This window comes from Streptomyces sparsogenes subsp. cuspidosporus (genome assembly GCF_039532705.1).
GTDB lineage: Bacteria > Actinomycetota > Actinomycetes > Streptomycetales > Streptomycetaceae > Streptomyces > Streptomyces sparsogenes.
In genome coordinates, this window is sequence record NZ_BAAASD010000008.1 from 223,358 (window position 1) to 266,091 (window position 42,734).

Sequence of the window (42,734 nt, forward strand, 5' to 3'; positions counted from 1 at the left end):
GGGCTATCCGGCCTACGCCGCCTCCCCGGGCTGGCTCGGCTACTCCGACGCCCGGCTCGCCTCGGCCGCCCGCCGGGCCGTCGCCGAGGGCTTCACCCAGATCAAGCTAAAGGTCGGCGCCGACCTGGAGGAGGACCTGCGGCGCTGCCGGATCGCCCGCGAGGCGGTCGGCCCGGACATCCGGATCGCGCTGGACGCCAACCAGCGGTGGGAGCCGGGCGAGGCGGTGGCCTGGGTCCAGGCGCTGGCCGGATTCGACCCGTACTGGATCGAGGAACCCACCTCCCCCGACGAGATCCTCGGCCTCGCCGCGATCCGCCGCGCCGTCGCACCCGTGAAGGTCGCTGCCGGCGAGCACACGGCCAACCGCGTGGTCTTCAAACAGCTGCTGCTCGCCGGGGCCCTGGACATCCTCCAGCTGGACGCCTGCCGCGTCGGCGGGGTCTCGGAGCATCTGGCGATCCTGCTGCTCGCCGCCCGTTTCGGGGTCCCGGTGTGCCCGCACGCGGGGGGCGTGGGACTGTGCGAGCTGGTGCGGCACCTGGCCATGTTCGACTATGTGGCGGTCTCCGGGACGTGGGAGGACCGGACGGTCGAGTACGTGGACCATTTGCACGAGCACTTCATCGATCCCGCAGTGATCGCCCGGGGGCGGTACACGGCCCCCTCCGTCCCCGGGTTCAGCTCCACCCTGCGCCCCGAGTCGCTGCGCGCGTACGCCTACCCCCACGGCGCCGTCTGGCTCGCCGAGCGGGCGCAGGGGGTGGCGTGAGGGGCGCGGGGCGCCGCCGGGCCGCCGCCACGGTCCTCGCCCTGGCGCTGGCCCCGGCCGCCGCGGGCTGCGGGGGCGGCGGGCCGGCCGGCGGCCGGGTCGGGGTGGTGCTGCCGTTCCTCACCTCGCCGTTCTGGCAGGCGTACAACCAGGACATCCCGCGGCAGGCCGCCGCCCAGGGCGTGCGGGTGCTCCCCACGGTCAATTCCGACGGCGACGCCGCGAAACAGATCGCCGACATCCAGAGCCTGATGTCCGAGGGCGTCAAGGGCCTGGTGGTCTCGCCCATCGACTCCGCCGCCATCGTCGCGGGCCTGCGCGCCGCGCAGCGCCGGGGCGTCCCCGTGGTCGCGGTCGACGTGGCCCCCGAGAAGGGGAAGGTGGCGATGGTGGTCAGGGCCGACAACCGCGCCTACGGCCGCGAGGCCTGCCAGGTCCTGGGCCGGGCCGTGAGGACGGGCAAGGTGGTGCAGATCCAGGGCGACCTGGCCTCGGCCAACGGCCGCGACCGCACGTCCGCCTTCTCCCGGTGCATGGCGCGGCACTACCCGGCGATCAAGGTGCTGAACATCCCCGCTGGCTGGCAGGCGGACAGGGCCGCGGCCGGCCTGGAGGCGCTGTACAGCGCCAACCCCACCATCAAGGGCATCTATCTGCAGGCCGGCGGGGTGTATCTGGCGCCGACCCTGCGCACCCTCCAGCGGCACCACGCTCTGGTGCGCGCGGGCCGCCCCCGGCACATCACGATCGTCTCCAACGACGGCATCCCCGAGGAACTCAGGGCCATCCGCCAGGGTTTCCTCGACGCCACCGTCTCCCAGCCCGCCGACCTCTACGCCAAGTACGCCATGTACTACATCAAGCGGGCGATGGCCGGGAAGACCTTCCACCCGGGCCGCACGGGCCACGGCAGCACCGTCGTCGAGCTGCCCGGCGGCATCCTCCAGGACCAGCTCCCCGCGCCCCTGGTGACCCGGCGGAACGTCGACGACCCGGCGCTGTGGGGCAACCGCCGATGACCCGCGCCCGACCCCCGCTCGTCGAGGCCCGTGGGATCACCAAGCGGTACGGGCCCACGGTGGCCCTGCTGGACACGGACCTCGCCATCGAGGCGGGCGCCTCCCACGCCCTCGTCGGCCGCAACGGCGCGGGCAAGTCCACGCTCGTGTCGGTCCTCACCGGCCTCACCCGGCCGGAGCGCGGCACCCTGCGGTACGACGGCGAACCCGCGCCGCCCCTCGCGGACCGGGCGGCCTGGCGGCGCCGGGTGGCGTGCGTCTACCAGCAGTCGACGGTCGTCGGCGAGCTGTCGGTGGCGGAGAACCTGTTCCTGGGCCGTCAGCCGGTCACCCCGCGGGGCCGGGTGATCAGCCGGCGGCTGATGCGGCGGCGGGCCCGCGCGCTCCTGGACGAGTGGGGCGTGCCGGTGGACGAGAGGGCCCGGGCCGGCGGGCTGAGCGTCGAGGACACCAAGCTGGTGGAGATCGCGCGGGCGCTCTCGCGCGGCACCCGCCTCATCGTCCTGGACGAGCCGACCGCCCAGCTCGACAGCCGGGCGACCGGCCGGCTGTTCGCCCATATGCGGCGGCTCGAGGAGGCCGGGGTCACCTTCCTCTACATCTCCCACCACCTGCGGGAGGTGTACGAGGTGTGCCAGGTCGTGACCGTGCTGCGCGACGCCCGCCGGATCGTCACCGCCCCGGTCGGCGAGATGCCCCCGGGCAAGCTGATCGAGGCGATGACCGGCGGGCGTGGCGGGCCGCCGGCCCCGCCCGCCGAGCGGCCGCGGCCGGCCGGCCCGGCCCCCGCCGCCGTGCGCCTGGAGCACCTCAGCAGCCCGCGCTTCCATGACATCAGCCTCACCGTCGGGGCCGGTGAGGTGGTGGGCCTGGCCGGGCTCGCCGGCTCGGGCAGCCATCAGCTCGGGGCCGCGCTGGCCGGGCTGCACCGGACCACCGGCGGCCGGGCCTGGATCTTCGGCCGCCCGCTGCGCACCGGAAGCGTCCCCGCGGCCCTGGCCGCCGGGGTCGGCTGTCTGCCGCGCGACCGGCACCACGAGGGGCTGGTCGCGGGGCTGTCGGTGGCCGAGAACATCACCATGCCGATCAGCGGCCGGCTCGGGCCGCTGGGCCTGATCAGCCCCCGGGCCCGGGACGCGGTCGCCCGGCGGGCGATCGCCGACCTCGACATCGGCACCCGGGGGCCCGCCGAGCCGCTGAGCGGGCTGTCCGGCGGCAACCAGCAGAAGGTGGTCCTGGCGCGCGCCCTGGCCACCGACCCCAGGGTGCTGGTGCTCATCGACCCGACGGCCGGGGTGGACGTACGGGCCAAGCAGACCCTGCTGGCGGCGGCGCTGCGGGCCCGGGCCGAGGGGCGCGCGGTGCTGGTGGTCTCCGACCAGCTGGAGGACCTGCGCGTCTGCGACCGGGTCCTGGTCATGTTCAACGGCTTCGTGTCGGCCGAGTACCCGGCGGGGTGGCGGGACGCGGATCTGCTCGCCGCGGTCGAAGGGGTGACGCCCGGCCATGGGTGACCCGGCCGCCTCCCCGGCCGGCCCGGCCCGCCGCGCCGCCGTGTTCCGGGTGCGGGACCTGGCGCTGCTGCCCGCGGTGGTGCTGCTGGTGGTGGTCGGCGCGGTGACCAACCACACGTTCCTGGAGCGGGAGAACCTGATCAACATCCTGGGCGCCTCCTCGGCGCTCGGGCTGCTGGTGCTCGCCGAGGCGATGATCCTGCTCAGCGGCCGGATGGACCTCTCGCTCGAGTCCGTCGCGGGACTGGCGCCCGCGCTCGGCTTCCTGGTCGTCATGCCCGCCGCCTCCGGCGGGTTCGGCACCCTCTGGCCCGCGTGGCTCGGCCTGCTGATCATCCCGGTGGCCGGGGCGTGCGTGGGCGCGGTCAACGCCGCCCTGATCGTGAGGCTCGGGCTCAACGGCTTCATCGTCACCCTCGCGATGAACATCGTGCTGCGCGGGCTGCTGATCGGACTGGTCTCGGGCAGGACGCTCTTCGACGCCCCGGCCGCCTTCTTCGCGCTGGGCTCCGACACCTGGCTGGGGCTGCCGCTCTGCGTGTGGCTGACCGCCGGATGCTTCGCGGTGGCCGGGTTCTGCCTGCGCTACCACCGCTTCGGCCGCGCGGTGTACGCGGTCGGCGGCAACGCCCCGGCCGCTCGCGCGGCGGGCATCCGGGTGGCGCGGGTGGGCTGGGCGGTGCTGGTGGTGGGCGGGGCTCTGTCGGCCGTCGCGGGCCTCGTCATCGCCGGACGGGTCGGCGCGGTCAACGCCGACCAGGGCAGCGGCATGATCTTCACCGTGTTCGCGGCCGCGGTGATCGGCGGCATCAGTCTGCGGGGCGGCCGCGGCTCGCTGCTCGGCGCCCTGCTGGGCACGCTCCTGCTGGGGATGCTGGAGAACCTGCTCACGCTCGCCCAGGTGTCGTCCTTCTGGGTCCAGGCGATCTACGGCGGCATCATCCTGCTCGCCCTGGTCGTCACCCGACTCACCACCGGCGAGGCGCAGGAGTCATAGTATTAACAGAAATGTCTCCGCAGATGGGGCGGGCGATGACCAGTTCCGAGGGAACTGCTCCGACAGAAGCACACGTCCCGTTCGACATGGCCGACGCGGCGACCGCGGTGATCGACGCGGCGGGCATCGTCGTCGGATGGACCACCGCCATGGAGCACCTCCTCGGCTATCCGGCGGCCGAGATGGTGGAGAAGCCTGCCGACATGCTGCTGGCGGCCCCCGAGGACGCGGCGAAGGCGGAGGGCATCGCGGAGCAGTGCCGCCGGCAGGGCGGCTGGGGCGGTCTGATGACGCTCCGGCACCGCGACGGCCACCTGGTCGAGGTGGGGCTGCGGGTCTCGGCGTTGTCCGATTTCCTCGGGCGCGAGTGCTGGCTGATCTCCGCCGTCGACCTCTCGAAGGTCCCCTCGTGGGCACTGAGCGGCTCCCTGCTGGAGGCGTTTCTCGTCCGCTCCCCCATCGGCATGGCCGTCCTCAGCCCCGACCTGCGGTACGTGTGGATCAACGACATGCTGGAGCGCTACGGCGGGATACCGCGCGAGCAGCGGCTCGGCCGCCGGATGAGGGAGTCCCTGCCCGGCCTGGACACCAAGGCCCTCGAGGCGCAGATGCGGAAGGCGCTGGAGACCGGCGAACCGGTGATCGACTACGAGTACCGGGGCTGGACCCTGGCCGATCCCTACCACGAGCACGCGTACTCCACCTCCTTCTTCCGGCTCGACAACGCCGACGGCAACCCGGTGGGCGTGTGCTACATGGGCATGGACGTGACCGACCGGTGGCGGGCCCGGGAACGGCTGGCCCTGCTGAGCGAGGCCAGCGCGAAGATCGGCAGCACCCTGGACGTCCTGCGGACCGCCCAGGAGCTGGCCGACTTCGCCGTCCCCCGGCTGGCCGACTTCGTGACCGTCGACCTGCTGGAGTCGGTGCTGCGCGGCGAGGAGCCGGTGGCCCCACCGCGCCGGACGCTGCCCGCCTTCCGGCGGGCAGGCCAGACCTCCATCCACGAGGGCACCCCCGAGGCCATCGCGGCGCCCGGGGACGCCATCGCCATCTCCCCCGGCTCCCCCTTCGCCGCCTGCTTCTTCTCCGGTGAGGCCGTCCTGGACCCGGTCATGGACGTCTCCGTCACCGCGTGGACCGGCGACAGCCCGGATCCGGCCCGGGTCGGCAAGGCCCGCGAGTTCGGGATGCGCTCGTTGATGGTCGCGCCGATCAGCGCGCGCGGCACCATCCTGGGCGTGGCCTCCTTCGTCCGCACCCGCCACCCGGTCCCGTTCGAGGAGGACGACCTGATGCTGGCCGAGGAGCTGGTCGCACGGGCCGCGCTGTGCGTGGACAACGCCCGCCGCTACACCCGCGAGCACACCGCGGCCCTGGCCCTCCAGCGGAGCCTGATGCCGCACGACCTGCCCGACAGCCCCGCCCTCGAGGTGGCGTCGCGCTACCTGCCCACCGACGTCCGCCACGGCGTGGGCGGCGACTGGTTCGACGTGATCCCGCTGTCCGGCGCGCGGGTGGCGCTGGCGGTCGGCGACGTGGTCGGGCACGGCATCGACGCCGCGGCCAGCATGGGCCGGCTGCGCACCGCCGTGCACACGCTCGCGGACATGGACCTGCCGCCCGAGGAGCTGCTGGCCCACCTCGACGACCTGATCATCCGGCTCGGCGAGGGACGGGCGGGCGAGGAGGACACCGCCGCGCTCCTGGGCGCCACCTTCCTGTACGCGATCTACGACCCGGTCACCCGGCGGTGCACCATGGCCCGGGCCGGACACCCGGCGCCCGCCCTCGTGACCCCGGACGGCGAGGTCACCTTCCCCAGCCTGCCCGCCGGACCGCCGCTGGGTCTGGGCTCGCTGCCCTTCGAGTCGGCGGAGCTGGAGCTCCCGGAAGGCAGCGTGATCGCCCTCTACACCGACGGCCTCATCGAGACCTGCGACCAGGACATCGACGTCGGCCTGGCCCGGCTGAGCAACGCGCTCGGCCAGCCCGGCATGCCCCTGGAGGACCTCTGCTCCGCGGTGCTCGACACCCTGCTGACCTCCCCGCCGTCCGACGACGTCGCCCTGCTGCTGGCCCGCACCCACTCGCTGAGCCCCGGCCACGTCGCCTCCTGGGACCTGCCCACCGACCCGGCCGTGGTCACCAGCGCCCGCTCGCTGGCGGTCCGCCAGCTCGCCGAGTGGGGTCTGGAGGAGCTGATGACGACCACGGAGCTGATCGTCAGCGAGCTGGTCACCAACGCCATCCGCCACGGCACCGGGCCGATCCGGCTGCGCCTGATCCGCCACGACGTGCTGATCTGCGAGGTCGCCGACGGCAGCAACACCTCGCCGCGGCTGCGCCACGCCCGTACCACCGACGAGGGCGGCCGCGGCCTGTTCCTCGTCGCGCAGCTGACCCGCCGGTGGGGCACCCGCTACACCGAGGGCGGCAAGCTGATCTGGGCCGAGCAGGACCTCCCGGCCGCGGCATGAGGCGCACCCCGGCGCGCCCGCGCTCTGTTCATGATCGTGTCCCTCGCGCACACTGGACGTCGGGCCCGGCGAGGTCCGGCCCGCCGGGATCGGGCCCGGCGGGGCCAGGCGCGGGGAGGGGGCACGGCGTGCGGATGTCGTTCGGCCGCGGCGGCCGGCGGACCGGCCGGCGGCGGGGCGGGCTCGCCTCCCCCTGGACCCGCGGCGCCGTGGCGCTCGCGGCCGGGGCGCTGCCCGCGCTGGCGTTTCCGGAGCCGTCGCTGTGGTGGCTGGCGTACGCGGCCCTGGTGCCCTGGATCCTGCTGGCCCGCTCGGCCCCCACCGGGCGGCGGGCGACCCTGGACGGCTGGCTGGGCGGGGCGGGCTTCCTGCTCGCGGTGCACCACTGGCTGATGCCCAGCCTGCATGTGTTCATCGTGGTGCTCGCGGCGCTGCTCGGGCTGGTGTGGGTGCCGTGGGGCTGGCTGGTGCGCCGGCTGCTGCACGGCCGGCCCGGACCGGCCCGGGCGACGGCGGCCCTGGTGCTGCTCCCCTCCGCGTGGCTGCTCGCCGAGCTCGTACGGTCCTGGCAGTACCTCGGCGGGCCCTGGGGCCTGCTCGGCGCGAGCCAGTGGCAGGTGCCGCCCGCGCTGCGGCTGGCGTCGGTGGGCGGGGTGTGGCTGGTCAGCTTTCTCCTCGTGGTGGTCAATGTCGCGCTCGCCCTGCTGATCGCGGTGGCCGGGGCGCGCCGGGTGGCGCTGGCCGCCCTCACGGTGTGCACCGCGGTGGCCGCCGGGGTGTGGGGCTGGGCGCCGGTGCCGGGGCGGGCCGGCACGGTGCGGATCGCGGTGGTGCAGCCCGGGGTGATCGACGTGCCGGGGCAGCGTTTCGACCGCGGCGAGCGGCTGACCCGGCAGTTGGCCGGCCGTGACCTGGACCTCGTGGTGTGGGGCGAGAGCAGCGTCGGCCAGGACCTGGCCGCGCGGCCGGACCTCAGCAGGCGGCTGGCCGCGCTGTCCCGGCTGGTCGGCGCGGACCTGCTGGTCAACGTGGACGCGCGGCGCAGCGACCGGCCGGGGATCTACAAGAGCTCGGTCCTGGTGGGACCGCACGGCCCCACCGGCGAGCGGTACGACAAGATGCGGCTGGTGCCGTTCGGCGAGTACATCCCGGCCCGGTCGCTGCTGGGCTGGGCCACCTCGGTGGGCAAGGCCGCGGGCGAGGACCGCAGGCGGGGCGCGGAGCGGGTGGTGATGCGGCTGCCGGACGGCCTGCGGATCGGGCCGCTGGTCTGCTTCGAGTCCGCCTTCCCCGACATGAGCCGCAATCTGGTGCGGGACGGGGCGCGGCTGCTGGTCGTGCAGTCCGCTACCTCGACGTTCCAGCACAGCTGGGCGCCCGCCCAGCACGCCTCGCTGGCCGCCCTGCGCGCGGCGGAGACCTGGCGGCCGATGGTGCACGCGACGCTGTCGGGGGTGAGCGCGGTGTTCGGGCCGCGCGGCGAGCCGGTGGGCGGCCGGATGGGCACCGACACGAGCGCGGTCAGGGTCTACCAGGTGCCGCTGGGCCGGGGCACCAGCCCGTATGTGCGGACCGGGCCGTGGACGGTGTACGGGTCGCTGGCCGCGCTCGCCGCCTTCGGCGCGGCCGAGGGCGCGGGGGCGCTCAGGCGCCGGCGGGGCTCCGGCGCCGCGGCGCGTCCTTGACTCTCCACCGCCGCGGCGACCCACCGCCGCGGCGATCCACTATCGCGAGCGCCGCTCCGGCGGCCTCACCCCGGCGGGTCCCCCTCCGCCGCGTCCAGCCGCAGCGCGAGCCGGTGGATCGCGGCGCGGACGCCGTCGCCGTACGGGCCCTCGACGAGCCCGCGGGCGCTGGCCCGCGCCAGGGCGAGCTGGCCGCGGGCGGCTTCCGGCCGGCCGAGCTTCGCGTAGTCGGCGGCGAGGTTGAGGTGGAGGCTGGGGTAGAAGGCGCGCACCTCGCCGGCGGCGGGGCGGCGGTCGGCGTCGGCGATCCGGTCGGCCGCGGCGAGCGCCAGCAGGTCCCACCTCAGCTCGTCGGCCGGGTCGTCCTGGGTGTCGGCGAGGTAGTGGGCGAGGGCGCAGCGGTGGAAGGGGTCGCCGCCGGCCCCGCCCTGGTGGAGTTCGCGCCACAGCTCGCTCAGCCGGTTGCGCGCCTCTTCCCGGTCGCCGCCGCGGTGCAGCATGACCGCCTGCCCGATCCTGGTCGGCACTGCGTCGTCCTCGGACGCCCTGCGCCGTGCTCCCGCCATCGCGGCCTCCCGCCGGCCTCCCGCTGTTCCCGCACCGTTCCGCCTTCGAAAGTAGCCCCGGCGGGCGGCGATCGCGGGCAGCGCGCTCATGCGCTCAGCCCGGTGGGGCGTAGCGCTGCGCCAGTTCGGTGACGGTGCGCGCGACCGCGTCACGCAGCTCGGGCGGGCCGAGCACGTCGGCTTCGGCACCCAGCCACAGCAGGTCGTGGGTCGCGACGGGCAGGGACTCCACGGGCAGCACGACCCGCACCCGGCCCTGGGCGTCGGGCGGGCTCGCGGCGGCGGCCGCCGCGGCGCCGGCCGCGCCGAACTTCATCGGGAGCAGCCGCAGTCCGCGCGGGGTGAGCAGCAGTTCGGCCTCGCCCTGGAAGCGCATCTCCTCCAGCTTCCGGGACGACTCCTCCCAGTAGGCGGCCAGGTCGAAGCCGGTGGGCCGCTCGAAGGTCTGCTCCAGGACCTCGGCGGCGAGGATCCGCGACACCCGGTAGGTGCGCACGCTCTCCACGCGGGCCACCAGGTACCAGATGCCGCCCTTGAGGACGAGGCCCAGCGGGTGGAGGTCCCGCTCTACCTCGCCGCGCCAGCGGCGGTAGCGCACCCGCAGGACCCGCGGCCGCCACACCGCCTCGGCGACGGCGCCGAGGTGGGGGACCTCCTCGGCGTCGTGGAACCAGCCGGGCGCGTCCAGGTGGAAGCGCTCCTGGATGCGCCGGGACCGCTCCCCCAGCTCCGCCGGGAGCGCGGCCCGCAGCTTGAGCTGGGCGGTGGCCAGATCGGCGCCCAGGCCCAGCTGGGTGGCCGGGCCCGGCATTCCGGCCAGGAAGAGGGAGTCGGCCTCGTCGCCGGTGAGCCCGGTCAGCCGGGTGCGGTAGCCGTCGAGCAGCCGGTAGCCGCCGGCCGGGCCGCGGTCGGCGTAGATCGGGATGCCGGACGCGCCGAGCGCCTCGATGTCGCGGTAGACCGTGCGGACCGAGACCTCCAGCTCCGCGGCGAGCTCCGGCGCGGTCATCCGACCCCGGTTCTGGAGCAGCAGGAGCAGCGAGAGCAGGCGGTCGGCGCGCATGGCCCCCATTGTGCCGACGTACCTGACAAGAGATGTCAGGTACGGCGGGCAGAGTGCTCCTCGGGCCGCGCGGCAGGGAGCGCGCGAAGCCCTCGGAACCATCGGAAGGACACCGTATGACCACGCACGCCACCGGCACGTTCACCTTCGCCAACTGGGACGAGACCAACGTCGGCGAGGCCGGTGACGGCACCAGGCTGGCCCGCGCCACGGTCACCAACAGCTTCTCCGGGACCCTGGAGGCGGAGCGCACCACCTGCGAGTACGCGATCACCTACTTCACCGACAAGACGGGCGTCTGCACCGGCTACGAGCTGGTGACCGGCACCCTCGGCGGGCGCACCGGCAGCTTCGTCCTCGCGCAGCACGGCACCTTCGGCGAGGACGGCGAGATCCGCTGCTCGCTGGAGGTGGTGCCCGGCTCCGGCACCGGCGAGCTGGCGGGACTCACCGGCAAGGGCGGCTTCGTCGCCATGGCCGGCCGGCCCACCACCCCGTACAGCTTCGAGTACGACCTGGGCTGACGCGGATCACCCGGTGAGGACGGTCACCCGGCCTGGGCCCTGTCGTCAAAGTCCCGCCTGCCCCACGACGCCTGGCACGCACGCTCGCTGCGTTGTCGGGATCGTCCGAGTAGGCCCGCCCCCAGCTACCGCTGGGAGGTGCCCCCGCGAGGACGACCCTCCGCCTTGCGATCGCACGCACCAGACGCCGTGGGGCCCGCCCTGCGGGCGGACGGCGCTACTTTGACGACAGGGCCTGGGCGCCCAGGTTCGGGATCCGCCAGTCGATGGGCGTGTGCCCCTGGGCCTTGACCGCCTCGTCGATCTGGGTGAAGGGGCGCGAGCCGAAGAACTTCTTCGCCGAGAGCGGCGAGGGGTGCGCGCCCTTGACCACGGCGTGTCGCTCCTCGTCGATCAGCGGCAGCTTCTTCTGGGCGTAGTTGCCCCACAGCACGAAGACGGCCGGGTCGGGGCGGGAGGCCACGGCGCGGATCACCGCGTCGGTGAACTTCTCCCACCCCTTGCTCTTGTGGGAGTTGGCCTCGCCGCCCCGGACCGTCAGCACCGCGTTGAGCAGCAGCACGCCCTGCCGGGCCCACGGCATCAGATAGCCGTTGTCCGGGATCGGGTGGCCGAGCTCCTCCTTCATCTCCTTGTAGATGTTCCGCAGCGACGGCGGGATCCTGACGCCGGGGCGCACGGAGAAGCACAGTCCGTGTCCCTGGCCCTCGCCGTGGTACGGGTCCTGCCCGAGGATCAACACCTTCACCTGGTCGTACGGCGTGGCGTCGAGGGCGGCGAACACCTCCTCGCGCGGCGGGTAGACGGGACCCTTGGCCCGCTCCTCCTCGACGAACTCGGTGAGCTCCTTGAAGTAGGGCTTGTCCAGCTCCTCGCCGAGGACGCCGCGCCAGGACTCGGGCAGCATGTCGGTCACGTCAAAAACCTCCGGTGTTCGATCCCTTGACGTGCCTCAGAACCTACCGGCGGCCACCGACAACGGCTCAGGCGGCATCCAGCTTCGCCCGCAGCCCGTCGTCGAGCTCCAGGTCGACCGCGCCCAGCGCCTCCTCGAGCTGGGCCACGGAACTCACCCCGAGCACCGGGATCACCGGCTTGCGCGCCCCGATGAGCCAGGCGAGCACCACCTGGTTGGCGGTGGCGCCGGTCTCCCTCGCCACCTCGCGCAGCACCCTCAGCCGCCGCTCGGTGCCCGGGTGGTCGTACTGCTCGAGGACGCGCTTGTCGGCGCGGGTGTACGCGCCGTGGATCAGCGAGCCGTACGCCAGCAGCGTCATGTCCTCCTGGGTGCCGATGTAGTCGAGGAGGTCGGTCCCCGCGTAGCCCCGGTGGCCCTGGGTGCCGAAGCCGGCCCCAGGCCGCGGCTGGAGGTAGGTGTAGCGCTGCTGGACGCAGACGTAGCGGGCCAGGCCCCGGTCGGCGGCGTACTGCCGCGCCGCGGCCACCGCCCAGGAGGCGTGGTTGCTGCAGCCGAGAATCCCCACGGTGCCCTCCTCGACCAGCCCGGCGAACGCGCCGACGGTCTCCTCCATCGGCACCGTGGGGTCCTCGATGTGCGCGTAGTACAGGTCGACGCGGTCGGTGCCCAGCCGCCGCAGGCTGCCCTCGATACCGGCCCGCACGGTGTCGGCACCGAGGCCCTCCCAGTTGGCGGGCCACTCGGCGCCCCGCGCGGGGTCGGGCCGGGCGCCGACCTTGGTGGCGACGACGGTACTGTCGCGCCGGCCGCGGCTGCGCATCCAGCGGCCGAGCAGTTCCTCGCTCTCGTCGCCGGTGCCGCCCGGCGCCCAGATCGAGTAGTTGTTGGCGGTGTCGACGAACGTCCCGCCCGCCTCGGCGAACCGGTCGAGGACGGCGAAGGACGTCTCCTCGTCGACCGTGCTGCCGAACGGCAGAATGCCCAGGCACAGGGCGCTCACCTCGGGTCCGCCGCCGCCCGCCAGTGTCAGGTAGCGCATGGTACGCACCTCTCCTCACCACGAAGTCCCGGATGCCGGACCCGGTCGGGTCCGACACCCGGGACTGTGCTCGTTGGAGTGCGCGCGAAGGCAAGCCCCCCGCCACCGGCGATGGCGGGATCCGGCCGGGCGCGGCCGGATCCCGCCGCTTCGTCCACTCCGGCGGCTCGGGTGGCCGCCGCGGTTCAGTCCACTCCGGCCTTCAGGAAGATGCCGCCGTCGACCACCAGCGTCTGCCCGGTGATCCAGGCCGCGTGGTCGGAGGTGAGGAACGCGGCGACGCCGCCGATGTCCTCGGGCACGCCCAGCCGCCCCAGCGGGTAGGCCGCCGCGGCCTCCTCCTCCCGCCCCTCGTACAGCGCGGCCGCGAACTTGGTCTTCACCACCGCGGGGGCGATGGCGTTGACCCGCACGCCGGGCGCGAACTCGCGGGCGAGCTGCGCGGTGAGGTTGATCATGGCGGCCTTGCTCACCCCGTACGCCGCTATGAAGGGCGAGGTGGAGAGGCCGGCGACCGAGGCTATGTTGACCACCGCCCCGCCGTTGTCCTTCTGCCACGCCTTCCATGCCTGCTGGGCGAAGCCGAGCGCCGAGACGACGTTGGTCTCGAAGACCTTGCGCAGCACGCCCAGGTCGAGGTCGGCGATCGGCCCGAACACCGGGTTGGTGCCCGCGTTGTTGATCAGGAAGTCCAGCCGCCCGAACGCCTCCATCGCCCGCTCGACGGCGACCGCCTGGTGCGCCTCGTCATGGGCCTTTCCGGCCACGGCGATCACCCGGTCGGAGCCGAGCCGCTCGACGGCCTCCTTGAGGGCGTCCTCGTTGCGCCCGGTGATGCACACCCGGTCACCGCGCGCCACCAGCGCTTCGGCGATGCCGTATCCGATGCCGCGGCTGGCGCCCGTGACGAGCGCGGCGCGGCCGCTGTCCGACGTTCCCGTGGTCATGTGGTCCGTGTCTCCCGTCAGTTGAGCGGGCCGCCGGCCACGTACAGGACCTGGCCGGAGACGAATCCGGCCGCGTCACCGGTGAAGAAGGCGATGGCGTTCGCGATGTCGTCGGGCTGCCCGACGCGGCGCACCGGGATCTGGCCCGCCGCGGCCTCCTGGAACTCCTCGAAACCCATGCCGACGCGCTCGGCCGTGGCGGCGGTCATGTCGGTGGCGATGAAGCCGGGCGCGACGGCGTTGGCGGTGACGCCGAACTTGCCGAGCTCGATGGCCAGGGTCTTGGTGAAGCCCTGCAGCCCGGCCTTGGCCGCCGAGTAGTTGACCTGGCCGCGGTTGCCGAGGGCGGAGCTGCTGGAGAGGTTGACGATCCGGCCGAACTCCGCGTCCACCATGTACTTCTGACAGGCGCGCGACATCAGGAACGCGCCCCGCAGGTGGACGCCGATGACGGTGTCCCAGTCGCTGTCGCTCATCTTGAACAGCAGGTTGTCGCGGAGCACCCCGGCGTTGTTGACGAGGATCACCGGCGCGCCGAGCTCTTCGGCGACACGCCCGACCGCGGTCTCCACCTGGGCCGCGTCCGACACGTCGCAGCCCACGGCGATGGCGGTGCCGCCCGCGTCGGTGATCTTCTTCACGGTGTCCGCGCAGGACGCCTCGTCGAGGTCGAGCACGGCGACGGCGCGGCCCTCCCGCGCCAGGCGCACGGCGGTGGCCGCGCCGATGCCGCGGGCGGCGCCCGTCACGACGGCGACGCGCTGCTCGGTGGTGGACATGCGGGTTCTCCTCGCCTCGGTGGGGCTCACCGCCCGGACGACAAAGACGGTGAGCGACCGCTTAGTCGCTTCAGCAGACGAGACGCTAGAAGCCCCACCACGGCATGTCAACGACCGGACGCCCTTACGCGCTCGGCTCGCCTCCGGGCGCTCGCGGTATCGATCAGCGCCTCCGGCACGGGCGGTATCGACGGTCGTCGGCTTCGGTCACCCACGCGGCGGAGCCGCAAATCCAGCACAGCCCGAGCTCCCTGTGCCTCCTCCCTCTCACAGCACATGTCAGCGCCTCCGGCGCGGGCGGCGCGCCCTTCGGCTCGCTCGCTGGGCGGCTCGGCTCTCGCTCCCTGAGGCGGGCCGAGCCTGAAAAGGCCCCCTCAGCGCACCAGGAGGTCCAGCAGGCGCTCGGTCTCCGCCTCGGCGTCGGCGGTCAGGCCGGTGTGGACCGGGCCCGGCTGGACCACCGTGGAGCGGGGGGCGACCAGCCAGCGGAAGCGGCGCCCGGGGTCGTCGCCCGCGGCCTGTCCGGCCCGCTCCCCGCCGCCGCACACGTTCTCCACCGCGGCGAGCGCCGCCCGTACGCCCGCCACGTCCGCGTCGGGGTCCAGCGCGAGCAGCCTGGCCTCGTCCAGGTGGGTGCGGGCCGCCACGAAGGACTGCGCCCGGCAGTACACGACGACGCCCGCGTTGATCTGCTCGCCGCGCTCGACCCTGGGGACCACGCGCAGCAGCGCGTACTCGAAGACCTCGCGACCGCTGTGCCGCCCGTTCACTCCGACGCCTTTCCCTCGACCCAGATCCGCAGCCACTCCGGAGCCCGGGACGGCCTGTCCTCTTTCGACGGGCGCTGCCCGCCGAAGGTGATCCGGTCGCTGATCGTAGCGGCGCGCTCCAGCAGCAGCTCGACATAGCGGCGGCGCACCGCGTCCGGGCCGTCGAAGCCGGGCTCGTCGGTCAGCCACTCGTCGGGGACGTCGGCCGCGACCTCGGTCAGCAGCTCCTCGGTGATCCGCGGCGCCAGCGCCTCCGCGGCCGCCTCGATGTCCGGGGCGAAGGGGGCGAGGGCGTGGTCGGAGGCGTCGTAGGGCTTGGCGGCCACCGCCTGGGCGCCGCGCCAGCTGTGGTGCCAGATCATCGTCGCGCCGTGGTCGATGAGCCACAGCTTGCCGTGCCAGACCAGCATGTTCGGGTTGCGCCAGGACCTGTCGACGTTGCCGATGAGCGCGTCGAACCACACCACGTGCCCGGCCTCGGCGGAGCCCACCTCGAAGGCCAGCGGGTCGAAGCCGAGCGAGCCGGGGAGGTAGTCCATGCCGAGGTTGAGGCCGCCGCTGGCCTTGAGCAGGTCCTGGACCTCCTCGTCCGGCTCGCCCAGGCCGATCACCGGGTCCAGCTGGATCCGCACCAGGTCCGGCACGCGCAGCCCCAGGCGGCGGCCCAGCTGTCCGCAGATCACCTCGGCGACCAGGGTCTTGCGGCCCTGTCCGGCGCCGATGAACTTCATGACGTAGGTGCCGAGGTCGTCGGCCTCGACGATGCCGGGCAGCGATCCGCCTTCGCGCAGCGGTGTGACATACCGGGTCGCGGTGACTTCAGGGAGCATCCGCCCAGCTTATTGAGCACCGCAAGCGCATTTCGCGGCGGCTGAACGCTCGGGGCGCCGCGCACGTATCGTCTGGGGAAACGCAGGCTCATCAGGAGGCACCACCATGACGGAACCGGCGACCACCGGGCGGGCTACCACCCGCCGCTGCTTTCTCACCGCGGCCGGAGCGGCCGGGCTTGCGGCCGCGCTCACGGCGTGCGGCGGCGGTGACGACTCGAGCTCCGCGGCGCCGTCGCAGGGCGGCGGGGGCGAGGGCATGGAGCTGGCGAAGACCAGCGACATCCCCGAGGGCGGCGGGAAGGTCTTCGCGGACCACAAGATCGTGGTGACCCAGCCGAAGGCGGGCGAGTTCAAGGCGTTCTCGTCGGTGTGTCCGCACGCGGGGAATCCGGTCGGGGACGTCTCCGGCGGCACGATCAACTGTCCGTTCCACGGGAGCAAGTTCTCCATCACCGACGGCAGCGTGCAGGCCGGCCCGTCCCCCAAGCCGCTGCCCAGCGCCGAGATCGAGGTCAAGGGCGGCACCATCTCGATGGCCTGACGGCCGCGGGCCTCACCGCGCCCGGGCCCCGCGCCAGCCGGCGACGACCTCGTCGGCCGTGGTGACCGTGGCGACGAGGGCGAGGGTGTGGCGGACCATCGCCGGGGTGTAGTCGGCGGGCACCCCGGCGATGGCGTCGGCGGGGACCACGGCGGTGTAGCCGAGGTTGACCGCGTCGAAGACCGCGTTGGGGATCGCCACATTGGCCGACACGCCGGCGATGACGAGGGTGCGGCAGCCCAGATTGCGCAGCAGCGCGTCCACGTCGGTCCCGGCGATCGGCGACAGGCCGTGCAGCCGCCGCACGATCAGGTCCTCGGGCGCGACCGGGACCGGCTCGGCGATCCGTACGGCCTCGCTGCCGGTGAGCTGCTGGACCGGCAGCCGCTCGGCGGCCCGGAACAGCCGGGCGTTGCGCCCCGAGCCGCGCCCGTCGGCGCGCCGCTCGGCCACCGCGTGGAGCACCTGTACGGGCGTGTCGTGCGCGGCCGAGACCAGCCGCGCGACCGCGTCGAGGGCCCCGGAGTCGCGGGCCGCGGCGGCCAGTTCGGGCAGGGCGCCACGCGGGCCGACCACGCCGCGCTGACACTCCACGGTGAGCAGCGCGCAGGTCGCGGGATCGAGCAGCTCGGGCAGGGTCCGGCGGTCGTACGGCGGCATGGCGGCCTCCTGCGGGCGGCGTGTCCTCTCCGGCCGCGCGACGGTAGCGGCCATTGCCTTCGGAGGGAAGAGACCCCATCCTGTGCGGCACACACCAGTCACCGGGAGGTGCCGGGACCGATGGCCGTCACCCAGCGGCGGGGCCGCCGCGCCATGATGACCCCAGAAGAGCTGGACTCCTACCTCGCCGAGCGGCGCACCTGCCGGGTGGCGACGGTGGCCGCGGACGGGCGGCCGCACGTCAGCCCCCTGTGGTTCGGCTGGCACGGCGGCTCGCTGTGGCTGTACTCCCTCACCCGCAGCCGCCGCTGGGCGCAACTGCTGCGGGACCCCCGGGTCGCCGTGGTGATCGACGACGGGCACGACTACGGGGAACTGCGGGGCGTCGAGCTGACCGGCGCGGTGGAGGTCGTCGGCGAGGCTCCGCGCACCGGCGAGCCGTGTCCCGAGCTAGACACGCCCGAGCGGCTGTTCGCGGCCAAGTACTTCGGGCTGTCCGCCATGCCGCACGACGGCCGCCACGCGTGGCTGCGCCTGAGGCCCGAGACGATCAGCTCCTGGGACTTCCGCAAGCTCGGTCTCCCGGGCTGACGGATCCGCGCGGCGGCGCGGCTGCGCGGCGGCAGGGTCGGCGCGGCGCACGGTCGGCGCTGCGCCGCGGCCCGCGGCTCAGCCGCCGATCCGCTTGCCCACCTCGCGCAGGACGTCGACGGCCGCTCGGATCGAGGGCCGGCGGTCGGCGTCCGCGCGCCAGACGGCGTAGACATGGCGCCGCATGGTGTGGTGGCGCACCGGCACCACCCGCACCCCCTCGGGCACCGCGCCGCGGCCCAGCCGGGGCACCACGGCGACGCCGAGCCCGGCCGCGATCAGAGCGAGCTGGGTGTGGTGCTCCCGCGCGGTGTGGGAGATGCGCGGCTCCACGCCCTTGCCGCGCAGGGTGATCATCAGCCAGTCGAAGCAGAAGCCTCCCTTGGGCCAGGAGATCCACTCGTCGTTCGCGAACTCCTCCGGGTCCACCGCCTCCCGGTCGGCCAGCGGGTGGTCGGCGGGCATCGCCACGTCCACCGGGTCGTCCAGCAGCGGCGCCTTGACCAGCCCGTCGGGCATCGGCAGCGGCTTGTTGTACCAGTCCACGACGACGGCGAGGTCGATGTCGCCGCGGACCACCGCGGGCACCGACTCGTCGGGCTCCATCTCCTGCAGCCCGGCCCGCAGCTGCGGGTGCTCGACGCGCAGCCTGGAGAGGGCGGCGGGGAAGATGCCGCGCACGGCGGTGGGGAAGGCGCCCATCAGGAGTTCGCCGACCGCCTGGCCGCGCTGCGCCTCCAGGTCGGACTGGGCGAGCTCGACCTGGGAGAGGATGCGGGCTGCGTGGTCGGCGAGCAGCCGCCCGGCGTCGGTGAGGCGCACCCCGCGCCCGTTCTTGGCGAGCAGTTGCTGCCCGGTCTCGCGCTCCAGCTTGGCGAGTTGCTGCGAGACGGCGGAGGTCGTCACGTGCAGCCCTTCGGCTGCGCCGCTCACGGATCCGTGGCGGGACACGGCATACAGCGTACGGAGGCGATCCAGGCTCAACACATAAGCGATACTACGCGATAGCGCGCAGAAATTCTCGCTTGTCCTAAGAGGTCAGAAGGCGCCACAGTGAGGGCCATGAGCACAGCGACCGCCTCCCATACCCCCGCCACCAGGGCCGACACGCCCGACGCCGCCGTCGACGCCACAGCCGACACCGCCTCCGCCGCCACCCGCGGCCCGCTTCTGGACTGGCGGATCCGGTTCGGCGCGCTCTCGCTGATCTGGGGCTTCAGCTTTCTGTTCATCAAGGTCGGCACCGAGGCGTTCGCACCGCTGTACGTCACGCTGGGCCGCATGCTCTTCGGCACCGCCGTTCTGATGGCGGTCCTGGTGGTGAAGCGGGAGCGGCTGCCGCGTGGCGCCCGGGTCTGGGGCCATCTGTCGGTGGCGGCCTTCTTCCTCAACGCCCTGCCGTTCTCGCTGTTCGCGTACGCCGAGCTGACCATCCCCTCCACCCTGGCCGGCATCTGCAACGCGACCTCCCCGCTGTGGGGCATGGTGCTCGCCGTGGTGGCCGCCTCCGACGACCGGCCGACCCGGCGGCGCGTCGCGGGTCTGGGCATCGGCTTCGCCGGGGTGCTGGTGGTGCTCGGGGTCTGGCAGGGATTCTCCGGCCAGGACCCGGCGGGCACCGCGATGGCGCTGGCCGCCTCGCTCAGCTACGCGGTGGGCTGGCAGTACGTGCGGCGCACCCTGAGCGGCGTCGGCCGCTCCCACCTGGCGATGTCCGGCGCCCAGTTGCTGATGGGCACCGCCCAGCTGGCGGTCGTCACCCCGCTGTTCGCCCCGGCGCCCGGCTCCTTCCCGGTGCTGCCGCTGCTGTCGGTGGTCGCGCTGGGCGCGCTCGGCACCGGCTTCGCCTTCCTGGTGCAGTACGGCCTGGTCGAGGAGGTCGGCCCGACCACCGCCATGATGGTGACGTACTTCGTCCCGGTCATCGCGACCGCGGCGGGCGTGGCGATCCTCGGCGAGCACCTGACCTGGAACACTCCGGTCGGCGCGCTGATCGTGCTGGCGGGCGCGGCGCTGACCCAGAAGCGGCCCCGAGCCCGGGCGCCGCGCGCCTGACGGCCGGGGCGACTCAGCCATAGCGCCCCGCCGGGGCCGGTCCCCTCGCCGACGCCAGCGCGTCGGCGAGGGGACCGATGTCGTCCATGGCCAGCGCGGACACGGTCAGCCGCACCCCGGGCGACGAGGCGATCCGGAACCGCGCCCCGGGCGCGACCGCCCAGCCGGACTGCAGCAGCCGGGCGACGGCGCCCGTCTCGTCGGGGACCGGCACCCATACGTTCATCCCGCTACGGCCATGGGCGGCGATCCCGCGCTCGCCCAGCGCCCGCACCAGCGCCTCGCGCCGCGCGCCGTACGAGGCGGCGACCGCCGCCGGGTCCACCGCGCCGGTGCGCCACAGATGTGCCAGCGCGTCCTGCAGCAGATGGCTGACCCAGCCGGGGCCCAGCCGCTGCCGACCGCGCACCCGGTCCACGGTGACCCGGTCACCGGTGAGCTGGGCGATGCGCAGATCGGGCCCGTACGCCTTGGCCGCGGAGCGGACCAGCGCCCAGTGCTCCGTACCGCCCGCCAGCGGGTGCGGCGGCAGGTCCACGATGCCGTGGCCATGGTCGTCCTCGATCAGCAGCGTGTCCGGATGGCGGTCCAGCACCGCGCGCAGCTCGCGGGCGCGCGCGGCGCTCACCGAGGCGCCGGTCGGGTTCTGCGCCCGGCAGGTCACGATCAGCGCCCGCGCCCCCTTGCCCAGCGCTTCCTCGACCCGGTCCGGCAGCGGCCCGTCGTCGTCGAGCGCGACGGGGACGGTGCGCAGCCCCAGCGCGGGGACCAGGTCGAGCAGGCTGCCCCAGCCCGGGTCCTCGACCGCGACCGCGTCGCCGGGCCTCAGGTGGGCGGCGAGCACCCGCTCGATCGCGTCCAGCGAACCTGAGGTGACGGCGACGGGGCCGTCCGGCACCCCGTCCGCGTCGAGGGCGGCGCGGGCCGCCCGGGCGAGTTCCGGAGAGACCTCGGGGGTGCCGTACAGCGCCGGGTGCTCGGCGGCCCGCGCCGCGGCCGCGGCGAGTGCCGCGCCGAGCGGGGGCAGCAGGGCGGGGTCGGGGTTGCCGTCCCCGAGGTCCCGTACGCCCTCGGGGGCCTCGACGCGGATCAGCTCGCGGGAGGTGATGGCGGGGCGCTCGCGCACCCGGCTGCCCTTGCGGCCCGCGGTCTCGATCACTCCCCGGTCCCGCAGCGAGCGGTAGGCGGCGGCGACGGTATTGGGATTGACGCCCAGCTGTGCCGCCAACTCGCGCATGGGCGGCAGCAGTTGGCCCGGGTCCAGGTCACCGGCGCCCACCGCGCGCTCCACACTCGCGGCGATCTCGGCTGCGCGGCGCCCTTCGATCCGATACTCTCCTAGCACAAAGCCGATTTTGCACTAGTTCAAAGGAGTTGGCAAATGACCGTCGCGAGCGCCACCCCGGACGCCTACCAGCCGACCGACCGGACGGTGCCCACCCGGTCCCGCGAGCGCGCCTCGTACGACCGGGAGCTGGTGCACTCGATACTCGACGAGGGCTACGTCTGCCATCTGGGCTTCGTCCGCGACGGCGCCCCCGTGGTCCTGCCGACCCTGTACGGCCGGGTGGGCGAGCGGCTGTATGTGCACGGCTCGACCGGCTCCCGCCCGCTGCGGATGGCGGGCGGCGCCGAGGACCCCGGCCTGCCGGTGTGCCTGACCGTCACCCATGTCGACGGGCTGGTCCTGGCCCGTTCCGCCTTCCACCACTCCATCAACTACCGCTCGGTGGTGGTGCACGGCACCGCCCGCCAGGTGACCGACCCCACCGAGCGCGCCGCCGCGCTCGACGCCCTGGTCGACCACGTGGTGCCCGACCGGGCCGCCGACTCCCGGCCGGCCAACGCCAAGGAACTCGCCGCCACCGCCGTCCTCGCCCTGGACCTCGCCGAGGTCTCCGCGAAGGTGCGCGCCGGCGGCCCGAACGACGAGCCCGAGGACCTCGCGCTCCCCTACTGGAGCGGCGTACTGCCGGTCGCGCGCACCTACGGCACGCCGGTGCCCGCCGACGACCTGCCGGCCGACACGCCCGTGCCCGCCTACCTCACCCGCCGCTGACGAAGCCCGACCGGTCGGCGCCCTCGGCCGCGGCGAGGGGCGCCGATCCGGCCACCGGTTCGGCCACGGCCGCCTTCGGCGCCGAGGTCTGCGCGATGAACGCCCCGGCCAGCACCACAGCGCCGCCCACCACCTGCGGCAGCGAGAGGTGTTCGCCCAGCAGCACCCACGCCAGCACGGTGGCCACGACCGCCTCCAGACACGCCACCACCCCGGCCACCTGCGGCGACAGACTGCGCACCGAGAGGACCCCGGTGAGATAGGCGACCACCGTCGCCACCAGGACGATCCACCCGAGCAGCAGCACGGCCGGCACCCGCGCCCCCGCCAGGTCGGCCCGGCCGGCCAGCACCGACCAGTCCAGGTCCCACGGGCGCGCCACGACGGTCAGCGCCACCATGCCGACGAGCAGCCCGTGCGCGATGACGCCCAGCGGATCCGCGGCGTCCTCGCCGTCGCTGCCGTGGTCGGACAGGACGAAGTAGCCGACCTGGCAGCAGGCGGCCGCCAGGGCGAGCAGCAGCCCCACCGCGTCGAACCGCAGCCCCGACCAGACCTCCACCACACAGGCCAGCCCGCCGACCGCGAGGACGACCCCCACCGCGGCGGCGCCGCTCACCGGCCGCCGCTGGACGAACCGCACCCAGCCGAGCACCAGGGCGGGGGCCAGATATTCGACGAGCAGCGCGACACCCACCGGGATGCGGGAGAGCGCGCCGAAGTAACAGGCCTGCACCCCCGCCACGGCCAGCAGCCCGAACCCCACCAGCAGGGCGGGGCGGCGGGCGGGCAGGTCCCGGTGGCGCCAGGCGACCGGGAGCATGACGAGGGCGGCGCCCGCCACCCGCAGCCAGGTGACGTGGAGCGGTTCCAGACCCGCCTCGATCAGCGGTTTGGCCGCCACCCCCGACCCGCCGAACGCGCACGCCGACGCGAGCGCGAGCCCCAGCCCCGCGTTTCTCGTCCGGCCCGGACCCTGCCCCTGAGTGTCGTGCATTGCGTCATCATGTCAGCTCGCCGACAGGACCGTCACGTCGTTGACTGCTGGCGCACCCCGCCGCCCGACCAGAACTGATGACCCGTCAGTATTGAATGTTCGAGGCACCGGGGCTACGTTGCGCGACACCGCCGGGGCACCCGAGCCGCGGCGCCCTAGCCCATCGACCTGATCGTCGCGGAATCCCGCGGAAGGGGTGGTCCCATGGCCGAGGTCAGCGCCCAGGCGCGCATCGAGGCACCGCCCGAGAAGGTGTGGGCCCGGCTGACGGACTTCTCCTCGTACGGCCAGTGGAACGCCACCCACACCGGCTTCCCCGGGGGCGGCCCCGCCTCGCTCGAGGTGGGGACGGTCTACCAGGAGAACATGAAGCTGATGGGGTTTCCGGCCGAAGTGGCCTGGACCGTCGAGGCCTGCGAGCCGGCCCGGCTGCTCGCCACCCGGGGCAAGGGGCCCATGGGGGTGAGCCTGGCCATGCGGTACTCCCTCACCCCGGACGGCGACGCCACGACGGTCCGCGCCGACAGCGAGTTCACCGGCGCCGCGGTCTCCCTCATGTCCGGGAAGCTCAAGGACTCGGCGGCCGCCGCCCTCGACGAGTCGCTGCGCAGGCTCGCCGGGCTGGTCACCTGAGGGGTCCACCCTGCCGCGATTGGCCATGGCCGGCGCGCCCGCCGGCCCCTACGGTCACCCCATGCGCATCCGAATCGTCGACGCCTTCACCGACCGCCCCTTCGCCGGCAACCCGGCCGGAGTCGTCCTCCTCGACACCAACGCCTTCCCCGAGGACGACCGGCTGCAGCGGATCGCCGCCGAGGTCAACCTGTCCGAGACCGCGTTCGCCCACCCACTGCCCGAGGGCGCGGAGGCCGACTGGGCGCTGCGCTGGTTCACCCCGGTCACCGAGGCGCGCATGTGCGGCCACGCCACCCTGGCGACCGCCCATGTGCTGGGCACCACGGGCGCCGCGACCGGCACGGTCCGCTTCGCCACCCTCAGCGGGGTGCTCTCGGCGACGGCCGGCGACAGCGGCATGATCACCCTGGACTTCCCCACCGCGCGGCTGACCGCGCTCGACGTGGCCCAGGACGCGGCCGGCGCCGTCGTCGGCGCGCTCGGCGCCGAGGCCCGGTCCGTCCACCAGGCCGGCCCGTACATCGACTACCTCGTCGTGGAGGTGGCCGACGAGTCGGCCGTGCACAGGCTGGCCCCGGACCTCACCGCGCTCGCGCGGAGCGGCCCCCGGGGCTGTGCCGTGACCGCGGCCGCCGAGGACCCGGCCCGGGGCTACGACTTCGTCTCGCGCTTCTTCGCCCCGGCCTGCGGCATCGGCGAGGACCCGGTGACCGGCAGCGCGCACACCGCCCTCGCGCCCTTCTGGTCCGCGCGCCTCGGCCGCGACGAGCTGACCGGACTGCAGGCGTCCGCCCGCGGCGGGCTGGTCCGTACGGCGCTGCGCGGCGACCGCACGCTGCTGACCGGCGCCGCGGTCACCGTCATCGAGGGGGAGTTGCTCGCGTAGCTTCTTCCCGGAGGCCGGTCAGGCCGTGGGGAGCCAGTCCACCCGGCCCGCCAGCGCGGCGTATCCGACGAAGGCCACGATGTCGATCAGCGCGTGCGCGGCGACCAGCGGCCCGACCCGGCCCCAGCGGCGGTAGAGGAGGACGAACACCACGCCCATCGCCATGTTGCCGAAGAAGCCGCCGATGCCCTGGTAGAGGTGGTACGAGCCGCGCAGCACCGAGCTCGCCACCAGCGCGGCCATCGGCGTCCAGCCCAGCTGCCCGAGCCTGCGCAGCAGATAGCCGACGACGATCACCTCCTCCAGCACGGCGTTCTGCACGGCGGAGGCGATCAGCACGGGGATCTTCCACCACACGTCGGGCAGTGCCTCGGGCACCACCGTCAGATTGGCCCCGGCGGCCCGTGCCCCGAGATAGAGCAGCAGCCCCGTGCCGCCTATCCCGGCGGCCACCGCGGCGCCCCGGCTCAGGTCGAAGACCGGGCGCCGCCGGTCGAAGCCGATGGCGCGCAGCCCGGCGCCCTCGCGCAGCAGCAGATGGGCCACCAGCGCGACCGGCACCAGCGCGGTGGCGATCCCGAAGAGCTGCCAGGCCAGGTCGAGCCAGGGCCTGCCCGGCGCCTGGGAGGCGTTGAGCGTGGCCGCCTTGTCCTTCAGCCCGCCGGGCGCGGTGACCGAGCCGATGAAACTGATCAGCGCCGACACACCGCTCGCGCCGAGCGACAAGGCCAGTACCAGCAGCGTCTCATGCCGCAGGCCGCGTTCCGAGAGCCTGCCCCCGGGCGGGGAAAGCTCCATGTCCCGCGCGTGTGACTGCACCCCTGCCTCCAGTTCCGGTCCGGACCACTCACCACGCAGGACCCTAAGCGGTCCGGGCCCGCCGCGCGCTGAGACCCCGGCCCGCGCTCAGCCGGAGCAGCCGGCCGGCCAGGTGTGGACGGGGTCGCCGATGTGCATCAGCTCGCAGTAGCGGCGGGTCATGGCCGCCAGCGCGCCGTCCCGGTCGAGCCCCCTCTCCCGCGCCTCGTGGTAGGCGGCGACCTGCCAGGACGCGCCGTTGACCTTCCGCCGGCAGCGCTGCTCGACGATCCCCAGGTAGCGGTCGCGGTCCGCGGGCTCGACGCCCCACGCGTCGAGCCCGGCGGCGGCCAGCGGCAGCAGCTCCTCCTGGACGAGCCGGACGGCGGGGACGTTCACCGTGGAAGAGGAACGGCCGCCCGGCTTGGGCCACCGCAGGACGGCGTCGATGCCGTCGCGGCAGGCGGTGTCGAAGTTGGCCGCCGCGGCCTCGAAGGGCAGCCGCTTCCAGATCGGGCGCGGCTCCTCGGCGAGCGCCCGCACCAGGCCGTAGTAGAAGGCGGCGTTGGCGATCACGTCGCTGACGGTGGGCCCGGCGGGCAGCACCCGGTTCTCCACCCGCAGGTGCGGCACGCCGTCGGCGACCGCGTACACGGGGCGGTTCCAGCGGTAGATCGTGCCGTTGTGCAGCACCAGCTCGTGCAGCTGCGGGACCCCGCCCTCGTCCAGCACCCGCAGCGGGTCCTCTTCCTCCGATGTCGACAGCAGCGGCGGGAAGAAGCGCAGGTTCTCCTCGAAGAGCTCGTACGCGTCATTGATCCAGCGCTCGCCGAACCAGGTCCGCGGGCGGACGCCCTGGGCCGCGAACTCCGGCGGACGGACGTCGGTGGCCTGCTGGAACAGCGGCGGCCGGGACTCGCGCCACACCTCGCGGCCGAACAGGAAGGGGGAGTTGGCGCCCACCGCGATCTGTGCGGCGGCCACCGCCTGGGCCGCGTTCCACACGGCCGCGAAGCGGCCGGGGGTCACCTGCAGATGTAGCTGGACGGAGGTGCAGGCGGCCTCGGGGGCGATCGAGCCGGAGGCGTAGCGGAACCGCTCCTCGCCCTCGACGTCGATCAGGAAATCCTCGCCGCGGGCGGCCAGCATCTGTTCGTTGAGGAGTTTGTAGCGGTCGTCGTAGGAGAGGTTGGTGGATCCCAGGTCGCGTGCGGCGAGGGTCGGGAGAATTCCGATCATAACGATCTCGGAGGACACTTCTCCGGCTTTGCGATCGGCATATGACAACCCGGTCCTGAGCTCTTCCGCCAACTGGTCGAGAACCCTTCCGGACAAACGGTGGGGCACGATGTTTACTTCAAGATTGCACTGCCCGAGTTCGGTCTGGAAATCATGGCTCGCGATTCTCTCCAGAACCTCCGTGTTCATCATCCTCGGCATCCCGTCGGCGTCCGCGAGATTCAGCTCGATCTCCAGCCCCATGAGATTCTTCGGGCGGTCGAATCGCCTCTCGGCCAGGAGCCGGGCCAGCGCCTCGAGGCCCTTCCGGAGCCTCGCGCGCTGCCGCTGCCGGCCGGACGGATCGAACTCCCCGGCTATGACCTTGTCCCCCATCGAAGCGTCCTTCCTCAAGTGGATCAGCGGCGCCGGCCGCGTACATCACGCTCGATGATGCCCAGCCAATGTGATCGATAACGCCCCGCGCGGGCGGCTCAGCCGATAGGCTCTGCACAGCACCGGATTGTCGTGACGAAAAACACCGGCGAGATCAAGCCTACCCGGCGTGGGTTAAAATGCCAGGTCATATCCGTGCATATGGCAGAGAATCGGCGAAAATGCCCGGGCCCTGGCGGACCGGATAAGTGCTTGCCCGCAATACCGGGGACAGGTACATGAAACACGACGGGAACACTTGTCGTATAAGCTCGGTAACCGAGGCAGAGAGACCGTTCCCTGACGTTCGCTCAGGCCCCCTCTGACCCGCGCACACCCCCAGCGCCATTCGTACCTGGCACGCCAGCGCTCCACCGTGTCTCCGAAGTGAGAGGCGACCCACCATGCCGCTGCACGTCCCTCCGGCTCCAGCGCCTGCTCTGAACAGCATCCGCACGGCCCTTGGCTCTCCCACCGCCGCCCGCACCCCGGTCCTCGGCTCCCTGGACGGACCCTTCGAGCTGGAACTCCCCCTGCCCGTCCACGTCCTGGACGACATCACCGCCGCCGACGGCCCGCCGCGCGCCCGACTCACCGGATGGCGGTTCCTGATCCGCGACGGTGACCGTACGGCGGCCTCCGCCGAGGCGATGCTGGCCGCCGACGGCTGGGTGTTCTCCCACTTCTCCGAAGGTCCGTACGTGGCCTCGGCCGAACAGGCGCTGCGCCAGGCCGAGTCGCTGCCCTCGGTGTACCAGCCCCGTCTGCTGTCCATCCCCGAGTTGTACATGCTGACGCTGTGGCTGCGCGGCGACCCGGCCGCCGACCCCGCCGAGGGCCACCTCGCCGCCGCCGACCTGCTGGTGCCGCTGACCCCCGCCCCGCCCGGGATCGCCGCCCACCGCCCGCACCGCGCGGCTGACCTGCTGCCGGTGCTGACCCTGCGGCTGACGCCGACGCCGACCCCCCTGCTCGGCTCCTCCGCCTGACCCGCCCGCGGCCGGCCGCCGCCCGCGCCCGAAGCGCCCCGTGATCCGAGGAGGGATCACGGGGCGCTTCGCCGCAGGCTCGTAACAGTCCCGCCATGATGAACCGACGCACGCCCGAATGCGTCATCATCTAGCAGTACCGGTGCCGCGAAATCCCTGCGGGAACCGGCCCGTAGGGCAACACTGGGAGCAACGAACCGACTGACCAACGGGGGGCGGCCATGACTGCCGCGGCAAGCCACAGGAAACCCACCACACCACAGCGAGAGATCCCTTCCATGTGCCAGCATCAGCCACCGTGCCCGTCAGCCGACTCCGCCGACCGGGAGGCCGCCCATCTCGTGGCGCACCACCCCGAGCAGGGCTGGAGCCTGTTGTGCAATGGCGTCCTCCTCTTCGAGGACACCGGTGAGCTGCTGCCGGACGGGCAGGTCATCGCGCCGCGCCGACCGCTGGACGCCGAGCGCGTCGTCACCGCGGCCTAGCGGCCCGACACCTCCCGCCCGCAGATTGATTCAAGGGGCCGGCCCGGCGCCCGCGCCGCACCGGCCCCGTATCCGACCGGGCGTGCCGGTCAGCTGTCGTACGACTCCAGCGGCGGGCAGGAGCAGACCAGGTTGCGGTCGCCGAAGGCGCCGTCGATCCGCCGCACCGGGGGCCAGTACTTGTCGGACGCCGACACCCCGGCCGGGAAGGCCGCCTCCGACCGGGTGTAGGGGTGCGCCCACTCCCCGCTCAGCGCGGCCGCCGTGTGCGGGGCGTTCCGCAGCGGATTGTCGTCCTCGGGCCACTCCCCCGAGCCGACCTTCTCGATCTCCGCCCGGATGGCGATCATCGCCTCGCAGAACCGGTCCAGCTCCGCCAGGTCCTCGCTCTCCGTCGGCTCGATCATCAGCGTGCCGGCGACCGGGAAGGACATCGTGGGCGCGTGGAACCCGTAGTCCACCAGCCGCTTCGCGACATCGTCGACGCTCACCCCGGTCGCCTTGGTCAGCGGCCGCAGGTCGATGATGCACTCGTGGGCGACCAGGCCGCCGGGGCCGGTGTAGAGCACCGGGTAGTGCGGCTCCAGCCGCTTGGCGATGTAGTTGGCGCTGAGCACCGCCACCTGGGTCGCCCGGCGCAGCCCCTCGGCGCCCATCAGCCGCACGTACGCCCACGAGATCGGCAGGATGCCCGCCGAACCCCAGGGCGCGGCCGCGACCGGGCCCACCCCGGTCGCCGGGCCCGCCGCGGGCTGCAGCGGGTGGTTGGGCAGGTACGGCGCCAGGTGCTCGCGCACCGCGACCGGGCCCACGCCGGGGCCGCCGCCGCCGTGCGGGATGCAGAAGGTCTTGTGCAGGTTCAGGTGGGAGACATCGCCGCCGAACCGGCCCGGCCGGGCCAGCCCCACCAGCGCGTTGAGGTTCGCGCCGTCCACGTAGACCTGGCCGCCCGCGTCGTGCACGGCCGCGCAGATCTCGCCGATGTGCTCCTCGAACACGCCGTGCGTGGAGGGGTAGGTGACCATCAGGACGGCCAGCTCGTCGCCGTACCGCTCGATCTTGGCGCGCAGGTCGTCGGCGTCCACCTCGCCGTCCTCGCCGGTCTTGACCACGACGACCTTCATGCCCGCCATCACGGCGCTGGCGGCGTTGGTGCCGTGCGCGGAGGACGGGATGAGGCAGACGGTGCGGCGCTCGTCGCCGTTGGCCCGGTGGTAGGCCCGGACGGCCAGCAGCCCGGCCAGCTCGCCCTGCGATCCGGCGTTCGGCTGCAGGGACACCTTGTCGTAGCCGGTGACCTCGGCCAGCCGCTCCTCCAGCTCGCGGATCAGCGTCAGATAGCCCTGGGCCTGCTCGACGGGCGCGAAGGGGTGCAGCGCCCCGAACTCCGGCCAGGTGACCGGCTCCATCTCGGTGGTGGCGTTCAGCTTCATGGTGCAGGAGCCGAGCGGGATCATGCCCCGGTCCAGGGCGTAGTCGCGGTCGGCCAGGCGCCGCAGGTAGCGCAGCATCGCGGTCTCGGAGCGGTGCCGGTGGAAGACCGGGTGGGTCAGATACGTGTCGGTGCGCAGCAGCTCGGCGGGGAGCGCGTCGGCCGCCGCGGCGTCCAGCTCGTCGATGGCCGGCAGGCCGCCGTCCACGCCGAAGGCCGACCACACGGCGGCCAGCTGGGCCCGTCCGGTGGTCTCGTCGCAGGCGATGCCCACGTGGTCGGCGTCGGTCAGGCGCAGATTGACCCCGGCCTCGCGGGCCGCGGTCACGACCTCGGCGGCCCGGCCCGGGACATGGGCGGTGAGGGTGTCGAAGAACGCCCCGTGCACGATCTCCACGCCCCCGGCGCGCAGCCCCTCGGCGAGCACGGCCGCGTAGCGGTGGGTGCGCCGGGCGATGGTCCGCAGGCCCTCCGGGCCGTGGTAGACGGCGTACATGCCGGCCATCACGGCGAGCAGCACCTGGGCGGTGCAGATGTTGCTGGTGGCCTTCTCGCGGCGGATGTGCTGCTCGCGGGTCTGCAGGGCAAGGCGGTACGCCTTGTCGCCGTCGGCGTCGACCGAGACGCCCACCAGCCGGCCGGGCAGGCTGCGGGCGTAGGCCTCGCGAACGGCCATGAAGCCGGCGTGCGGCCCGCCGAAGCCCATCGGCACCCCGAACCGCTGGCTGCTGCCGACCGCGATGTCGGCGCCCAGCTCCCCGGGCGGGGTGAGCAGGGTGAGGGCGAGCAGGTCCGCGGCGACGGTGACCACGGCGCCCAGCTCATGGGCCCGCTCGATGACCGGGCGGAGGTCCCGGACGGCGCCGGAGGCCCCGGGGTACTGGAGCAGCACGCCGAACACGCCGCGCTCGGCCACCTCGGCCGGTATGCCCTGCGAGAGGTCGGTGACGACCACCTCGACGCCGGTGGGCTCGGCCCGGGTCCGGATGACCGCGACGGTCTGCGGCAGAGCGTCGGCGTCGACCAGGAACACGCCCTGCTTGACCTTGCCCACCCGCCGGGACAGCGCCATGGCCTCGGCGGCGGCGGTGGCCTCGTCGAGCAGCGAGGCGCCGGCGGTGGGCAGCCCGGTGAGATCGGCGACGACCGTCTGGAAGTTGAGCAGCGCCTCCAGCCTGCCCTGGGAGATCTCGGGCTGGTAGGGCGTGTACGCCGTGTACCAGGCCGGGTTCTCCAGCACATTGCGCAGGATCACCGGAGGGGTGAAGGTCCCGTGGTAGCCCAGGCCGATCATGGGGGCGAGCAGCTGGTTGCGCTCGGCGAGGCCGCGCAGCTCGGCCAGCACCTCGGCCTCGCTGCGGGCCGGGGGCAGCCCCAGCTGCTCGGTGCTCTTGATGACGTCCGGAACGGCGGCCTGGGTGAGTTCGTCGAGCGAGCCGAACCCGACCTGCGCGAGCATCTTGGCCTGCGCCTCGGCGTCGGGTCCCACATGGCGCTGCTCGAATGGCGTACCGCGCTCGAGCTCGGTCAGTGAGGTGCGGTTGGCGGTCATCTGCGAGGCCTCCTGGTCTGTACGACCGATGAGGGACACCACGGCGCGGGTGCCCGAACGGCCTCCCCCTCTGTCATCTCGACCTGAGAGCTTCACCGGTCCGCGGGCGGCGGTCCGGCTTTCACCGTCGGTGAGGAGGGGTCCCGGAGCCGTGCTCGCCCGTGGCCCACCCTGCTTTCCAGAGTGACCTCACCCGCGCGGTACGTGTGCCTGAGAGATTCCGGGGAGGATTTGCTCCTTCGGCGCCTCCGACGACGTCGGCGGAGGACTCTCCCGCACGGGGTCTGCAGCCACAGTCAGCCTACCAGCGAGCCTGTCGGCGGGATCTTTCGGAGAGCGCTCGAGTGGACGCGCGCGGCGTTGTGGCTTTTCGTAGGAATCACGGGAAGTCACGGAAGAATGGCCACCTGTGGGAGAGAGTGTGCAGACCGACATCGATCCGCGGACCCTCATCGGCCGCAAGGCCTTCGACCGCGATGGCACGAAGATCGGCACGGTGGACGAGGTCTACCTCGACGACGCGACCGGCGAGCCGGAGTGGGCGGCCGTACGCACCGGGCTGTTCAGCCGGGATGTGTTCGTGCCGCTGGAACCGAGCGAGATCGTCGGCGACACGCTGCGGGTGCCGTACGAGCGGGCGCTGATCAAGGACGCGCCGGACTTCGGCGTCGGCCGCCATCTGTCGCCCGAGCAGGAGCTGCAGCTCTACCACCACTACGGGCTCGATGTGAGCGGCTGAGCCCGCCCGCGGTCCCGGTCGTGGGCCTGGGCCGGGTCGTGAGCCCGGCCCGGGTCGTGGCCGGGGCCGTGGTCATGGCCGGGGTCCGGGGCGTGAGCCTGGTGCTGGTCATGAGCCTGGTCCCGGTCGTGGCCGGGGCTTTCGTCCGGGATGGCGGGGCTTTCGTCCGGGCCGGCGGCGGGCTCGGGGCGCACCAGCGGCAGCGGCTCCGACGGCTCCAGCGCCGGGTCGTCGACCGCGAAGGTCCTCACCCGGCCCGGCGCCGACCAGGGGTCCTCGAACCGCACGGTCACCCGGCCGACCCCGCTGCCCTGCACCCACCCCGCCCCGTACTCGGCGTGTCGCACATCGGCGCCGGGCAGCCAGCGGCGGGGCCGGGCGACGTCCTCACCGCCCTCCTCCAGGGCCGCCGGGAGGGCCTCCGGCGCCCCTCCGGCCTCCCCCGCCCCCTCCGTCACCTCCTGGGCCTCCTCGGCCTCGTGGGCGGCCTGCGCGGCCTGGGCGAAGAGGTCCTCCTGGGTGTAGTCCGCCAGGCCGCTCACGCCCACCCCCAGCAGCCGCACGCCCGCCGTGGTGTCCACCCCCTCGAGCAGCCGCGCCGCGGCCTCCCGCACCACCGCCGGGTCGTCCGTCGGTCCGCGCAGCGTCTCGGACCTGGTCAGCGTGGAGAAGTCGTAACGCCGCACCTTGAGCACGACCGTGCGCCCCGAGCGGCCGGCCTCGCGCAGCCGCCGCACACACCGGTCGGCCAGCCGCGCCACCTCCACCTGCACCCGGGTGCGGTCGGTGAGGTCGACGTCGAAGGTGTCCTCCACCGACACGGACTTGGCGTCCCGCTCGGCGACGACCGGCCGGTCGTCCCGCCCGCAGGCCATCGCGTACAGCGAGGCGCCATGGGCCTTGCCCAGCAGCCGCACCAGCTCCTCCTCCCCCGCCTCCCGGGTCTCGGCGACGGTGTGGATCCCCGCCCGGCGCAGCGCCTCCGCGGTGGCCGGGCCCACCCCCGGGAGGGTGCGCACCGACATCGGCCCCAGCAGCTCCCATTCGGTGCCCGGCTCGATGAGCACCAGCCCATCGGGCTTGGCCTGCTCGGAGGCGATCTTGGCGAGCATCTTGGAACCGGCCAGGCCCACCGAGCCGGTCAGCCCGGTGGCGGCCGCGATGTCCGCCCGCAGCCGCTCCCCCACGGCCCGCGCCGCCTCGGGGGAGGCCGGGACACCGCCGGCCTCCAGATCCACGAACGCCTCGTCCAGGCTCAGGGGCTCCACCAGCGGGGACAGCGCGCCCAGCAGCCCCATGACGATGTCGCTCACCTGGCGGTACACGGCGAAGCGGGGGGCGAGGTACGCCGCGTTCGGACACAGGCGGCGGGCCTGGGCCATCGCCATGGCCGAACGGACCCCGAACACCCGCGCCTCGTAGGAGGCCGTGGAGACCACGCCGCGCGGCCCCAGACCGCCGACGATCACGGGCTTGCCGCGCAGGCTGGGCTTGGCCGCCTGCTCCGCCGCGGCGAAGAAGGCGTCCATGTCCAGATGCAGGATCGTCGGCACACCCCTCACACCTACAGATGCTGCCGCATGCCACTGACAATCGGGCGGCCCGGCCGGTGGGCCGTTCAGCCGAGGGCCCGGCCGCGGCGCGCTCCGGCTCGCGCGCGCAGGGCTCCCCCTTTGACGACAGACCCCAGGGCGGTTCAGCCCGCCCGGTTGCGGCGCCGCGCGAGCTCGTCCTCGGGGTTGTGCCCCACCAGCGTCTCGCCGGTGTCCACCCGCTCGCCGTGCAGCTGGGCCAGAGCGCTCTCCACGTCCCGCCACACCACGCCCACCGCGATCCCGAAGACGCCCTGGCCGCCTTGGAGGAGGTCCACCACCTCGTCGGGCGAGGTGCACTCGTAGACCGTCGCACCGTCGCTCATCAGCGTCATCTGGGCGAGGTCGTCGAGGCCGCGGGAGCGCAGGTGCTGGACGGCGGCCCGGATGTTCTGCAGGGACACGCCGGTGTCCAGGAGCCGCTTGACGATCTTGAGGACGACGACGTCCCGGAAGCTGTACAGCCGCTGGCTGCCCGAGCCGTACGCGGGCCGGACGCTCGGCTCCACCAGCCCGGTGCGCGCCCAGTAGTCCAGCTGGCGGTAGGTGATGCCGGCGGCGGCGCACGCGGTCGGCCCGCGGTATCCCACCTTCTCGGGCTTCGCCGAAGCGCCTTCCCTCGGCGCGGCCTGTGCCGCGACCCGAGCCTTCAGTGCCGGTTCGGCCGGTGCGCTCCCCTGGAGCGCGTACGGACCGCCTGCCGCCGTGCCGTCGCCGCTGCTTCTCACGCCGACCTCCGTCCTCGACCTGCCTTCTCGACGGTAGGCAGTCACCCGGGGTGCGTCAACGATCGCCACACTCGGCACGCCGAGTGATAATCACCCTAAGGGTGGTTTCCCGTGTCCCTCTGCGGGGAAAGGCTACTCGAATGCGCTGGCGAGAACCGGCGTATGGCGCAGCTCATCGGCGGCTCGGCCCATCGGCTCACCGCGGCGCCCGCTCACCGGCTGCTGGTGCTCACTGGCTGCTGGTGCCGAAGTCCTCGGGCGAGATCTGGTCGAGGAACTCGCGGAACTTCTCCACCTCGTCCTCCTGCTCGTCCGGGATGGCGATCCCCGCGTCGTCCAGCACGCCGTCACTGCCGTAGATCGGCGTGCCGGTGCGCAGCGCCAGAGCTATGGCGTCGGACGGCCGCGCACTGACCTCCACCCCGCTGGCGAACACCAGTTCCGCGTAGAAGACGCCTTCGCGCAGGTCCGTGATCCGGACCTCGGTGAGCTGCTGGCCGACCGCGTCGAGCACGTCCTTGAAGAGGTCGTGGGTCAGCGGGCGCGCCGGAGCCATGCCCTGCTGGGCGAAGGCGATCGCGGTCGCCTCCCCGGGGCCGATCCAAATGGGGAGGTAGCGGTCGCCTCCTACCTCGCGCAGGAGCACGATCGGTTGGTTGGAGGGCATCTCCACCCGGACACCCACGACGTCGAGCTCGTTCACACAGCAACCCTAGGACGTGCCCGGCCGGTTTGGATAGTCGGGGCCTGGCCGGTCACCGGGAACCGACCCGCAATGCGGACTGCACGAAGGCCGCGTGAAGCCGTACGGACAGCTCGGCGAGCTCCTGGGCGCTGGCCTCCGCATGGGCTCTGGTCTGCGGATTTCGGTGTCCCCGCAGGGGTGCGACCACCTGCTCGAGCAGTCCCGCCTCACGCTCCGCGGCGGCTTTCATGATCCGCAAATGACGTGGTTCCAGACCGAAACGACCCAGGTCCGCGAGGAGCCTGACGACCGTCACCGCCTCGATGCCGTAACCGCCGTCCGGATCCGGCGCGAGCAGGCCGTACGACTCCCACGCGGCCAGCTCGGCCTCGGCGAGCCCGGTGGCGGCCAGCAGCTCGGCCCGGCCCACCCGGGGGGCGGTGCGGCGCTCCGGGGCGCCCTCCGGCCCCTCCTCGCCCGAGGCGGGCGGCCGGGGGCCCGGGGCCGTGGCGGGGAGCCGGGGCCGCTCTCCCCGCTCCAGGGCGTCCAGATGCTCCCGAATGACCTTCAGTGGCAGGTAGTGGTCGCGCTGCATGCGCAGGACATGGCCGAGCCGCTCCACGTCCTCCGGGCTGAATTTGCGACAGCCGGAGGGCGAGCGGCACGGCTCGACCAGGCCCTCGGCCTCCAGAAAACGGATCTTGGAGACGGTGACCTCGGGGAATTCATCCCGCAGCAGACGCAGCACGGTGCCGATGCTCATCGGCCGGCCGCCCGCGGGGGCGGTGCCGGTGCCGGCACCGCCCGACGGTGTCTGACGCATGGACCTCCCCTGGCGGGTCAGATGCCGAAGCCTCGCTGGCTCGGGTAGAAGACCATCCGGTACTTGCCGATCTGCACCTCGTCGCCGCTGGTCAGGATGGCCGAGTCGATCGGCTCCCGGTTGAGGTACGTCCCGTTCAGGCTGCCGACGTCCGCGACGGTGAAGGAGCCGTCCTGGCCGCGCCGGAACTCCACATGGCGACGCGAGACCGTCACGTCGTCCAGGAAGATGTCGCTCTGCGGGTGACGGCCGGCCGTGGTCACATCGCTGTCCAGCAGGAAGCGGCTGCCGGAGTTCGGACCGCGGCGGACCACCAGCAGCGCCGACCCCGGGGGCAGCGCGTCGACGGCCGCCTGGGCCTCCGGGGAGAGCGAGGGCAGCGGAGTCTGCCCGGTCACCTCGGAGTCGTAGGCCTCCAGCCCGGAGATCGAGATGGTCGACGTCGTCTCCGAGGCGCGCTCGGAAGGCGCCTGGCCCCGCAGCGGCGCGCCGCAGTTGGAGCAGAACCGGCTGGCTTCCGCGTTTTGGTGCCCGCACCTGGGACAGACAGGCAAGCCGAACCCTCCGCCCGTGTTCGCGGTCGACGGTTCCCCGAAACCTATGCGTCCGGATGCGGCAGGGTCAACAGAAGACGCGCCCTGACCACCCGGAATTCCGCCGCCCTGACCACCGACCTGGTCCCGGAACAGCGGACGCTCCTCACTCACCCCGCTCTCCTCCGCGGCACGCGGGGCGCGGTGGCGAGCGGTGCTGCTGCCGCCGTCCTGGCGTGCGCTCTTGCCGAACAACTTCCCGAACAACTTCACGGGCGATTCCCCTTGACTGAAACAGACCCGCCCGTGGGGCAGGGCAAACCCTCGATGCACACACCAGACGGTCCGGACATCCTCACAACGTCCGTGACCACCAGACAGTTTCCATCACGCGCGACTCTTCCGGTGCGCCGACCCCCCGCGTCCTCATCGTCTCGCCGCGAGACTCCCATACCGAACCGCCTCACCGCGATGACGACCGAGCGTAGTCAGGCCGCTTCGCCGACCGCAAGGCGTCGACGACGATCTTCTCCGAACGCTCGATGGACACGGTGGCCTGCTCCTTCTCCAGGCTCTGCACCACTCCGCCCGGAATGTTCAGGGCCGGCTCCAAGTCCTCCGGCTTGCCGATGACCTTGATCACGTACGGCTGTGTCACTTTCCGTCCATCGATTTCCACCGCGCCGCCGACGTCCGAGAAGTACGTACTGGCGATCACCCGCACCTTGCCGATCTGGATCGCCTCGGCACCGGCGGCGCGCAGTTCCTGCACCGCGTCGAGCAGCATGTCCGACTCCACGGCGCTCCCCGACGCGTCGATCTTCATGGTGATGCCCGGTCCCTGCGCGGCGACCGTGCCCGCGAGCACGGCGAGCTGCCGCTCCTTCTGGGCCGTCTGCTTACGGGCCTCCTCGGCCTGGTCCGAGCTGTTCTCCAACTCGGTCTGCTGCTTCTCCAGCCGCTGCTTCTCCTCGTGGAGCCGCTCGGTGCGGTTGTCCAGCTCGTCGAGGATGCGCACCAGGTCCTCCTGCCGGGCGCCGCGCAGCACGCTGCTCTCATTGGTCGAGCGCACCTGGATGGCCAGGCCGAGGCCCAGCCCGAACAGCAGGAGCGCGACGATGAGTTGAGCCCGGGTCAGCCGGGGCGGCCACAGGCCGTTCACCAGCCGCTGGCGGCCGGTGGACGGCCGCGGGGCCTCCGCGGCCTCCGCGCTCCCCCCGGCGTCCTCAGGCCCGTCTACGGCCGCCTCGCCGGGTCCGCTCAAGGTCTCGTCGGTCGGCTTCCCGGGCTCGGCCGGGGTCTGGTCGGTCGTCATCGGCTCACGCCCGGAAGACATGGCGGCGGATGGCGGCGGCGTTGGAGAAGATCCGGATGCCGAGGACGACCACCACGCCGGTGGACAGCTGGGCCCCGACCCCGAGCTTGTCGCCGAGGAAGACGATCAGCGCGGCGACCACCACATTGGACAGGAACGAGACCACGAAGACCTTGTCGTCGAAGATCCCGTCGAGCATCGCCCGGAAGCCGCCGAACACCGCGTCCAGCGCGGCCACGACGGCGATCGGCAGATAGGGCTCGACCACCGTCGGCACCACGGGTCGGACCACGAGTCCGACCACGACTCCCACGACGAGGCCCAGTACGGCGATCACGATGTGCCCTTCCCTGTGTCGGTGCCGCCCTTCCCGGGGCCACCGGCTATCGGTTCTGCGGTTCGTACGATCAGACTCGGCGCGGCCGGGAGCAGCACCTCGTCCTCGGCGGAGATGCTGGTGCGGATGCCGTAGTTCTCGTGCAGCACATGCAGGTACTGTCCGTCGGCACTGTCCTGGAAGGCCGTGCTCAGCCGCCGTCCGTCCCCCACCGCGAGCACCGTGTACGGCGGCGCCAGCGGCTTGTTGTCGACCAGTATGGCGTCTCCCGCGGCCCTGATCGCCGAGAGGGCGGTCAGCCGCTGCCCGTTGATCGAGACGGCCTCCGCGCCCGACTCCCACAGCCCGTTCACGACCCGCTGCATGTCGCGGTCGCGCACCCGGCCGGTGTCCGAGAAGTTGGAGCTCTCGCGCGGCCCGCCGCCGCCCTCGTCCGCCTGCTTGGCGTCGTCGACGACCAGCTTGACCCCCGGGCCCTTCACCTCGGTCGCCCCGGACAGCAGCGCGACCAGCTCCCCCTTGTCCCCGCCGTGCTTCTCCAGCGCCTGCCGCTGCCTGTCCCCGACCTCCTTGCGGAGCCTGTCCACGCTCTTCTGGAGGTCGTCCGCGTTCGAGTTTCCCGTCTCGATGCGGTCGATCAGCTTCTCCCGCTCCTTGGCCAGCGTCGGCGCCGATATCCGGGCCTCGACGGCGCCGATGGTCACGATGCCCGCGACCAGCACCAGTCCCGCGGCCACCACCAGCCTGCCGCGCAGCGTGCGCGGCAGGCCGCGCCGGCCCTCCGTGCCGTGCCGCGCGGCCGCCTCGGCGTATCCGTCGTCGAGGCTGTGGTCCATCACATTGGTCAGCAGCGACATGGACGCGTCGAGACGCGGACGGGGGCGCGGCGGAGCTGTGCTCCGAACGGGGGGCTGCTGCGGCATGCCGCACATCGTCGCACGTCGGGGGCGCGGCCGCCGAATGGCCCCACCGGCGAGCCGGATCCGGGCCGTCGGCGGCCGCGCCCCCGCGTGCTCTCCGCGGCCGCTCGGCCGCGCCCCACCAGGGGGATCGGGTCAGCGTCCGGCGCTCTCCACCACGGCGGACCACTCGTCCAGCAGCGTCTGCGCCGACGCGTCGTCCGGACCCTCCGCCCACAGATGGGTGACCGCCTCCGCCGGATCGGGCAGCACCATGACCCAGCGCCCGTCGGCCTCGACCACGCGCACGCCGTCGGTGGTGTCCACCGAGCGGTCGCCCGCCGCCTCCACCACGCGGCGCATGACCAGGCCCTTGACCGCCCAGGGGGTGGCCAGATCGCGGCGCAGCACATGGGCGCGCGGAATCCGGGCGTCGATCTGGCTGAGGGTGAGCTGGGTGCGGGCCACCAGGCCGATCAGCCGCACGAAGGCGGCCGTGCCGTCGAAGACGCTGCTGAACTCGGGGATGATGAACCCGCCGCGCCCGTCCCCGCCGAAGATGGTGCCCTCCGCCCTGGCGACCCGGGTGAGGTCGTCGGCCGCGGTGGTGGTCCACTCCACCTGGGTGCCGTGGTACGCGGCCACCTGCTCGGCGATGCGGGTGGTGGTCACCGGCAGCGCCACGCGCCCGCTGCGACGCTCCGCGGCCACCAGATCCAGCATGACCAGCAGGGCCCGGTCGTCCTCGACGATGCGCCCGCGCTCGTCCACCAGCGACAGCCGCTCGCCCACCGGGTCGAAGCGCACGCCGAACGCCGCGCGGGCCGAGGCGACGATCTCCCCGAGCCGTACCAGGCCCGAGCGGCGCGCCTCCGCGGTCTCGGTGGGCCGTGATTCGTTCAGCCCGGGATTGATGGTCAGCGCGTCGACCCCGAGCCGGCCGAGCAGGCTGGGCAGAACCAGCCCCGCGCTGCCGTTGGACGCGTCCACGACGACCTTGAGGCCCGACTCGGCGATGCCGCTGGTGTCCACGGCGCGCAGCAGGGAGCCGGTGTACGAGTCGAAGACGCTGGACGGGAAGGACAGGTCGCCGATCTCGCCGGGGAAGGCCCTCCGGTACTCCTGGCGCGCGTACACCCGGTCCAGCTTCCGCTGCCGGGCGGCCGACAGGTCGGCGCCGCGCTCGTCGAAGAACATGATGTCGACGGAGTCGGGCACGCCGGGCGAGGTACGGATCATGATGCCGCCGGCGCTGCCCCGGGCGGTCTGCTCGCGCGCCACGGGCAGCGGCACGTTCTCCAGGTCCCGGACGTCGATGGCACTGGTCTGGAGGGCCGAGATCACAGCCCGCTTGAGCGCCCGCGCACCACGGGAGTGGTCACGGGCGGTGGTGACCGTCGAGCCCTTCTTGAGGGTGGTGGCATAGGCGCCGGCGAGCCGCACGGCCAGCTCCGGGGTGATCTCCACGTTCAGGATCCCGGACACGCCGCGGGCGCCGAAGAGGTGGGCCTGGCCGCGCGACTCCCAGATGACCGAGGTGTTGACGAAGGCGCCCGCCTCGATCGTCTTGAAGGGGTACACCCGGACATTGCCCTGGACGATCGATTCCTCGCCGATCAGGCACTCGTCGCCGATGACCGCGCCGTCCTCGATCCGGGCGGCCCGCATGACGTCGGTGTTCTTTCCGATGACGCAGCCGCGCAGATTGGCCTGCTGGCCCACGTACACATTGTCGTGGACCACGGCTCTGTGCAGGAAGGCTCCGCTCTTCACGACGACGTTCGACCCCACGACGGTGTGCTCGCGGATTTCCGCGTCCGCCTCCACCTTCGCGTAGTCGCCGATGTAGAGCGGGCCGCGCAGCACGGCGTCCTGATGGACCTCGGCACCCTCGGCGACCCACACCCCGGGGGAGATCTCGAAGCCGTCGATCTCGACGTCGACCTTGCCCTCCAGCACATCGGCCTGGGCCTTCACATAGCTCTCGTGGGTGCCGACGTCCTCCCAGTAGCCCTCGGCGACATAGCCGTAAATCGGCTTGCCTTCCTTCATGAGCTGCGGGAAGACATCACCGGACCAGTCGACGGGCACATCGGGCTCGACATAGTCGAAGACCTCCGGCTCCATCACATAGATGCCGGTGTTCACCGTGTCGGAGAAGACCTGGCCCCAGGTGGGCTTCTCCAGGAAGCGCTCGACCCGGCCGCCCTCGTCGACGATGGTGATGCCGAACTCCAGGGGATTGGGCACACGGGTCAGACAGACCGTGACCAGCGCGCCCTTCTCCTTGTGGAAATTGATCAGCTCGGTGAGGTCGAAGTCCGTCAGGGCATCGCCCGAAATCACGAGAAAGGCATCGTCCTTGAGTGCCTCCTCCGCGTTTTTGACGCTGCCGGCGGTGCCGAGTGGCTTTTCCTCATTGGCGTACGTGAGCTCCATACCGAGCTCCTCGCCGTCACCGAAGTAGTTCTTGACCAGCGATGCGAGGAACTGGACGGTCACCACGGTCTCGCACAGACCATGCCTCTTGAGCAGCCGCAGCACGTGCTCCATGATCGGCCGGTTCGCCACCGGCAGCAGCGGCTTGGGCATGGTCGAGGTCATCGGGCGCAGGCGAGTTCCCTCGCCTCCCGCCATCACGACGGCCTTCATGTCGGAAGCGTCCTCCTTGAAGAGACGACGGTCATGCCGACTGACGCGCCCCGATGGCCCACATACCTATCGCATTACGAGCGCCCCGCCGCTACGGGCCGGCACATCAGCGAGCTCAGTCGGCCGCGGCGTCCGCCTTCACGAGTCGGCGGACCTGAACCACGTAGAGGACTCCTGCCCACCAATAGAGGGTTGTACCCCATCCTGCGAAGGCCCATCCGAAAATAGCAGCGATTGTGTGAAGTGGGCCACTTCCATCACTCAGAAGGAGCAGCGGGAAGGCGTACATCAGGTTGAAGGTCGCCGCCTTGCCGAGGAAGTTGACCTGGGGCGGCGGATAGCCGTGGCGGCGCAGGATGCCGACCATGACCAGCAGCACCAGCTCCCGCGCGAGGAGCACCGCGGTCAGCCAGATCGGCAGGATGTCACGCCAGGTCAGGCCGACGAGTGTAGACAGAATGTAGAGGCGGTCGGCCGCCGGATCCAGGATCCGGCCGAGGCTGCTGACCTGATTCCAGCGGCGGGCCAGCTTCCCGTCCAGATAGTCGCTCACCCCGCTGAGCGCGAGCACGACGAGTGCCCATTCGTCACTCTTCGGCCCGCCGAACTCGGGCCTGAGGATCAGCCACAGGAAAAGCGGAACGCCGACCAGACGCGCGGCGCTGAGGATGTTCGGGATGGTGAGCACGCGGTTGGTCTGGACGCGTGTCTCCTGGACCTCCACCCGGGAGCCTCCTGTGGGAACGGTGTGTCGATGGATGCCTCATGACCTTACCGGTAGGTCCGGGCGGCTCGGCACGGGGTCCTGGATACAACAAAAAGCCCCGGACGGAACCAATGGTTCCGTCCGGGGCTTTTCAATGATTGTTCGGCGGCGTCCTACTCTCCCACAGGGTCCCCCCTGCAGTACCATCGGCGCTGAAAGGCTTAGCTTCCGGGTTCGGAATGTAACCGGGCGTTTCCCTAACGCAATGACCACCGAAACACTATGAAGAAAACAAACCAGCCCAACCCATATAGTACGGGTCAGCACATGGTCGTTACTTCAGAACCAACACAGTGAACGCGAGCAACTGAGGACAAGCCCTCGGCCTATTAGTACCAGTCAACTCCACCGGTCACCCGGCTTCCATATCTGGCCTATCAACCCAGTCGTCTACTGGGAGCCTTACCCCATCAAGTGGGTGGGA

The 42,734-nt window shown here is 72.8% G+C and carries 41 protein-coding genes, 2 rRNA genes and 2 riboswitches (1 of these 45 cut by a window edge); of the genes, 16 read left to right on the forward strand and 27 right to left on the reverse strand.

What is annotated here, in order from left to right; all coding sequences use genetic code 11:
* From ABFY07_RS13455 to lnt, 6 genes are all read left to right on the forward strand, one after another.
* On the forward strand, positions 1–772 hold the 3' portion of the coding sequence (locus tag ABFY07_RS13455) for an enolase C-terminal domain-like protein (RefSeq protein WP_346174718.1). 566 nt of this gene lie to the left of the window's left edge; only the last 772 of its 1,338 coding nucleotides appear in the window; its start codon lies beyond the left edge, outside the window; the stop codon is at positions 770–772.
* Entirely contained in the window at positions 769–1,791 is a 1,023-nt protein-coding gene (locus ABFY07_RS13460; RefSeq protein ID WP_428836918.1) for a sugar ABC transporter substrate-binding protein, read from the forward strand. Before ABFY07_RS13455 ends, ABFY07_RS13460 begins: the two co-directional genes overlap by 4 nt.
* On the forward strand, positions 1,788–3,305 hold the full coding sequence (locus ABFY07_RS13465) for a sugar ABC transporter ATP-binding protein (protein ID WP_346174719.1): 1,518 nt from the start codon (positions 1,788–1,790) through the stop codon (positions 3,303–3,305). The genes ABFY07_RS13460 and ABFY07_RS13465 overlap by 4 nt, the downstream gene beginning before the upstream one ends.
* Positions 3,298–4,302: an ABC transporter permease gene (locus ABFY07_RS13470; protein ID WP_346174720.1), complete on the forward strand. Its 1,005-nt coding sequence runs from the start codon at positions 3,298–3,300 to the stop codon at positions 4,300–4,302. Before ABFY07_RS13465 ends, ABFY07_RS13470 begins: the two co-directional genes overlap by 8 nt.
* A gap of 35 nt (positions 4,303–4,337) precedes the next feature.
* Positions 4,338–6,782: a SpoIIE family protein phosphatase gene (locus tag ABFY07_RS13475; RefSeq protein ID WP_346174721.1), complete on the forward strand. Its 2,445-nt coding sequence runs from the start codon at positions 4,338–4,340 to the stop codon at positions 6,780–6,782.
* A gap of 134 nt (positions 6,783–6,916) precedes the next feature.
* On the forward strand, positions 6,917–8,467 hold the full coding sequence (gene lnt / locus ABFY07_RS13480) for an apolipoprotein N-acyltransferase (protein WP_346174758.1): 1,551 nt from the start codon (positions 6,917–6,919) through the stop codon (positions 8,465–8,467).
* Positions 8,468–8,532: 65 nt separating this feature from the next.
* Here the strand turns inward: lnt and ABFY07_RS13485 are convergent, their stop codons facing one another.
* Both ABFY07_RS13485 and ABFY07_RS13490 read right to left on the reverse strand, forming a co-directional pair.
* Positions 8,533–9,033 (reverse strand): hypothetical protein, encoded by a 501-nt coding sequence (locus ABFY07_RS13485; RefSeq protein ID WP_065966762.1) that lies wholly within the window; start codon positions 9,031–9,033, stop codon positions 8,533–8,535.
* Positions 9,034–9,127: 94 nt separating this feature from the next.
* Positions 9,128–10,096, reverse strand: coding sequence for a helix-turn-helix transcriptional regulator (locus tag ABFY07_RS13490; protein WP_470067296.1), 969 nt, complete (start codon positions 10,094–10,096; stop codon positions 9,128–9,130).
* Positions 10,097–10,212: 116 nt separating this feature from the next.
* On the opposite strand from ABFY07_RS13490, the gene ABFY07_RS13495 reads away from it, so the two are divergent.
* Complete coding sequence (locus tag ABFY07_RS13495; RefSeq protein WP_346174723.1) at positions 10,213–10,620, forward strand: DUF3224 domain-containing protein; 408 nt, start codon at positions 10,213–10,215, stop codon at positions 10,618–10,620.
* Positions 10,621–10,837: 217 nt separating this feature from the next.
* On the opposite strand, the gene ung is transcribed toward ABFY07_RS13495, so the two are convergent.
* The 6 genes from ung to ABFY07_RS13525 form a co-directional block, all read right to left on the reverse strand.
* A complete protein-coding gene (gene ung, locus ABFY07_RS13500) occupies positions 10,838–11,527 on the reverse strand; it encodes a uracil-DNA glycosylase (RefSeq protein WP_346174759.1) in 690 nt (229 codons plus the stop codon).
* A gap of 76 nt (positions 11,528–11,603) precedes the next feature.
* Complete coding sequence (locus ABFY07_RS13505; protein ID WP_346174724.1) at positions 11,604–12,578, reverse strand: aldo/keto reductase; 975 nt, start codon at positions 12,576–12,578, stop codon at positions 11,604–11,606.
* A 185-nt stretch (positions 12,579–12,763) separates the two neighbouring features.
* Positions 12,764–13,525, reverse strand: a complete 762-nt coding sequence (locus tag ABFY07_RS13510; RefSeq protein ID WP_065966758.1) for an SDR family oxidoreductase — start codon at positions 13,523–13,525, stop codon at positions 12,764–12,766.
* A 17-nt stretch (positions 13,526–13,542) separates the two neighbouring features.
* Positions 13,543–14,304, reverse strand: a complete 762-nt coding sequence (fabG, locus tag ABFY07_RS13515; RefSeq protein ID WP_346174725.1) for a 3-oxoacyl-ACP reductase FabG — start codon at positions 14,302–14,304, stop codon at positions 13,543–13,545.
* A 374-nt stretch (positions 14,305–14,678) separates the two neighbouring features.
* Positions 14,679–15,074 (reverse strand): DUF3037 domain-containing protein, encoded by a 396-nt coding sequence (locus tag ABFY07_RS13520; protein ID WP_065966756.1) that lies wholly within the window; start codon positions 15,072–15,074, stop codon positions 14,679–14,681.
* Positions 15,071–15,904: a HipA family kinase gene (locus tag ABFY07_RS13525; protein ID WP_346174726.1), complete on the reverse strand. Its 834-nt coding sequence runs from the start codon at positions 15,902–15,904 to the stop codon at positions 15,071–15,073. Before ABFY07_RS13525 ends, ABFY07_RS13520 begins: the two co-directional genes overlap by 4 nt.
* Before the next feature lie 106 nt (positions 15,905–16,010).
* Between ABFY07_RS13525 and ABFY07_RS13530 the strand changes: the two genes are divergently transcribed.
* Positions 16,011–16,448, forward strand: a complete 438-nt coding sequence (locus ABFY07_RS13530) for a Rieske (2Fe-2S) protein (protein WP_346174727.1) — start codon at positions 16,011–16,013, stop codon at positions 16,446–16,448.
* A 12-nt stretch (positions 16,449–16,460) separates the two neighbouring features.
* Here ABFY07_RS13530 and ABFY07_RS13535 read toward each other — a convergent pair whose 3' ends face one another.
* The gene (locus ABFY07_RS13535) at positions 16,461–17,108 is read right to left on the reverse strand and encodes an isochorismatase family protein (RefSeq protein ID WP_346174728.1); all 648 of its coding nucleotides are present in this window, start codon (positions 17,106–17,108) and stop codon (positions 16,461–16,463) included.
* A 120-nt stretch (positions 17,109–17,228) separates the two neighbouring features.
* Between ABFY07_RS13535 and ABFY07_RS13540 the strand changes: the two genes are divergently transcribed.
* The gene (locus tag ABFY07_RS13540; RefSeq protein WP_346174729.1) at positions 17,229–17,699 is read left to right on the forward strand and encodes a pyridoxamine 5'-phosphate oxidase family protein; all 471 of its coding nucleotides are present in this window, start codon (positions 17,229–17,231) and stop codon (positions 17,697–17,699) included.
* Between the two features lie 78 nt (positions 17,700–17,777).
* Here ABFY07_RS13540 and ABFY07_RS13545 read toward each other — a convergent pair whose 3' ends face one another.
* Positions 17,778–18,686 carry a LysR family transcriptional regulator gene (locus ABFY07_RS13545; RefSeq protein ID WP_346174730.1) on the reverse strand — a complete coding sequence of 303 codons (909 nt, stop codon included), beginning with the start codon at positions 18,684–18,686 and terminating at the stop codon, positions 17,778–17,780.
* A gap of 75 nt (positions 18,687–18,761) precedes the next feature.
* Between ABFY07_RS13545 and ABFY07_RS13550 the strand changes: the two genes are divergently transcribed.
* Positions 18,762–19,754, forward strand: a complete 993-nt coding sequence (locus ABFY07_RS13550) for a DMT family transporter (protein ID WP_346174731.1) — start codon at positions 18,762–18,764, stop codon at positions 19,752–19,754.
* A 13-nt stretch (positions 19,755–19,767) separates the two neighbouring features.
* On the opposite strand, the gene ABFY07_RS13555 is transcribed toward ABFY07_RS13550, so the two are convergent.
* Complete coding sequence (locus tag ABFY07_RS13555; protein WP_346174732.1) at positions 19,768–21,099, reverse strand: aminotransferase class I/II-fold pyridoxal phosphate-dependent enzyme; 1,332 nt, start codon at positions 21,097–21,099, stop codon at positions 19,768–19,770.
* A 36-nt stretch (positions 21,100–21,135) separates the two neighbouring features.
* On the opposite strand from ABFY07_RS13555, the gene ABFY07_RS13560 reads away from it, so the two are divergent.
* A complete protein-coding gene (locus tag ABFY07_RS13560; RefSeq protein ID WP_346174733.1) occupies positions 21,136–21,813 on the forward strand; it encodes a pyridoxamine 5'-phosphate oxidase family protein in 678 nt (225 codons plus the stop codon).
* Here the strand turns inward: ABFY07_RS13560 and ABFY07_RS13565 are convergent.
* Positions 21,800–22,810, reverse strand: a complete 1,011-nt coding sequence (locus tag ABFY07_RS13565; protein ID WP_346174734.1) for an EamA family transporter — start codon at positions 22,808–22,810, stop codon at positions 21,800–21,802. The genes ABFY07_RS13560 and ABFY07_RS13565 overlap by 14 nt on opposite strands.
* Before the next feature lie 204 nt (positions 22,811–23,014).
* On the opposite strand from ABFY07_RS13565, the gene ABFY07_RS13570 reads away from it, so the two are divergent.
* Both ABFY07_RS13570 and ABFY07_RS13575 read left to right on the forward strand, forming a co-directional pair.
* Entirely contained in the window at positions 23,015–23,443 is a 429-nt protein-coding gene (locus tag ABFY07_RS13570) for a type II toxin-antitoxin system Rv0910 family toxin (protein WP_346174735.1), read from the forward strand.
* Positions 23,444–23,504: 61 nt separating this feature from the next.
* Entirely contained in the window at positions 23,505–24,332 is an 828-nt protein-coding gene (locus tag ABFY07_RS13575; RefSeq protein WP_346174736.1) for a PhzF family phenazine biosynthesis protein, read from the forward strand.
* Between the two features lie 18 nt (positions 24,333–24,350).
* Here the strand turns inward: ABFY07_RS13575 and ABFY07_RS13580 are convergent, their stop codons facing one another.
* Together ABFY07_RS13580 and ABFY07_RS13585 are read right to left on the reverse strand one after the other, a co-directional pair.
* Positions 24,351–25,130 carry a CPBP family intramembrane glutamic endopeptidase gene (locus ABFY07_RS13580; protein ID WP_346174760.1) on the reverse strand — a complete coding sequence of 260 codons (780 nt, stop codon included), beginning with the start codon at positions 25,128–25,130 and terminating at the stop codon, positions 24,351–24,353.
* Positions 25,131–25,238: 108 nt separating this feature from the next.
* On the reverse strand, positions 25,239–26,744 hold the full coding sequence (locus ABFY07_RS13585) for a glutamate-cysteine ligase family protein (RefSeq protein WP_346174737.1): 1,506 nt from the start codon (positions 26,742–26,744) through the stop codon (positions 25,239–25,241).
* A gap of 443 nt (positions 26,745–27,187) precedes the next feature.
* On the opposite strand from ABFY07_RS13585, the gene ABFY07_RS13590 reads away from it, so the two are divergent.
* Together ABFY07_RS13590 and ABFY07_RS13595 are read left to right on the forward strand one after the other, a co-directional pair.
* A complete protein-coding gene (locus tag ABFY07_RS13590; protein WP_065966743.1) occupies positions 27,188–27,772 on the forward strand; it encodes a hypothetical protein in 585 nt (194 codons plus the stop codon).
* A 278-nt stretch (positions 27,773–28,050) separates the two neighbouring features.
* Positions 28,051–28,257, forward strand: a complete 207-nt coding sequence (locus tag ABFY07_RS13595; RefSeq protein ID WP_065966742.1) for a DUF5999 family protein — start codon at positions 28,051–28,053, stop codon at positions 28,255–28,257.
* An 89-nt stretch (positions 28,258–28,346) separates the two neighbouring features.
* On the opposite strand, the gene gcvP is transcribed toward ABFY07_RS13595, so the two are convergent.
* Entirely contained in the window at positions 28,347–31,241 is a 2,895-nt protein-coding gene (gcvP, locus tag ABFY07_RS13600) for an aminomethyl-transferring glycine dehydrogenase (RefSeq protein ID WP_346174738.1), read from the reverse strand.
* A 63-nt stretch (positions 31,242–31,304) separates the two neighbouring features.
* A riboswitch (glycine riboswitch) is annotated at positions 31,305–31,428 on the reverse strand.
* 1 nt (position 31,429) lies between these two features.
* Positions 31,430–31,527, reverse strand: a riboswitch (glycine riboswitch).
* A 123-nt stretch (positions 31,528–31,650) separates the two neighbouring features.
* Between gcvP and ABFY07_RS13605 the strand changes: the two genes are divergently transcribed.
* Positions 31,651–31,980 (forward strand): PRC-barrel domain-containing protein, encoded by a 330-nt coding sequence (locus ABFY07_RS13605; protein WP_170066608.1) that lies wholly within the window; start codon positions 31,651–31,653, stop codon positions 31,978–31,980.
* Here the strand turns inward: ABFY07_RS13605 and ABFY07_RS13610 are convergent.
* The 12 genes from ABFY07_RS13610 to ABFY07_RS13665 form a co-directional block, all read right to left on the reverse strand.
* Complete coding sequence (locus ABFY07_RS13610; protein ID WP_346174739.1) at positions 31,956–33,542, reverse strand: DNA polymerase IV; 1,587 nt, start codon at positions 33,540–33,542, stop codon at positions 31,956–31,958. The genes ABFY07_RS13605 and ABFY07_RS13610 overlap by 25 nt on opposite strands.
* 134 nt (positions 33,543–33,676) lie before the next feature.
* Positions 33,677–34,300 carry a MerR family transcriptional regulator gene (locus ABFY07_RS13615; protein ID WP_346174740.1) on the reverse strand — a complete coding sequence of 208 codons (624 nt, stop codon included), beginning with the start codon at positions 34,298–34,300 and terminating at the stop codon, positions 33,677–33,679.
* Positions 34,301–34,529: 229 nt separating this feature from the next.
* On the reverse strand, positions 34,530–35,003 hold the full coding sequence (locus ABFY07_RS13620) for a bifunctional nuclease family protein (protein WP_014181304.1): 474 nt from the start codon (positions 35,001–35,003) through the stop codon (positions 34,530–34,532).
* Positions 35,004–35,055: 52 nt separating this feature from the next.
* Positions 35,056–35,808: a transcriptional regulator FtsR gene (gene ftsR / locus ABFY07_RS13625; protein ID WP_346174741.1), complete on the reverse strand. Its 753-nt coding sequence runs from the start codon at positions 35,806–35,808 to the stop codon at positions 35,056–35,058.
* Positions 35,809–35,825: 17 nt separating this feature from the next.
* Positions 35,826–36,674: an FHA domain-containing protein gene (locus ABFY07_RS13630; RefSeq protein WP_079151262.1), complete on the reverse strand. Its 849-nt coding sequence runs from the start codon at positions 36,672–36,674 to the stop codon at positions 35,826–35,828.
* A gap of 130 nt (positions 36,675–36,804) precedes the next feature.
* Positions 36,805–37,656: a DUF881 domain-containing protein gene (locus ABFY07_RS13635; RefSeq protein ID WP_346174742.1), complete on the reverse strand. Its 852-nt coding sequence runs from the start codon at positions 37,654–37,656 to the stop codon at positions 36,805–36,807.
* Between the two features lie 4 nt (positions 37,657–37,660).
* Positions 37,661–37,993, reverse strand: a complete 333-nt coding sequence (locus ABFY07_RS13640) for a small basic family protein (RefSeq protein ID WP_065966735.1) — start codon at positions 37,991–37,993, stop codon at positions 37,661–37,663.
* On the reverse strand, positions 37,990–38,916 hold the full coding sequence (locus ABFY07_RS13645) for a DUF881 domain-containing protein (protein ID WP_346174743.1): 927 nt from the start codon (positions 38,914–38,916) through the stop codon (positions 37,990–37,992). Before ABFY07_RS13645 ends, ABFY07_RS13640 begins: the two co-directional genes overlap by 4 nt.
* A 132-nt stretch (positions 38,917–39,048) precedes the next feature.
* Positions 39,049–41,544, reverse strand: coding sequence for a mannose-1-phosphate guanyltransferase (locus ABFY07_RS13650; RefSeq protein WP_065966733.1), 2,496 nt, complete (start codon positions 41,542–41,544; stop codon positions 39,049–39,051).
* 115 nt (positions 41,545–41,659) lie between these two features.
* On the reverse strand, positions 41,660–42,268 hold the full coding sequence (gene clsA / locus ABFY07_RS13655; protein ID WP_346174744.1) for a cardiolipin synthase ClsA: 609 nt from the start codon (positions 42,266–42,268) through the stop codon (positions 41,660–41,662).
* A 142-nt stretch (positions 42,269–42,410) separates the two neighbouring features.
* Positions 42,411–42,527 (reverse strand): 5S ribosomal RNA (gene rrf, locus ABFY07_RS13660).
* Between the two features lie 92 nt (positions 42,528–42,619).
* Positions 42,620–42,734, reverse strand: a 23S ribosomal RNA gene (locus ABFY07_RS13665); the annotation flags it as partial.

Excerpts from the sequence above, each read along its gene's own strand:
- ABFY07_RS13465 (WP_346174719.1), top strand. The coding sequence starts at position 1,788 with ATGACCCGCGCCCGACCCCCGCTCGTCGAGGCCCGTGGGATCACCAAG.
- ABFY07_RS13470 (WP_346174720.1), top strand. The coding sequence starts at position 3,298 with ATGGGTGACCCGGCCGCCTCCCCGGCCGGCCCGGCCCGCCGCGCCGCC.
- ABFY07_RS13475 (WP_346174721.1), top strand. The coding sequence starts at position 4,338 with ATGACCAGTTCCGAGGGAACTGCTCCGACAGAAGCACACGTCCCGTTC.
- lnt (WP_346174758.1), top strand. The coding sequence starts at position 6,917 with ATGTCGTTCGGCCGCGGCGGCCGGCGGACCGGCCGGCGGCGGGGCGGG.
- ABFY07_RS13485 (WP_065966762.1), bottom strand. The coding sequence starts at position 9,033 with ATGGCGGGAGCACGGCGCAGGGCGTCCGAGGACGACGCAGTGCCGACC.
- ABFY07_RS13490 (WP_470067296.1), bottom strand. The coding sequence starts at position 10,096 with ATGCGCGCCGACCGCCTGCTCTCGCTGCTCCTGCTGCTCCAGAACCGG.
- ABFY07_RS13495 (WP_346174723.1), top strand. The coding sequence starts at position 10,213 with ATGACCACGCACGCCACCGGCACGTTCACCTTCGCCAACTGGGACGAG.
- ung (WP_346174759.1), bottom strand. The coding sequence starts at position 11,527 with ATGCTGCCCGAGTCCTGGCGCGGCGTCCTCGGCGAGGAGCTGGACAAG.
- ABFY07_RS13505 (WP_346174724.1), bottom strand. The coding sequence starts at position 12,578 with ATGCGCTACCTGACACTGGCGGGCGGCGGCGGACCCGAGGTGAGCGCC.
- ABFY07_RS13510 (WP_065966758.1), bottom strand. The coding sequence starts at position 13,525 with ATGACCACGGGAACGTCGGACAGCGGCCGCGCCGCGCTCGTCACGGGC.
- fabG (WP_346174725.1), bottom strand. The coding sequence starts at position 14,304 with ATGTCCACCACCGAGCAGCGCGTCGCCGTCGTGACGGGCGCCGCCCGC.
- ABFY07_RS13525 (WP_346174726.1), bottom strand. The coding sequence starts at position 15,904 with ATGCTCCCTGAAGTCACCGCGACCCGGTATGTCACACCGCTGCGCGAA.
- ABFY07_RS13530 (WP_346174727.1), top strand. The coding sequence starts at position 16,011 with ATGACGGAACCGGCGACCACCGGGCGGGCTACCACCCGCCGCTGCTTT.
- ABFY07_RS13535 (WP_346174728.1), bottom strand. The coding sequence starts at position 17,108 with ATGCCGCCGTACGACCGCCGGACCCTGCCCGAGCTGCTCGATCCCGCG.
- ABFY07_RS13540 (WP_346174729.1), top strand. The coding sequence starts at position 17,229 with ATGGCCGTCACCCAGCGGCGGGGCCGCCGCGCCATGATGACCCCAGAA.
- ABFY07_RS13550 (WP_346174731.1), top strand. The coding sequence starts at position 18,762 with ATGAGCACAGCGACCGCCTCCCATACCCCCGCCACCAGGGCCGACACG.
- ABFY07_RS13560 (WP_346174733.1), top strand. The coding sequence starts at position 21,136 with ATGACCGTCGCGAGCGCCACCCCGGACGCCTACCAGCCGACCGACCGG.
- ABFY07_RS13565 (WP_346174734.1), bottom strand. The coding sequence starts at position 22,810 with ATGCACGACACTCAGGGGCAGGGTCCGGGCCGGACGAGAAACGCGGGG.
- ABFY07_RS13570 (WP_346174735.1), top strand. The coding sequence starts at position 23,015 with ATGGCCGAGGTCAGCGCCCAGGCGCGCATCGAGGCACCGCCCGAGAAG.
- ABFY07_RS13575 (WP_346174736.1), top strand. The coding sequence starts at position 23,505 with ATGCGCATCCGAATCGTCGACGCCTTCACCGACCGCCCCTTCGCCGGC.
- ABFY07_RS13580 (WP_346174760.1), bottom strand. The coding sequence starts at position 25,130 with ATGGAGCTTTCCCCGCCCGGGGGCAGGCTCTCGGAACGCGGCCTGCGG.
- ABFY07_RS13585 (WP_346174737.1), bottom strand. The coding sequence starts at position 26,744 with ATGGGGGACAAGGTCATAGCCGGGGAGTTCGATCCGTCCGGCCGGCAG.
- ABFY07_RS13590 (WP_065966743.1), top strand. The coding sequence starts at position 27,188 with ATGCCGCTGCACGTCCCTCCGGCTCCAGCGCCTGCTCTGAACAGCATC.
- ABFY07_RS13595 (WP_065966742.1), top strand. The coding sequence starts at position 28,051 with ATGTGCCAGCATCAGCCACCGTGCCCGTCAGCCGACTCCGCCGACCGG.
- gcvP (WP_346174738.1), bottom strand. The coding sequence starts at position 31,241 with ATGACCGCCAACCGCACCTCACTGACCGAGCTCGAGCGCGGTACGCCA.
- ftsR (WP_346174741.1), bottom strand. The coding sequence starts at position 35,808 with ATGCGTCAGACACCGTCGGGCGGTGCCGGCACCGGCACCGCCCCCGCG.
- ABFY07_RS13635 (WP_346174742.1), bottom strand. The coding sequence starts at position 37,656 with ATGACGACCGACCAGACCCCGGCCGAGCCCGGGAAGCCGACCGACGAG.
- ABFY07_RS13645 (WP_346174743.1), bottom strand. The coding sequence starts at position 38,916 with ATGCCGCAGCAGCCCCCCGTTCGGAGCACAGCTCCGCCGCGCCCCCGT.
- ABFY07_RS13650 (WP_065966733.1), bottom strand. The coding sequence starts at position 41,544 with ATGAAGGCCGTCGTGATGGCGGGAGGCGAGGGAACTCGCCTGCGCCCG.